64 protein-coding genes, 1 pseudogene and 2 riboswitches (2 of these 67 only partly in view) are annotated in these 56,934 nt (G+C 38.5%); of the genes and pseudogenes, 18 read left to right on the forward strand and 47 right to left on the reverse strand.

Features of this window, described 5'->3' with window-relative positions; all coding sequences use genetic code 11:
• Positions 1–18, forward strand: partial view of a YjiH family protein gene (locus IQI_RS07390; RefSeq protein ID WP_064092005.1) — the 3' portion only. It extends 1,341 nt beyond the left edge of the window; only the last 18 of its 1,359 coding nucleotides appear in the window; its start codon lies beyond the left edge, outside the window; the stop codon is at positions 16–18.
• 111 nt (positions 19–129) lie between these two features.
• Here IQI_RS07390 and IQI_RS07395 read toward each other — a convergent pair whose 3' ends face one another.
• A complete protein-coding gene (locus IQI_RS07395) occupies positions 130–1,674 on the reverse strand; it encodes a hypothetical protein (protein WP_064092006.1) in 1,545 nt (514 codons plus the stop codon).
• A 92-nt stretch (positions 1,675–1,766) separates the two neighbouring features.
• Complete coding sequence (locus tag IQI_RS07400) at positions 1,767–4,172, reverse strand: putative bifunctional diguanylate cyclase/phosphodiesterase (protein WP_064092007.1); 2,406 nt, start codon at positions 4,170–4,172, stop codon at positions 1,767–1,769.
• A 221-nt stretch (positions 4,173–4,393) separates the two neighbouring features.
• Between IQI_RS07400 and IQI_RS07405 the strand changes: the two genes are divergently transcribed.
• Positions 4,394–4,918, forward strand: coding sequence for an RDD family protein (locus IQI_RS07405; RefSeq protein WP_064092008.1), 525 nt, complete (start codon positions 4,394–4,396; stop codon positions 4,916–4,918).
• 128 nt (positions 4,919–5,046) lie between these two features.
• Here IQI_RS07405 and IQI_RS07410 read toward each other — a convergent pair whose 3' ends face one another.
• From IQI_RS07410 to IQI_RS07420, 3 genes and pseudogenes are all read right to left on the reverse strand, one after another.
• Complete coding sequence (locus IQI_RS07410) at positions 5,047–5,988, reverse strand: L-threonine 3-dehydrogenase (RefSeq protein ID WP_064092009.1); 942 nt, start codon at positions 5,986–5,988, stop codon at positions 5,047–5,049.
• 98 nt (positions 5,989–6,086) lie between these two features.
• The gene (locus IQI_RS07415) at positions 6,087–7,277 is read right to left on the reverse strand and encodes a glycine C-acetyltransferase (RefSeq protein WP_064092010.1); all 1,191 of its coding nucleotides are present in this window, start codon (positions 7,275–7,277) and stop codon (positions 6,087–6,089) included.
• Between the two features lie 241 nt (positions 7,278–7,518).
• Positions 7,519–7,956 (reverse strand): annotated as a pseudogene (locus IQI_RS07420) (peroxiredoxin-like family protein); the annotation flags it as partial.
• Between the two features lie 280 nt (positions 7,957–8,236).
• Here IQI_RS07420 and IQI_RS07425 point away from each other — a divergent pair.
• On the forward strand, positions 8,237–9,871 hold the full coding sequence (locus tag IQI_RS07425) for an L-lactate permease (protein ID WP_064092011.1): 1,635 nt from the start codon (positions 8,237–8,239) through the stop codon (positions 9,869–9,871).
• Between the two features lie 93 nt (positions 9,872–9,964).
• Here IQI_RS07425 and IQI_RS07430 read toward each other — a convergent pair whose 3' ends face one another.
• The 18 genes from IQI_RS07430 to IQI_RS07510 all read right to left on the reverse strand — a co-directional run bounded on the left by IQI_RS07430 (position 9,965) and on the right by IQI_RS07510 (position 23,818).
• The gene (locus IQI_RS07430; RefSeq protein ID WP_064092012.1) at positions 9,965–11,137 is read right to left on the reverse strand and encodes a MalY/PatB family protein; all 1,173 of its coding nucleotides are present in this window, start codon (positions 11,135–11,137) and stop codon (positions 9,965–9,967) included.
• A gap of 134 nt (positions 11,138–11,271) precedes the next feature.
• Complete coding sequence (locus tag IQI_RS07435; protein ID WP_064092013.1) at positions 11,272–11,970, reverse strand: DNA alkylation repair protein; 699 nt, start codon at positions 11,968–11,970, stop codon at positions 11,272–11,274.
• A gap of 145 nt (positions 11,971–12,115) precedes the next feature.
• Positions 12,116–12,598 (reverse strand): DinB family protein, encoded by a 483-nt coding sequence (locus tag IQI_RS07440; RefSeq protein ID WP_082892624.1) that lies wholly within the window; start codon positions 12,596–12,598, stop codon positions 12,116–12,118.
• A gap of 90 nt (positions 12,599–12,688) precedes the next feature.
• A complete protein-coding gene (locus IQI_RS07445; protein ID WP_064092014.1) occupies positions 12,689–13,333 on the reverse strand; it encodes a YczE/YyaS/YitT family protein in 645 nt (214 codons plus the stop codon).
• A 148-nt stretch (positions 13,334–13,481) separates the two neighbouring features.
• Positions 13,482–14,414: a type II secretion system F family protein gene (locus tag IQI_RS07450; RefSeq protein ID WP_064092015.1), complete on the reverse strand. Its 933-nt coding sequence runs from the start codon at positions 14,412–14,414 to the stop codon at positions 13,482–13,484.
• 3 nt (positions 14,415–14,417) lie between these two features.
• Complete coding sequence (locus IQI_RS07455; protein WP_064092016.1) at positions 14,418–15,380, reverse strand: type II secretion system F family protein; 963 nt, start codon at positions 15,378–15,380, stop codon at positions 14,418–14,420.
• A gap of 1 nt (position 15,381) precedes the next feature.
• Complete coding sequence (locus IQI_RS07460) at positions 15,382–16,698, reverse strand: CpaF family protein (protein ID WP_156509863.1); 1,317 nt, start codon at positions 16,696–16,698, stop codon at positions 15,382–15,384.
• 116 nt (positions 16,699–16,814) lie between these two features.
• Positions 16,815–17,666, reverse strand: a complete 852-nt coding sequence (locus IQI_RS07465) for an AAA family ATPase (RefSeq protein WP_064092018.1) — start codon at positions 17,664–17,666, stop codon at positions 16,815–16,817.
• Between the two features lie 11 nt (positions 17,667–17,677).
• The gene (cpaB, locus tag IQI_RS07470) at positions 17,678–18,373 is read right to left on the reverse strand and encodes a Flp pilus assembly protein CpaB (RefSeq protein ID WP_064092019.1); all 696 of its coding nucleotides are present in this window, start codon (positions 18,371–18,373) and stop codon (positions 17,678–17,680) included.
• 8 nt (positions 18,374–18,381) lie between these two features.
• Positions 18,382–19,299 carry a TadE/TadG family type IV pilus assembly protein gene (locus tag IQI_RS07475; RefSeq protein ID WP_064092020.1) on the reverse strand — a complete coding sequence of 306 codons (918 nt, stop codon included), beginning with the start codon at positions 19,297–19,299 and terminating at the stop codon, positions 18,382–18,384.
• 7 nt (positions 19,300–19,306) lie between these two features.
• A complete protein-coding gene (locus IQI_RS07480) occupies positions 19,307–19,690 on the reverse strand; it encodes a TadE/TadG family type IV pilus assembly protein (protein WP_064092021.1) in 384 nt (127 codons plus the stop codon).
• Entirely contained in the window at positions 19,684–20,208 is a 525-nt protein-coding gene (locus IQI_RS07485; protein ID WP_064092022.1) for an A24 family peptidase, read from the reverse strand. The genes IQI_RS07480 and IQI_RS07485 overlap by 7 nt, the downstream gene beginning before the upstream one ends.
• A gap of 96 nt (positions 20,209–20,304) precedes the next feature.
• A complete protein-coding gene (locus IQI_RS21310; protein ID WP_231893397.1) occupies positions 20,305–20,445 on the reverse strand; it encodes a Flp family type IVb pilin in 141 nt (46 codons plus the stop codon).
• Between the two features lie 70 nt (positions 20,446–20,515).
• Entirely contained in the window at positions 20,516–20,686 is a 171-nt protein-coding gene (locus IQI_RS07490) for a Flp family type IVb pilin (RefSeq protein WP_064092023.1), read from the reverse strand.
• Positions 20,687–20,795: 109 nt separating this feature from the next.
• Entirely contained in the window at positions 20,796–21,137 is a 342-nt protein-coding gene (locus IQI_RS07495) for a DUF192 domain-containing protein (RefSeq protein ID WP_064092024.1), read from the reverse strand.
• A 142-nt stretch (positions 21,138–21,279) separates the two neighbouring features.
• Positions 21,280–21,367: riboswitch (cyclic di-GMP riboswitch) on the reverse strand.
• 339 nt (positions 21,368–21,706) lie between these two features.
• Entirely contained in the window at positions 21,707–22,060 is a 354-nt protein-coding gene (locus tag IQI_RS07500) for a VOC family protein (protein WP_064092025.1), read from the reverse strand.
• Positions 22,061–22,071: 11 nt separating this feature from the next.
• Positions 22,072–23,091, reverse strand: coding sequence for an S-adenosylmethionine:tRNA ribosyltransferase-isomerase (locus tag IQI_RS07505; protein WP_064092026.1), 1,020 nt, complete (start codon positions 23,089–23,091; stop codon positions 22,072–22,074).
• Positions 23,084–23,818, reverse strand: a complete 735-nt coding sequence (locus IQI_RS07510; protein WP_064092027.1) for an SDR family NAD(P)-dependent oxidoreductase — start codon at positions 23,816–23,818, stop codon at positions 23,084–23,086. The genes IQI_RS07505 and IQI_RS07510 overlap by 8 nt, the downstream gene beginning before the upstream one ends.
• Positions 23,819–24,012: 194 nt before the next feature.
• Positions 24,013–24,108: riboswitch (ZMP/ZTP riboswitch) on the forward strand.
• A gap of 46 nt (positions 24,109–24,154) precedes the next feature.
• On the opposite strand from IQI_RS07510, the gene IQI_RS07515 reads away from it, so the two are divergent.
• The 4 genes from IQI_RS07515 to IQI_RS07525 all read left to right on the forward strand — a co-directional run bounded on the left by IQI_RS07515 (position 24,155) and on the right by IQI_RS07525 (position 27,632).
• A complete protein-coding gene (locus tag IQI_RS07515; protein ID WP_408007137.1) occupies positions 24,155–25,009 on the forward strand; it encodes a bifunctional 5,10-methylenetetrahydrofolate dehydrogenase/5,10-methenyltetrahydrofolate cyclohydrolase in 855 nt (284 codons plus the stop codon).
• 154 nt (positions 25,010–25,163) lie between these two features.
• Complete coding sequence (locus tag IQI_RS07520; RefSeq protein WP_064092029.1) at positions 25,164–26,693, forward strand: FAD-dependent oxidoreductase; 1,530 nt, start codon at positions 25,164–25,166, stop codon at positions 26,691–26,693.
• Between the two features lie 165 nt (positions 26,694–26,858).
• A complete protein-coding gene (locus tag IQI_RS21160) occupies positions 26,859–26,990 on the forward strand; it encodes a hypothetical protein (RefSeq protein WP_268874480.1) in 132 nt (43 codons plus the stop codon).
• A gap of 126 nt (positions 26,991–27,116) precedes the next feature.
• Positions 27,117–27,632 carry a DinB family protein gene (locus IQI_RS07525; RefSeq protein ID WP_064092030.1) on the forward strand — a complete coding sequence of 172 codons (516 nt, stop codon included), beginning with the start codon at positions 27,117–27,119 and terminating at the stop codon, positions 27,630–27,632.
• Positions 27,633–27,675: 43 nt separating this feature from the next.
• Here the strand turns inward: IQI_RS07525 and msrA are convergent, their stop codons facing one another.
• The 4 genes from msrA to IQI_RS07545 are packed head-to-tail and all read right to left on the reverse strand — an operon-like array spanning position 27,676 to position 30,460.
• The gene (msrA, locus tag IQI_RS07530; RefSeq protein ID WP_064092031.1) at positions 27,676–28,614 is read right to left on the reverse strand and encodes a peptide-methionine (S)-S-oxide reductase MsrA; all 939 of its coding nucleotides are present in this window, start codon (positions 28,612–28,614) and stop codon (positions 27,676–27,678) included.
• The gene (locus IQI_RS07535) at positions 28,615–29,508 is read right to left on the reverse strand and encodes an alpha/beta fold hydrolase (RefSeq protein WP_064092032.1); all 894 of its coding nucleotides are present in this window, start codon (positions 29,506–29,508) and stop codon (positions 28,615–28,617) included.
• 16 nt (positions 29,509–29,524) lie between these two features.
• On the reverse strand, positions 29,525–30,124 hold the full coding sequence (locus IQI_RS07540) for a DUF6624 domain-containing protein (protein WP_064092033.1): 600 nt from the start codon (positions 30,122–30,124) through the stop codon (positions 29,525–29,527).
• 9 nt (positions 30,125–30,133) lie between these two features.
• Positions 30,134–30,460, reverse strand: a complete 327-nt coding sequence (locus tag IQI_RS07545) for a CHY zinc finger protein (protein WP_064092034.1) — start codon at positions 30,458–30,460, stop codon at positions 30,134–30,136.
• Positions 30,461–30,623: 163 nt separating this feature from the next.
• Here IQI_RS07545 and IQI_RS07550 point away from each other — a divergent pair, with 163 nt between their 5' ends.
• Positions 30,624–31,238: an NAD(P)-dependent oxidoreductase gene (locus tag IQI_RS07550; protein ID WP_064092035.1), complete on the forward strand. Its 615-nt coding sequence runs from the start codon at positions 30,624–30,626 to the stop codon at positions 31,236–31,238.
• A 66-nt stretch (positions 31,239–31,304) separates the two neighbouring features.
• On the opposite strand, the gene IQI_RS07555 is transcribed toward IQI_RS07550, so the two are convergent.
• Positions 31,305–31,976 (reverse strand): haloacid dehalogenase type II, encoded by a 672-nt coding sequence (locus IQI_RS07555; RefSeq protein WP_064092036.1) that lies wholly within the window; start codon positions 31,974–31,976, stop codon positions 31,305–31,307.
• Positions 31,977–32,155: 179 nt separating this feature from the next.
• Here IQI_RS07555 and IQI_RS07560 point away from each other — a divergent pair, with 179 nt between their 5' ends.
• The 7 genes from IQI_RS07560 (at position 32,156) to IQI_RS07590 (ending at position 41,921) form a co-directional block, all read left to right on the forward strand.
• Positions 32,156–33,493, forward strand: a complete 1,338-nt coding sequence (locus IQI_RS07560; protein WP_064092037.1) for an MFS transporter — start codon at positions 32,156–32,158, stop codon at positions 33,491–33,493.
• 532 nt (positions 33,494–34,025) lie between these two features.
• Entirely contained in the window at positions 34,026–35,498 is a 1,473-nt protein-coding gene (locus tag IQI_RS07565) for a phospholipase D family protein (protein WP_064092038.1), read from the forward strand.
• Positions 35,499–35,573: 75 nt separating this feature from the next.
• Entirely contained in the window at positions 35,574–35,831 is a 258-nt protein-coding gene (locus IQI_RS07570; RefSeq protein WP_064092039.1) for a GlsB/YeaQ/YmgE family stress response membrane protein, read from the forward strand.
• A gap of 378 nt (positions 35,832–36,209) precedes the next feature.
• Positions 36,210–37,367 (forward strand): CdaR family transcriptional regulator, encoded by a 1,158-nt coding sequence (locus IQI_RS07575; protein ID WP_064092040.1) that lies wholly within the window; start codon positions 36,210–36,212, stop codon positions 37,365–37,367.
• A 130-nt stretch (positions 37,368–37,497) separates the two neighbouring features.
• Positions 37,498–38,631 (forward strand): glycerate kinase, encoded by a 1,134-nt coding sequence (locus IQI_RS07580; RefSeq protein WP_064092041.1) that lies wholly within the window; start codon positions 37,498–37,500, stop codon positions 38,629–38,631.
• Positions 38,632–38,651: 20 nt separating this feature from the next.
• Positions 38,652–40,007 carry a GntP family permease gene (locus IQI_RS07585; RefSeq protein ID WP_064092042.1) on the forward strand — a complete coding sequence of 452 codons (1,356 nt, stop codon included), beginning with the start codon at positions 38,652–38,654 and terminating at the stop codon, positions 40,005–40,007.
• Positions 40,008–40,145: 138 nt separating this feature from the next.
• Positions 40,146–41,921: a metallophosphoesterase family protein gene (locus IQI_RS07590; RefSeq protein WP_064092043.1), complete on the forward strand. Its 1,776-nt coding sequence runs from the start codon at positions 40,146–40,148 to the stop codon at positions 41,919–41,921.
• 71 nt (positions 41,922–41,992) lie between these two features.
• On the opposite strand, the gene gvpU is transcribed toward IQI_RS07590, so the two are convergent.
• The 17 genes from gvpU to IQI_RS07675 form a co-directional block, all read right to left on the reverse strand.
• The gene (gene gvpU / locus IQI_RS07595; protein ID WP_064092044.1) at positions 41,993–42,394 is read right to left on the reverse strand and encodes a gas vesicle accessory protein GvpU; all 402 of its coding nucleotides are present in this window, start codon (positions 42,392–42,394) and stop codon (positions 41,993–41,995) included.
• 25 nt (positions 42,395–42,419) lie between these two features.
• Entirely contained in the window at positions 42,420–43,229 is an 810-nt protein-coding gene (gene gvpT / locus IQI_RS20585; RefSeq protein WP_156509861.1) for a YtxH domain-containing protein, read from the reverse strand.
• Positions 43,230–43,244: 15 nt separating this feature from the next.
• Positions 43,245–43,580 carry a gas vesicle protein gene (gene gvpJ, locus IQI_RS07605; RefSeq protein WP_064092046.1) on the reverse strand — a complete coding sequence of 112 codons (336 nt, stop codon included), beginning with the start codon at positions 43,578–43,580 and terminating at the stop codon, positions 43,245–43,247.
• Positions 43,581–43,608: 28 nt separating this feature from the next.
• Complete coding sequence (locus IQI_RS07610; RefSeq protein ID WP_064092047.1) at positions 43,609–43,893, reverse strand: gas vesicle protein K; 285 nt, start codon at positions 43,891–43,893, stop codon at positions 43,609–43,611.
• Complete coding sequence (locus IQI_RS07615; protein WP_064092048.1) at positions 43,859–44,134, reverse strand: gas vesicle protein; 276 nt, start codon at positions 44,132–44,134, stop codon at positions 43,859–43,861. Before IQI_RS07615 ends, IQI_RS07610 begins: the two co-directional genes overlap by 35 nt.
• A gap of 23 nt (positions 44,135–44,157) precedes the next feature.
• Positions 44,158–44,964 (reverse strand): GvpL/GvpF family gas vesicle protein, encoded by an 807-nt coding sequence (locus tag IQI_RS07620; protein WP_064092049.1) that lies wholly within the window; start codon positions 44,962–44,964, stop codon positions 44,158–44,160.
• 10 nt (positions 44,965–44,974) lie between these two features.
• Positions 44,975–45,229 carry a gas vesicle protein GvpG gene (locus tag IQI_RS07625; protein ID WP_064092050.1) on the reverse strand — a complete coding sequence of 85 codons (255 nt, stop codon included), beginning with the start codon at positions 45,227–45,229 and terminating at the stop codon, positions 44,975–44,977.
• Complete coding sequence (locus IQI_RS07630) at positions 45,229–45,993, reverse strand: GvpL/GvpF family gas vesicle protein (RefSeq protein ID WP_064092051.1); 765 nt, start codon at positions 45,991–45,993, stop codon at positions 45,229–45,231. Before IQI_RS07630 ends, IQI_RS07625 begins: the two co-directional genes overlap by 1 nt.
• A 15-nt stretch (positions 45,994–46,008) precedes the next feature.
• Entirely contained in the window at positions 46,009–46,932 is a 924-nt protein-coding gene (gene gvpN / locus IQI_RS07635) for a gas vesicle protein GvpN (protein WP_064092052.1), read from the reverse strand.
• A gap of 24 nt (positions 46,933–46,956) precedes the next feature.
• Positions 46,957–47,223, reverse strand: coding sequence for a gas vesicle protein GvpO (gene gvpO, locus IQI_RS07640; RefSeq protein ID WP_064092053.1), 267 nt, complete (start codon positions 47,221–47,223; stop codon positions 46,957–46,959).
• Between the two features lie 83 nt (positions 47,224–47,306).
• Complete coding sequence (gene gvpJ, locus IQI_RS07645; protein WP_064092054.1) at positions 47,307–47,567, reverse strand: gas vesicle protein GvpJ; 261 nt, start codon at positions 47,565–47,567, stop codon at positions 47,307–47,309.
• 18 nt (positions 47,568–47,585) lie between these two features.
• Positions 47,586–48,062: a gas vesicle protein GvpQ gene (gvpQ, locus tag IQI_RS07650; RefSeq protein ID WP_064092055.1), complete on the reverse strand. Its 477-nt coding sequence runs from the start codon at positions 48,060–48,062 to the stop codon at positions 47,586–47,588.
• Positions 48,063–48,093: 31 nt separating this feature from the next.
• The gene (gene gvpT, locus IQI_RS07655) at positions 48,094–48,561 is read right to left on the reverse strand and encodes a GvpT/GvpP family gas vesicle accessory protein (protein WP_156509862.1); all 468 of its coding nucleotides are present in this window, start codon (positions 48,559–48,561) and stop codon (positions 48,094–48,096) included.
• Between the two features lie 43 nt (positions 48,562–48,604).
• On the reverse strand, positions 48,605–48,865 hold the full coding sequence (gene gvpA / locus IQI_RS07660) for a gas vesicle structural protein GvpA (protein ID WP_064092057.1): 261 nt from the start codon (positions 48,863–48,865) through the stop codon (positions 48,605–48,607).
• 632 nt (positions 48,866–49,497) lie between these two features.
• Positions 49,498–50,094, reverse strand: coding sequence for an uL1 family ribosomal protein (locus IQI_RS07665; RefSeq protein WP_064092058.1), 597 nt, complete (start codon positions 50,092–50,094; stop codon positions 49,498–49,500).
• Positions 50,095–50,103: 9 nt separating this feature from the next.
• Entirely contained in the window at positions 50,104–51,279 is a 1,176-nt protein-coding gene (locus tag IQI_RS07670) for a ParM/StbA family protein (RefSeq protein ID WP_064092059.1), read from the reverse strand.
• Positions 51,280–51,783: 504 nt separating this feature from the next.
• Positions 51,784–52,791, reverse strand: coding sequence for an NADP-dependent oxidoreductase (locus IQI_RS07675; protein WP_064092060.1), 1,008 nt, complete (start codon positions 52,789–52,791; stop codon positions 51,784–51,786).
• A gap of 176 nt (positions 52,792–52,967) precedes the next feature.
• Between IQI_RS07675 and IQI_RS07680 the strand changes: the two genes are divergently transcribed.
• On the forward strand, positions 52,968–53,909 hold the full coding sequence (locus IQI_RS07680) for an MBL fold metallo-hydrolase (protein WP_064092061.1): 942 nt from the start codon (positions 52,968–52,970) through the stop codon (positions 53,907–53,909).
• Positions 53,910–54,144: 235 nt separating this feature from the next.
• Here IQI_RS07680 and IQI_RS21165 read toward each other — a convergent pair whose 3' ends face one another.
• Complete coding sequence (locus IQI_RS21165) at positions 54,145–54,273, reverse strand: hypothetical protein (protein ID WP_268874481.1); 129 nt, start codon at positions 54,271–54,273, stop codon at positions 54,145–54,147.
• A gap of 154 nt (positions 54,274–54,427) precedes the next feature.
• On the opposite strand from IQI_RS21165, the gene IQI_RS07685 reads away from it, so the two are divergent.
• A complete protein-coding gene (locus IQI_RS07685; protein ID WP_064092062.1) occupies positions 54,428–55,336 on the forward strand; it encodes a Gfo/Idh/MocA family protein in 909 nt (302 codons plus the stop codon).
• Positions 55,337–55,400: 64 nt separating this feature from the next.
• Here the strand turns inward: IQI_RS07685 and IQI_RS20815 are convergent, their stop codons facing one another.
• The gene (locus IQI_RS20815) at positions 55,401–55,550 is read right to left on the reverse strand and encodes a hypothetical protein (RefSeq protein WP_197489719.1); all 150 of its coding nucleotides are present in this window, start codon (positions 55,548–55,550) and stop codon (positions 55,401–55,403) included.
• Between the two features lie 207 nt (positions 55,551–55,757).
• Here IQI_RS20815 and IQI_RS07690 point away from each other — a divergent pair, with 207 nt between their 5' ends.
• On the forward strand, positions 55,758–56,934 hold the 5' portion of the coding sequence (locus IQI_RS07690) for an MFS transporter (RefSeq protein WP_064092063.1). It continues 17 nt past the right edge of the window; only the first 1,177 of its 1,194 coding nucleotides appear in the window; its start codon is at positions 55,758–55,760; its stop codon lies off the right edge, out of view.

The following is a 56,934-nucleotide window of genomic DNA, read 5'->3' on the forward strand; positions in this document are numbered from 1 at the left end:
GCTCATATTATTTTCTAAATAAGCAAAAGGCTAGGTTCAGATCTGAACCTAGCCTTTATTCATTGTTTTATTGGTAAAATCCATTTCTAATCTAGTTTCGTTTATAAGTTGAACCTATCGTATACAACGTTAAAAGAGATTGAAAATATATGGACCGATTGAAGTAATGTAAAAGAGAATGTAAACTCCCATGAAGTAAAACGCTCCAGCGAATGCTCCCCAATCGGGGTCACGGCCTATTTTCCAAATAATCGTTGTCACTACACTAATTAGAAGCAGCAGGGCATAACCTCCACCTGGGAAGGTAATATAGTCTGGTGCCATTTGATAGAAGTACGCATTCATTGCATCGCTTGTATAGTTTATAGGCATGATTAAGAAGATCACAATGGATGCATATTCAACCCAGTTAATCCCCTCTGTTTCAAAAGTATTAGGCTTAAAAATATACATAATGATCAGTAGAAACAGAGACGGTAAAACCCAATAGAAAGATGTTAATACTGTTATTAAACTACTAAACATCATGACAACACCATTATTTATGGCTTCTTTTACACTTCTACTTGACCATTCTGCACTTGCAGCCATAACCTCTTTATCCTGTGAAGCTGCAAATAATTCATATGTATCACCATCATAGCTTAACCAAACCAATGACTGACCTACCTTTTCCGGTGAGTATGTCACATGCTTCGATGTACTTATAGGTAATCCTTCAAGGGTTGTACGATCCTCATAAGGAGCAAGATACAGTTTGATGGAACTATTGTCCCCAATTCGCTGACCTTCTGAGGTAAACATAACCGCTTCTTTCCCACTAACATTTACGAATTCCGCACCGCTTGGACTTGAAAGTTTCTCACCATTTTCATGGTTGACAAATTCTATCGCCGTTCCTTTTTCTATACTGCTTCCGATTTCATTAAGAGGTACTTGAACTTTATAAACTTTATAAGATAAATTACCTTGAGTTCTTGATTTTTCACTGTATAACAATATAAGCTCTTCATTCTTTACATGATATGTTAGATGATCTACCTTCTTATTCGGAGACGTATTTAACACCAGGAAAGGTTCTTTACTTACTTCCTGATTTTCATCCATATAATACACATAATCTCGTGTATCATCTAATTTCACTTGAACAATTCCGCTTCCATTGTCTCCGACGTGAACGGCTGATACTTCTGATGGAAATGAATGAACATTTGTAAGGGAACCTTCTTGAGGGTTATAATGCTTAAGCTCTTGGTTACTCCAGAAATAAACATCATTCACTCCTGTTCCTAATCCTGTAATTCCTGATGATAGAATGGTATCCTGTTGATCAACTGTTGACACCAGGTCTTCATCTTTATAATATACAAACTTCTTTCCATCTGCCCAAAACGGGTACCCTCTTGTTATTTTGGTATCCATTACTTTATCTTTTGTGTTTAATTTTTGATCCAAAGTAAACTGATGCACTTTCCCATCACCCGCAAAAAACACATCTTCCTTATTACTAAACACTTGTGGTCGTTCTTCAGAAGTATACTCCAATGGAATGGAACGACTCCAATTTGGTTGTGGTAATTCCTTTACCAGTACTAGCTGGTGGACAAATAAAGCCAAAACAAATAGAAGCATCACCATAATTGGTATACCAAACACTTTCAATTTCTCTCTCATTTACATCCCCCTCGTAATACATACATGCTGACTTTCTGAATTTTAGCACAAAAATCTTTTTGTTACACCATTTTTTTCCAAAATTTTAAAACTTAAGCAGGCACGGTTTTATTTCGACTCAAAAGATACTCTATTAATTCATCCGAGGGGACGGGTTTACTATAAAAATAGCCTTGAACATATTCACACTGAATACTTGTTAACCATTCCAATTGTGATTCGGTTTCAACACCTTCTGCCACGATGCTTAATCCTAAGTGCTTTGCCATTGCCAGTATCGCTGAAATAATCGCTTTATTCGACGTATTGTCATCGATCCCCATGATAAAACTACGGTCAATTTTCAACGTTTGAATCGAATATTTCTGAAGGTAACTTAAAGAACTGTACTCTATTCCAAAGTCATCAATAGCAATGGAAACACCTAGATTCCTCAAATCATTTAGTTTTTTTAGTGCCCGATGAACATTGTGCATAGTCGTGCTTTCAGTTATTTCAATCTCAAGAAAATGAGGAGGTATATTTGTATTTTCAATCGTTTGTTTAACGATTCCAACAAATTCGTCATTATGAAACTGTCGGGAGGAAACATTTACGGATACCCTTAATTCATGTCCCTGCCCTAACCACTTCTTCAGCTGTTCGCATGCTTTTCTAAGAACCTGCTCACCTAATGGAATAATTAATCCTGTTTCTTCAGCTAACGGAATAAAATCCCCTGGGGGAATTAATCCTTTTACTGGATGATTCCACCTTACTAAGGCCTCGACTCCCACAACCTCATTTGATTTAAGTGACACCTGAGGCTGATAATATAGCTCAAACTCTTTGTTATGAAGAGCTTTTCTTAAATCTTCTTCTAATTGTATGGGGTTAATGCCTTTTTCCTCTAACTGATCCGAGAACTGCAGTTGGTGAACACCTGCACTACTTTTAGCATTGTACATAGCGATATCAGCTTTTTTAAGTAAAGTAGACAAATCTTTTCCATCACTTGGATACATGGATATCCCAATCGATGTAGAGGTGATAATCTCGTGTCCCCCTATTTGGAAAGGTGTTTCTAACACCTCATGAATTCTTTTTGCTACGTCACCAATTTCACTTCTACAATAGAATCCAGGTAGCAAAACAATAAATTCGTCACCACTCATTCTTGCTATAAATCCTACTTCTTTTAAAGCGTCTGAGTACCTCTTCCCAACCTGTGATATCAGTTCATCACCGTATCCATGACCCAGCGTATCATTTACAATCTTAAATCGGTTAAGATCAAGAAGCAGGAGAGCCATTCCCTTATTTCTACTTTTTTCCTCTTCAAATACTTCTTTAAAATGCCGTCGGTTTGGAATGCCCGTTAGTTCATCGTGATAGGCAAGATAATGAATTTTTTTCTCTGCTTCAATGGAAGCCGTTATATCAGTAGCTAAAACATGAACTCCAGAAACTGTGCCGTTAAGGGTTAAAGGAACAACAATGATGTGCACCGAGATCAAATGTCCTTGTTGATGAACAATCCGAATATCCTTATTCAAAGCTTCTCCCAGTAATGCTTTTTCAAAAGCTCCTTGAACACTAGAAAGGTCTTCATGCCATACATAATCATGAAAAGATTTCCCCAAAATCACATCCACAGAGTGACCTGTAATTTCTGTCACTTTTTGGTTTGCCTCGACTATCTGCCCATCACGGTTGAAGGTGTAGATAGCTGATAAATTATTATCATAGAGAGATTTATATTGCTGTTCTTTTTCCAGAATCTTCTTTATTTGCTTTTGATGCTTCTCTTCAGCTAACCAATCAGGAATAAACCAAAGCACGAGAAGAATTGCCAATTCCATCATATAAGGGATGAGTTTTGATTCCTCCATAGAGTTTAAGAGACTACCGAACTGCTCAGTAGATAGGAGAGAATAGCCTGTTAAGTAGGTCACCCCTACAAAACCAAGCCCCATAATAAGACTCCACATAAGTTCGTGTTTCACACCATAACGCGGAATGTCTTGATTGTTTATCTGTAATAGCATTCGAAAATATGGAAATGTAGCTCCAAAGGTCATAAGAATCGTTAGGGCAGCATAAACCGGTTTAAAAACTAAATAGGGGTACATCAAACCCATATAGGTAAAGAAATTTCCAAACACCATAATAGAGGAAAAAATAAGGCCACCCTGTACAAATTTGACTTTCTCTGTATTTACTCCTTGAAATAGAGAAAGGGAAACATATACACATATAAAACAAACAACAAAGAAAACAGGGACAAACATCAAGAAACGCTCAAAAAACAATTGATATGACAAGATTAAGGTAATTGAGGCATGTAACAAACAATAGAAAATCGTATAAATAAAGGCAGAAAGGAATTGCTCTTTTTTATTATTAAATTGTTTATTCCCCTTCGTTTGATGGGCTTCCTTAAGTGCCAGGTAGCAGCAAATAGACGATAAAAGAATACTGGCTACTATAAAAAATAAATACATCCAAACGTCATTCATGAATATCCCCCTTTCTTCTACATTTTTTAAAGATTATACCATTTATTTCGACAAATTTTTCTAATAATCAAGCAATTAGTGATTTTTGTTAATGGAGGGTTCTTATTTTAAAGAATGTGGGTATTTAGAAGAATATAGAAGTTGTTTTCGGTGAGGATGACAGTTTCTTTCTTAAAAATTGAGGTAGTAATAGAATGATAGGATAAAAGAGGGGGACCAATATGGATTATATATGGAACTTAATCATTTTATTTATCATGATATATTTTCTCCGACTTCAGGTTCGAAATGAATATGAAATGGAATCAATCAGGACTTTTCAACTCAATGGTGAACTATATATTAGAGCTGGTCTGACAAGAAGGATGCTTTCAAATGGAATTGATTTTATCCCATTATTATTTTTTTATTCCATAATAGGTAATCTTGGATTTGCTCCACATTTTAAGTTACTATCCATTTTTGGCTTCGCAATTTCATACTATATCTTTTTCATCAGTATTTTTACACAAACCCCAGGAGATATGATATTGAAAATTAAAACGATATCACTAACTACAAACCAAAGACTTACGATTAAACAAATCGTAAAGAGGATATTCTTTCATATTGTTTTATTCCCTACTTTAATTTTAAAAATACCTTTTTTTAGAAGTCAAAAGAAACCCTTTTTGGCTGACAAATTATCGCAGTCGGAAGTAGTACAAGTAAAAAGTGGTCTCGGTGAAAAGTGGATCAATCGTTAAAATGATGGCATACGAACTTCTTTTTTGCTTTAATTGAATATGCGGATGATCAAGTAAGAGTACGATATAGTCAAAAGACTCGTCGATTTCGACGAGTCTTTTTTAGGACTTAAAACAGAACCATGTTCTTATTTGTTTTTCAGGGTATCCAGCATATCTTTCGTCATTTTAGCTAAATCGAATTCTGCTTTAAAACCCCATTCCTTCATGGCAGCACTGGAATCAATAGCATTAGGCCAGCTTTCAGCAATGCTTTGACGAACAGGATCTACTTCATAATTGAGGGTGAATTCCGGCTGATGTACTTGGATTGCTTTTGCAATATCTTCAGGAGCTACACTCATAGCAGAAACGTTAAAGGAATTTCGATGTTCAAGCTTTGAACCATCCGCTTCCATTAAATCAATGATTGCATTTAAAGCATCAGGCATATACATCATATCCATGTGGGTGCCTTCTCCAATGTAAGAAGTATAACGATTGTTTTTTATCGCTTCATAATATATTTCGACGGCATAATCCGTGGTTCCTCCGCCAGGAAGTGTCTCATAAGAAATAAGACCTGGGAAGCGAAGTCCTCTAGTATCCACTCCAAATTTATTGAAGTAATAATCAGAAAGAAGTTCCCCTGATACTTTATTTACTCCATACATAGTCGTTGGGCGCATAATCGTGTCTTGAGGGGTAGAGTCCTTTGGTGTACTAGGACCGAAAGCTCCGATTGAACTTGGTGTGAAAAATTGACAATCTAGTTCTCTCGCCGTTTCAAGTGCATTCACCAATCCACCCATATTTAAATTCCATGCTAAGAGAGGCTTTGCTTCAGCTGTCGCCGATAGTAAAGCAGCTAAGTGGATAATCGTATCCACGTTGTTTTTCTTAGCAATATCAAACATTTTTTCTGCATCTGTTACATCTAATTTTTCAAACGGTCCGTTTTTTACAACGGCACTGTCTGTTTCCCGAATATCCGTTGCAATGACATTGTCAGAACCGTACACGTGACGAAGCTTTGTTGTAAGCTCAGAACCGATTTGTCCCAATGCTCCTGTAAGTAAGATCTTTTTCATTGTCGTTCCTCCTGCTTTTACCTTCACTTTTTTTCTATTCAAACAGAGAGGGCTGACTTATATAGCCAGACCCTGTAAAAACATATTTTCAAATGGGATTAAATAATTCCCATCTCTTTCCCTACTTTTTCATAAGCAGCTACTGCCGCATCAAGCATTTCCTTTGTATGTGCCGCAGATGGCATATTTCTCACGCGACCTGTACCTCTTGGGACAGTTGGGAACACGATGGATTTCGCATAAACACCTTCTTCGTAAAGACGCTTACTGAAGTCTTGTGTCGCTTTCTCTTCACCGATGATAACGGGTGTAATAGGGGTCTCACTATTCCCGATATCAAAGCCTAGCTTTTTAAGCTCTTCTTTTAAGTAACGGCTGTTCTCCCACATGTTATCTTGTAACTCTGTACTGTTCATGATTAAATCTAATGCTTCTGTACAAGCCGTTACGTCCGCTGGAGTCAGAGATGTTGAGAATAAAAATGGACGAGAGCGGACTTTTAACCAATCGATTAGGTTTTGAGTTCCTGCTACATAGCCCCCAACGACTCCGATTGCTTTTGATAGAGTTCCCATTTGGAAATCTACTTTATCAGCTAGTCCAAAGTGTTTAACCGTTCCAGCGCCTTTTCCAAGTACTCCAGAACCGTGAGCGTCATCCACATAAGTCATAATATCGAATTCTTCTGCGATTTCAACGATTTCAGGAAGCTTACACACATCGCCATCCATTGAAAATACACCATCCGTAATAATCATTACTTTATTGTATTGTCCAGATTCCGTTGCTTCTTTCGCTTTCGCACGAAGATCTTCCATGTCTGAATGATTGAATCGAATGATTTTCGCTTTAGATAAACGACATCCATCAATAATTGAGGCATGATTTAATTCATCAGAAAGAATCGCATCATTTTTATCCATAACCGCTGAAATAGCTGCCATATTACAGTTGAATCCCGATTGATAAGCGATTGCCGCCTCTGTTCCTTTGAATTTAGCCAGCTTTTCTTCTAATTTCACATGAAGATCTAATGTTCCATTTATCGTACGAACAGCTCCAGAACCAACTCCGTATTCTTTAACGGCTTCAATGGCTACCTTCTTTAAACGTTCATCCGTTGCTAACCCAAGATAGTTATTAGAAGATAGGTTTACAAGTTTCTTACCTCCAATCGTAATCATAGGACCGTTTGCACCTTGTAAAGGATCAATCTCATTATATAAACCACGTGATTTTAAATCTTCCAGATTTTCCTGTAGAAAATGATCTAATGTTTTACTTGTCATTTCAGATTCCTCCTCATTTTATGTAAACGCTTTAAAAACAAATGTCCACTCCAAAAAAACATAATTATAAGGATCGTTCATTATAGTTACTAGTTATTACTCTAATTACTAGTTTAACATGTTTTTTTCTGATGGACAAAATTATTCAAAAATACCATCTCATTTAGTAGTGTTCCCGATAAGTAAAAAAAGCTACAGTTTTTCTTGCGTAAACTGTAGCAGAGAACCAAAAAAAGTAGGCTTATAAGAGTTTTTCATCAATCATTTTTAAGACCGTTTTTAATGAAGCATGATCCTCAGGAGACTGATCCACATGCTTCCATACCACATTTCCTTTATCGTTAAAGAGAAATGTAGCTCCTTGAATAAACACATCTTGTGTTTTCATGGATTTTTGAACAAATCTCTTTTGACTTTGATCATCAGGAAAGAAGTTTTTCACTTTTCCCGTAACAAAGCCAAACAAAGCTTTTGAAAGGAGCTTCCATTTTGCCATGGTAACAGTTCCTGCTTGTCTATATCCCTCTCGCTTTGGGTCGCCATATATAGGAAATGGAAACGGACCAAAGGCTTCTATAAATTGATCTACAAAACTCCCTTTAGATGGAGCGATGATGATCACCTGAACATCTCGTTGATTAAATTTTTCCACGGACTCACGCAACTGCATGAGGTAATTCCGACAAACGGGTCAGCCAAGGTGACGAACATAAATAACGGCGGACTTTTGATTTTGAAGCAGTGATTGAATATTAACCTGTTCACTTGCATTGGGTTGTTCTAAACTAAAGTTCATTTCATACCCTCCAAATCGCACTTTATTCTCTTATCTTACCTAATAGTGGGAAGAAGAATCAACGAGAAAGGATTCAACTGTCATAAACCGTTCAAATTAGTATGTGAAACAGTGAGCAATCTTAAGGTAAAATAAACGTATTCCATACAAGCAGGTGAAAGAAATGAATATTTTCGAGCTAATCACATCTATAACACCAATCATTGCGGTCTTTGTTTTTCTTGTCATTATTCGTTTACCCGCCTCCATCGCCATGCCAATAAGCTTCCTTGCTACCACTATACTTGGCCTCGCTTTTTGGAAAATACCCATTATTCAAATAGGGGCTGCTACGATTGAAGGAATGATCATTGCCATCTCTATTCTTTGGATAGTTTTTGGAGCGATTTTACTTCTTAATACCCTAAATCATAGTGGAGCCATGGATGCCATAAGAAATGGCTTTTCTGAAATTTCCCCAGACCGGCGTGTTCAATTAATTATTATCGCTTGGTTATTTGGATCATTTATTGAAGGTGCTGCTGGATTTGGTACTCCCGCTGCCCTTGGAGCTCCTTTATTAGTTGCATTAGGCTTTCCTCCGTTGGCAGCCGTATCCTTAGCCCTCATCGCTGATAGTAGTGCTGTTTCTTTCGGTGCCGTCGGTACTCCTGTTATGGTGGGGATCGATCAAGGACTAAGACAGGGAGGAACTTTAGCAGACCAAGTTGCTCATACAATTGAAGATCAATCTATGTTAGATTATCTTGCCGGGATTGCAGGTCAAGCTGTTAGTATTGATATGTTTATCGGGAGCTTTATTCCTTTATTTCTTGTGATGATACTCACTCGTTTTTTTGGTCAAAATCATTCTTGGAAGGAAGGACTCGCCCTTTGGAAATTCTCACTTTTTTCCGGGTTCTCCTTTACGGTGCCTGCATTACTGGTAGCCATCTTCCTAGGACCTGAATTCCCATCCATTATTGGTGGATTAGTGGGATTAGGTATTGTTGTACCCGCAGCGAAGAGAGGGTTTTTATTACCTGAGCACACTTGGGACTTTACGGATCAGCCTAAAGTGGCGAAAGCAGCCCCAGGTGAAATGAATATGCCCATTTGGTTAGCATGGACTCCTTATACTCTTGTGGCGTTACTTTTGGTCTTAACAAGACTTGATATTCTTCCCTTTAAAGGATGGCTTCGCAGCCTGAAAATAGGTTGGACTACTATTTTAGGTACAGAGATTTCTACTCAATTTGAGCCACTTTATTTACCAGGCACCATTTTTATTTTCGTTATGCTTATGACCGTTTTGATCCACCGAATGGCAAAAGGGGAAGTAATAGATACACTTGCCCAATCAATCAGTGGTATGAAAAGCAGTATGATTTCGTTGATGGCTGCAGTTCCTATGGTGAGAATTTTCATTAATTCCGGTGTAAATAACAGTGAGCTTCTAAGCATGCCAATGGAATTAGCTACTGCTGTGTCTGGATTAGTTGGAGAAGGATGGCCATTTGTTGCTCCACTCATCGGGGCGTTAGGATCCTTCATATCCGGGAGTGCTACCTTTAGTAATATGATGTTCTCTCTCTTCCAGTTTAGTGTAGCAGACAAAATTGGAGTAGATCATCAAGTCATTTTATCTCTCCAAGTGCTTGGAGCAAACGCTGGAAATATGGTCTGCGTCCTAAACGTCGTAGCCGCCGCTTCCGTCGTCCAACTAAGCGGCAAAGAAGGACAAATCATTCGTATAACCGTACTCCCTATGCTCATCTACGTTCTCCTCTCCGGTATCATCGGCGCCATCATCCTGTAAGAATAGAGGGACGGACCTCTTCTAAGAGCAAATGCTGTTATTATGCGCATTTACTCTTAAGAGGTCCGTCCCTCAAAATTTATTTGAACAGGTTTATGCATGTTGGTTGATTCGTTGTTCCAGGATGACTTGGTGCATTCTGCGTAGGGCAAGGTCGATTCGTTCTTTTGGGCAGGCGATGTTCATCCGGACAAATTTGTTTCCACTACTCCCGAATTTGAAGCCTTCATCAAATTTGACTTTCGCTTTTTCTAAGAAGAAGGTGCACAGTTCTTCGGATTCCATTCCTAATTTAGAACAGTCGATCCAAATAAGATGAGTTGCTTGTGGAACAATCCCTTTAAGTTCCGGCAGATGCTGTTCTAAATAATTTAAAACATACTGCTTGTTTTCTTCTAATACCATTTGCAATTCCCTTAACCAAGGCTCCCCTTCTTCATATGCCGCAATCGTTCCTTCAATACCAAACACATTCGGACGCATCAGCCCGAAGCCTGTAAGCTTTTCATTGTATTGATCCCTTAAGTCTTTATTTGGAATTAAAAGAATGGACGTTTGAAGTCCTGCGATATTAAAGGTTTTACTTGGTGCTGCACAAAGAATACTTTTTTCTAAAATACGGTCATTATTTTTAAACAAAGGAATATGTTCATACCCTTCATAAACTAGATCTCCGTGCATTTCATCTGAAATCACCCATAGATCATGCCTTAAGGCTATGTCCCCGATTCTCTCCAGCTCATCCCTTGTCCACACTCGACCAACGGGATTATGGGGACTGCAAAGAATAAGAAGCTTTGTTTTAGCATGACGAGCTTTCTCCTCTAAGTCTTGAAAATCGATGGAGTATTCTCCATCTTTATAGAGAAGGGTGTTGTTTATGATTGAACAGCCGTGATTTTCAATCGTACTATAAAAAGGGTAATACACTGGAGATTGAATAATTACACCATCACCAGGCTTTGTTAACACAGACAATAAGACGTTGATTCCTGGTATAATACCAGGACTGAAGCTAATCCAATCCTTATTGATTTCCATATTAAAACGCTTCTTCCACCAAGAAATAATGGAATTAAAGTAACGCTCACTAAAGGTTGAATAGCCGTATATCCCATGCTGTGCTTTTCTATTTAATGCTTCAACAATGGCAGGTGAAACTTGAAAGTCCATATCCGCAATACACATGGGTATAACGTCCTCTATAGGGAAAGACCATTTAACAGAGTGTGTATTCGACCTCTCGATGCAATCATTCCAATTCATTCACGAACCCCCCTATTGCTTATATGTCTTTACTTTATACTATCTTGGGTGAAGGGTGAACACCTAATGAATAAATGGGAGAATCTTCATCAGGTCTTCATTACTTCCGAATCATATTTAAAAGGAAAGGGTCACTACTGTCCGACTGATTTCCCTTCCTTTTCTGCCTTCTTAATATGCTTCAATCCTTCTCTAGTACTAAGAGGGGCTAATTCATTTGTCGTAATAAACTGGAAAACACCTTTTGGGTTTGTTTTTGAGTATTCTCTTAATGCCCACCCAATCGCTTTTTGAATAAAAAATTCCTTTGAATCCCGGTGTAGGAGTATGTATCGAAACAATCGAGATTGATCTGTGTTTTCTTTGTACTTCAACTGATGAAGTATGGAGATTCGATTCAGCCACATATTCTCTGACTTGATCCATTTTTCTAAGTAAGCGTCGTCGTCTTCAGTACGATAGATTTTTCCTACTAGGTTTGAAGCAATATGGTCAATCGTATCCCACCATGATTTTTCGATAGCCAGTTCTTCTAAAAGAGATAAATGCTCCTTTTTTAAATGCCTCGATTGTTTATCTAAAAGGGTTAGGGCTATATATTGGCATTCTCTTTGAGGCTCAGCCCATAGAGAACGAACAATGTCAGGTAACTCTTCAACAGACGGCTTACCGTTCTCCTTAAGAAAATCTCTAAGGAGGATTGTTCGTTCCGGTGTTTTAATGCCAAAAAAATCGAACTGATTCCTCATATATGCTTCCATCGCTTCACGGTTTTCATCGTTTTGATGTCCTTTTAATTGAGCAATGAGTTTATCGGCATAGTTATGATTCATGTGGATTCTCCTCTTCTTGTTTTTGTTCTTGGCATGCAAAACAGCTATTTTTTCCATTTTCTACATTTACTCCATTAAAGAAACCATCCAAACAATATATTGGCTTATGACAAAGGTAGCAGTAGTCCACAAGCTCTTTCATTTTTTAACGGATCCCTATTTCTCTCAAATAGTAAATATAATCCGTAGGAACACTCTTTTCTCCTAGCTGCCAAAGCATAGCCGTTATATTTCCACGATGATAGGTTCCGTGATTGATGATATGATATAGAATTTCTGTTGTCGTATGGGTAAAGGCATCTCCTAAGGAATTTACGTAGGCAATTTCCTGAGAAGAATCTCCGTTCAATTCATACCAACTCATCATGTCTTTTTGAAGCTCATTGAAACGAGACTCACATTCTACTATCTCTTGAAATCCTTCTACCTCGATAGGATAGGAAAGCTCCTGCAAGCGTGAAAACCACAAGGCATCAACTTCGTACATATGAAACAGTGTCCTTTCAATGGATGGGAACACACTTTGTAACTTCTGATGAAAAATAGTTTCTGGTAGTGTTTGTATATAACTTACTAGTTTATTAGTTGCCCATACGTGATAATGAATATCCGATTTCGTTATTGTCATATTTCTACACTCTCCTGTATTTCGTTCTCTATACTTACTTCTTTCTTTATCGAGAAATACCTTTTCAATATAAAAAAAGAGACAACCCTTTTAACTCGCTAAAGGATTATCTCTTTTCGTACTTTGCTTCATCATTAAGAAATGTAATAGCTTTTTACTTTGAGGGAGTGAAAAGCCAACAATGGAGCCAATCCCTAATGCAATGATAACGGTCCCTATACCAACAGGCCCGCCTAATAGCCAACCAAAGAAGAAGACAATCACTTCCATTCCATTTCGTACCCATTGAACCTTCCATCCGGTCTTTTCCACTACCAGAAGCATTAAACTATCTCTTGGTCCTGCTCCTAAATCTGCTGAAACATAAAGTCCGATTCCATAGCCTAATACAATAATCCCTATCCCAAATACAATGGATTGGGCCAAAAGAGATTGTGGATTCGGTATGACATAATTAAAGAAATCTATAAAAATACCAATGAGTAGCATATTTAAAAAGGCACCGATTTTCGGAAATGATTTTGTTCCAATGCCTGTTATAAGTAAAATTAAAAACCCTGCGATAATCGACCATGTTCCTATGGTGAGGCCAAGCTGTTTAAACAATCCGTAATGAAACACATCCCAAGGTCCAATACCTAGGTCTTTCCCTTTAATCGTTAACGTAATTCCAAAGGCAAGCACCATAAGACCAACAAAGAAAAACGTCCAGCGTAAAGCGGTCTCTTTATTCATGAAAATCCCTTCCTACACCATAATGTATTTCTTAACCCGGATAACTGTAACACAGAACAGGGAACAAAAAAATTCCATAAAACCTATGGGGTTGGTAGGGATAAAGAAAGGTTGAAGACATAAAAAAAGGGGCCATAGCCCCTTTTCATTACTGCTGAGAAAACGTCTGAATAAACTGAATGACAGCCGGCCCCAATAAAACAATAAACAAGCTGGGAAATATGAAGAGAACGAGTGGGAAAAGCATTTTAATTGGTGCCTTCATCGCCGTTTCCTCTGCTCTCTGCTTTCGTTGATCACGAACTTCTATTGATTGGACACGCAATACCTGGACAAGTCCGACACCCAGCTTTTCTGCTTGAACAATACTACTAATAAATGCTTTCACTTCATCGGTTATTAGGCGATCCCGAATTCCGCTTAATGATTCTCGCCTTGTTTTCCCCAGTCTCATTTCCTCCAGACAGCGTCTGAATTCCTGGGCAAGGACTCCGTGCTTCTTTGAAACCACCTTACTAATGGCCCCATCAAACCCTAATCCTGCTTCTAAACTAACCGTTAAGAGATCTAAGAAATCTGGTAGTTCTTTCAGAGCGACCTTGCTTCGAATCTGGGCCTTCTTTTTCAAATAATAGTGAGGTAAATAACGAGCAAATGCCATGCCGACCAAAGCTAGGAGGACGATAATCGCTGTGCTTAATTGTAACAAAACCCCATACATTACCGTTCCAATTGGAATTAAGAGAAAGAGTCCTAATTGAATAATCCTGAAGTCTACAGGAGACATTCCAAAAGGACTTCCTGCTCTTAGTAGCTTCATGTCTAACTTTTCAACTTTCTCGTTCGGGAGCTTGCGATCAAAGTTACGTTTTAGCTGTTTGAAAATGGCCGATAGAAAACCTTTTAGATGAGAAGGAGATTTCGATGCTTCCGCCGTCATTTCAAGACTAGGGGCTGCTTCACGTTCTCCATCAAACACAGAAGAAAGACGCTTATGGATTTTCTGCTTCTTTTCCCTTTGAAAAACTACTAAACCGTATACAAATAAACTGATAAAAAAGAAGAATGATAAATATAGCATACGTTACACCTCGATTGTCGTTAGCTTACGAATGAGAAAGAATCCGATTCCACCTGAAATCCCACCTGCAATCAACAAGGCAATTCCGATAGGGTGAATAAACAAGGTTCCAATATATTCTGGTTCTATGGCATAAAGGACAAGAGCGAGAATGATCGGAAGCAGTCCAATCACAATTCCGGATAGACGTCCTTGTGCGGTGAGAGTCTTGATTTGACGTTGTATCTTAGTACGTTCACGAATAGTATCCACAATCTTCTCCAGGACCGTAGCCAGGTTTCCTCCAACCTGTCGTTGAATCAGGATGGCCTGAATCATTAAATCCAAATCTTCACTTGGCATTCGCTCATGCAGACCAAGCAGAGCTTCTTCCATACTGCTTCCATATTGCATTTCACGTAGTACGGTTTCCATTTCTTCCTTAATCGGAGATTGTGATTCATCGACAACCGTTTTTAAGGATTGAGGAAAACTAAAGCCTGCCCTTAGTGCACCAACTACGGTTGAAAGCATATCTGGTAAACCGTCATTGAACTTTTGTACCCGATCCTTTTGTTTCTTTTTGATATACCACCGTGGGAGGAAGAAACCAAGGAAAGCCCCAACAAAAATAAAAAGAAGTTTACCTGTTATGATGAAGAGCAATCCTGCCCCCATGACAATGGCCATCCATTGTAATAAAACAAATTCCTCGGGCTTCAATGGAATTCCCGCTCGACTTAAGGATATCTCAAGCTTAGAATTCTTCTCTTTCGTTAATACATTGTCTTTTATATTTTTTGTCGTCAGCTGGATTTGAAGAGCAAGATTAAACTTCTTTCGATCAAAGCCTTTTTTATCCTGTTGATCTAAATATCGTTTCATTCGTTTTTGAATTCTCTTATCTGAAAGAAAAATCATTTGAAAAATGGCTGAAAATAAGAGAAAGGTAGAAAATAGAATCATAGATAGTAGATACCATTTCATATTACCAATCCTCACCTTCTACAAACACACTGGCGGGAATATGAATACCCGATGTTTCTAGCTGTTCATAAAATTTTGGTCGAACTCCAGTCGGAACAAGCTTACCTAAGATTTTTCCGTTTTCGCCCATTCCTGTTTGAATGTACGTAAAGATATCCTGTAAGACGATAACATCTCCTTCTAGCCCTTGTACCTCTGTAATACTGACAATTCTTCTGGTTCCATCCTTTAGCCTTGATTGCTGAATAATAATATCAATGGCACCGGCAATTTGCTCACGAATCGCTTTGACAGGAAGATCAATTCCTGCAAGTAACACCATGGTTTCTAAACGGGATAGCATATCCCGAGGGCTATTGGAATGCCCTGTGGCCAGCGATCCGTCATGTCCGGTATTCATGGCTTGAAGCATGTCTAACGCTTCTGCTCCACGAACCTCCCCGATGACAATTCGATCTGGACGCATACGCAAGGAGTTCCGTACTAAATCTCGAATGCTGATGGAACCTTTCCCCTCAATATTTGGTGGACGGGATTCCAAGGATATAACGTGGTCCTGTCCTAATTGAAGCTCGGCTGCATCCTCAATCGTTACTATTCTCTCATCTAACGGGATAAAGTTAGAAAGTACATTCAGGGTAGTCGTTTTACCCGACCCGGTTCCACCGCTTACAAAAATATTCAGACGAGCTTTTACACAAGCTTCTATAAAGATGGCCATTTCATGACTCAACGTTCCAAACTCAACAAGGTTTTCAATGGTAAAAGGATCCTTTGAGAATTTTCGAATCGTAATGGTTGGTCCGTTAAGGGCAAGCGGGGGGATAATCGCATTTACACGCGAACCATCAGGCAAACGAGCATCTACCATTGGGCTGCTTTCGTCAATTCTTCGTCCAATGGGGGAAACAATTTTTTCAATTACACTCATGACATGCTCATCATCACGGAAGGTGATACTCGTTAATTCCAGCTTCCCTTTGCGCTCGCAATAGACCCTATCCGGGCCGTTCACCATGACCTCTGAAACATCTTCATCTAGTAATAACGGGTTAATGGGACCAAAGCCCGTTAAATCATTGATCAGCTCTTCAACGACTTTTTTCCGGTCAATTCTTCCTCGAAAGGTTTCATCCTCTTTAATAATCTCAATCGCCATGCTATCAATCTTCGGAATAATCTCATCAACATCTTGATTTTCTTTCATTTCACTCAAGATTTTCTTATGGAGGATGGATTTTAACTCTTGATGCTTATCAATTTTGGGCTGATTATTTTTGGGTGAATCAGAGGTCCGTCCCTCACGAAAAGCTGACATTAGGTCTTTTTTGGGTGCTTTGGTTTCTGGTGAACTGTGTTGATCGATTTGGATTTCTTTGGTTTCGTTTGTTGCTTCTTGTTCAGGAGTTGCTTCTTGGATTCGCTTTAGTAAGCTCATTCTCCTGTCCCCTCCTTTGTGCGTTTAAAGCTAAGCAATTTGGACAGCACCGATGGATTTTTTGACTTAATATAAGAAATATCTCTTCTTGATGTAAGCTGTTCAGCCATCTTAAAAATCGATTTTGCAATCTCTGTTTTTCCTTGGTTGATGACAAATGGAATTCCTACATTTAGTGATTGAGATGCAACTCCAAAATCATTTGGAATAAAGATGGGGTCCTCAATCCCTAAGATATCCGGCACATCACTGGCTCCAATCACACTTTCCATGGTTGAACGGTTAATGACTATTTGAACTTTGTCTCTTATTCCAAGAAGCTCAAGAGTTTCAAGCATAAGCTTCGTGTTTTTCAGAGTCGCCATCTCTAAATTTGTGACAACGAGAATTTGGTCAGCCTTTTCAAGTAGTTCAATCGTTTGTTCACCGAGTCCTACACCTGTATCGACCACGAGATAAGAAAATTCTTGTAGAAGGAGGTCAATGACTTTTTGGATTGCTTCCTTCGTTACAAGCTCAGCAAACTCAGGGCGATCCGGGGCTGGCAGCACCCTAACTCCTGAGTCATGCTTACAGAGATAGCTGATGAGTGTGTGCTCATCTAGCTGAGCAATTTCTTCCATAACGTCTTTTATCGTAAAGGTAGATTGAAGATCCATTGCTAAACCTATATCTCCAAACTGCAAATCACCGTCTAAAATACTGACGCCAATATTCTTTTTAAAAAGAGAGATGGCTAGATTAACCGTTAAAACGGTTCTTCCAACTCCACCCTTTGCACTGCAGACGGCAATCATTTCACCTCTTTTCTTTTTTGGAGATGGTTGTTTAACATTTTCGCTTGTCATCTTTATCCCCCTTACTCCTTGCTATCTTGGTTCTCATTCTTTTGATTAATTTTTGAGTGAACAGTAAAATGAATATTCCCTTTTTCAGCAGCGTTGACTAGCTTAACGGCATCTTCAGGTTTAACCTCTAAGGTAACAGTCGTATATTCCACGTACTCCTCTTCTTCACTTGTTGCAGCAATCATTTTTCGACCAACGGCCAAGACTGCCACCTCTGACAGTATTTGCTCCGTCTTGATCGTGTTTTTGTTTTCGACTTTAATTTCTTCTGACGCAATAACGTCTACTACATCTTCTGGTTCAATTAAGTTAGATACAGACTGTACGATATTTACTCCAATGGAAATTGCACGAAATCCTTCTTTCACTTTTCTTGAAACAAATAGTGTTTCTTCTTTGGAGCTTTTGATTCGATGTGTAAGAAGTGTTTCATCTGCTTCAATGGCAGCTGTCGCGTACTTTCCTACTACATCATTCTTTTTCTTTACTGCTTGTGGATGAAGTCCTTTTGACGGTAAGTTTGTGACTTTTAGTTTATCTTCCGTAATTCGTTCGTTTTCATTAATTTTCTCACTTGCTACAACAACCTCAACCGTATTTTGATTGACTACCTTGGCTGTATCAAATTGCTTCATATAGTTAAAAAACAAAAATGTTGTGATTCCGCCCATCACTAAGGCAAGGAACAATATTAATTTTGAACGCATCATTTCACCTACTCTGTTAGTCTTATGCTGAACGCACCTTTATTTAATGCCTGGTCATCTTCAAAGCCCGTTCCTGTCCGCTTAATAAACATACCGGTTATCGATGTATCCTTTGGATCCATCGGGTCTGTTATGTAGAAATAGGCAAAGCCTTTGATTTCCACTTCCTTTAATTGGTTAACGTCATGACTATGTTCACTATAAACGGGTATTAGAATGACTCGGGAGCAATCTCGTTCATTAACATCTCGAGGATTTTCCGTACATCCATTTACAAGCTCACTGACGACACTTCTCGTTTTACCAGCAATGTTTCCTGTTTGAGTTTCTAGGATATCCCCGACTTTAATTTCATCCTGATATCCATTTCGCAAATTATCTTCATATGTTTCTGCACCTGTACCACCTAAAGCTAATACTCCAAAGTTTCCATATTCCACATCATTTGAATCAACTTTAAGCTTGTAGGTTTTGTAGTATTCAAGGACTACCTTCTCATCAATTCCTAGAGGAGCTGCTCCAACCGCTTTTCCCATTACCCCCAGCTTAGCTGCTGCGTGAGCTTCAACATTCACAGATTCTTTTCCCAATAGGGAAGAAAAAGCGAGCTTTACTGACTTCTCTATATCCACACCTACGCCCTTTTCTGGAGTAATTTCAATGTTTTGCAGTGCAATCTGAGAATCATGTGAGGATAAGATGTCGTTTACAATGAGCTTCACCTCTTCTGTATCATGAGGTAGCTCCTGTGCACCTGATAAAACTGCTGCATTTGCCGCTTTTTGTAGATGACTCTTTGTCATGAACAGCATTCCACCGTCAATGGCCAATCCTGCCATGGTGAGCAAACTCATAAGAGCAAGGGTGACAAGAACAAGAGCATTTCCTTTCTCTTCTTTCATTAATAATCTAAAAACCTTCACCATTTTCACCTCACTCTACTCGAATCGTAGAATCCGTTTGAATTTGTACTGGCCCTGTAAATAGCTGATCCACAAATGGTGTAAAGGGTTCAAAAGGATACGAAAGCTGAACCGTCATGTAGTCTCCGGACTCACGACCTCCTTCAGCGGGAGAAATATTTACATCTAATAAAGTAGAATCCGGAAAAGAAATATAATTTCGGGCAAACTGGATCATCTCTCCGTCTCCTTGACCAAGTCCACCTAATCGAACCGTCTCTTGGGTTGCGAGATGTAAATGAGAATAAGAGTATAGTAGTCTTCCTAAATCTATGATTCCTACTAATAGAAGGAGAAGAACAGGTAGAACTAACGCCATCTCTACAATGGATTGCCCTGACTCATTCTTTACCAAGGGAAGATTCCCCCTTTCATGAATAACGTCACAAACGCTCCTCCTGCAATGGCTACTCCGTATGGATAAGTGGCTTGAAAGTCATTTTTATCAATTCCTAATGGAACCTTCATTCCCTGCTTTAAACTGGAAAGGTAGTACACGATAGATTTCAATCGATGCCACACACCTTTTCTAAACAATAAAATGAATAAAGCCATCACTCCTCCTAATAGGGCCATATAAACTGCCGTCATTAAGACGAAGGAAACACCTTTTACAGCACCAACCAAAGCGAGAAGCTTTACATCTCCTGCCCCTAATCCACCCATTAAATAAGGAATAAGGAGGAGGGCTAAACCTACTAAAAAACCTAATAATCCTTGTGTGAAACCGGAAAAACCATGGAGGTATATGTGTAGTCCAAAGGTTAGGAGGAGAGAAGGAAATATAACCTTGTTATAAATCTTTCTACTTTTGAGGTCCGTCCCAACACACACGAGTAAAACAATAATCAATAAAGCATCTAGTATATTCATTTATAATCCCTCACATGCTGGTGGATTTCTTTTGAAAAAAGCCTTACGCACTAGTACGCAAGGCTTCTGGCATTGTTCTTTATAATAAGGGGGGAATTACGAATTTATAAGTTCATTTCCTTTTGTTAAATCTGCAACAACTTTTGTAAACATAGAGAGGATTTCTTCTCGAAGTGTAACAACAGATAAGATGATGGATACAGAGATGACGCTTAGAACAAGACCATATTCTGTCATACCTTGTCCACTTTCATTAAGAATGAAACTCTCAATAATTTCCGACAAATTGTTGTACGTAATGTTCATTTTAGCGGTTAACAACTGCATTAGTTACAGTACTGAACATAGCAAGAATCTCTTCGCGTAGTAAACCTAGTGTAGTAACTACCGCCACAGCAATAATTCCTAATACTAAACCATATTCCGTCATACCTTGTCCTTGCTCTTCTACTACTAAACCTTTTAATTTGTTCATCATCATTATTTCCTCCTAGAATTGTTTTTGGTTGTTTTGTTTAAGAGACGTCACTGATCAGAGGGAAGTTCCTTTTCAATTCCGCTCTATTTCATTTAACTTACGACACTGGTTACTGAAAATTCAGGGTATGTCCAATATGTGTACCTGTTTCTTTTACCGTTCCTGCAGGTAATTCAACGACGGAAGATGCATCAGCATATAGCTTCCCTGTTTTACCAGGTTCTAAGGCTTCTTCAATCGCTACAATAATGTTTTGCTCATTTACATAAAGGACATCAATTGGGTAGTTCATAAAAAACGTATGAATGGATCGGCAGGGCTTTATGTGTAAACCAGTGCCTGAGTCGAGCTTATCCGTAAACATCAACCCACGAAGTCTGTTAAAAAAATGATAAGCTTCCTTTAGTGAATCTGCGATGACTCTCTCATTACTCAGGTTAACAAGCTTCAACGTTTCACCTCCATCCCTATAAAAAATAACCCCGCCTTTACCGAAAGGTGGGGTTACAACAGAACATACTTGCTAGGGCATGAAAGGGGATTATTCCTCCTCTTCCATTAACACAAGTGATTCGTCCTATCTCCCTGGATCCTTCGGTAACTGGCTGGCATAGTGAATTTATCACCTTAGCCCCTTTAGCTTTGCGTCACTAGTTTTCACCAGCTTTGCCTTTATCGAGATTCAGTAGTTTCATATTGTTTGTCCGTCTGATCTCTTGACACCATCATATTGTGAATCTATGAAAAAAGGAATCGTTCAATATACTCAAAAATTAACCTAATAACGTAATAGTCGGAATATTCATATATAATACAAATTACCCACATATAACACAATAGGTTCTTTGTATTATTTTTAAATAGTCTTTTATACCTGTTTTATTTTATCGTAATCCCTCTGAAATAATGTGTTTTTATAGGTAATAAAGTCTATTTTTGTAAATTTTAATTCGTGAAATTTGACAAATTATTTAGGGGGAAATAATCACATAGTGTAGTTTAAACACGTTATAATGCTTTTTATGTCTCTACCAATTCGATTAATTCTCCATCTGGCCCTAAAAAAAACACAACCTTCCATCTATTATCAATATCAATCGGTCCCTCAATTGGCATTATTTTTTGTTTCTTTAAAAAATCTATCCATTCTCCCAGATCCTCTACCTCCATTGCGAAATGGGCTTTTAGACTGCGCGATTCTCCAATTACGGAATCATGAATTAATTCTAGTCTTAAAGTATCTTTCACTAAAAACAAAATCGTTTCATCTTTCATTTCTAGGTATAATTCCTCGCGAAAGCCAAAATAGGTTTGATAGAATTGCTTAGATTCCTCTAAGTTACGAACGTTTATGCCGATATGATGTAAGTTCATCTTTTCTACTCCTAAACAATCAAATTCATATCACCAAACTCATGCCACTTATAGTTTTTCAGTAGCGCTCCCTGATAGGCATGAAACAATTTCTCCTCCGCGATGAAGGCGGATAACAGATCCAAATGACTGGCTTCTGGCTCATGCAATCCTGTCACCAGTCCATCGACTATTTTCAACGGGGTCTCTTTTGAGATATACAAATTTGTTACCCCCCTGGTTGGTCGTAATTCCCCATACTGGGCTGATACCGTTTCAAGAGCACGGACAACCGTCGTTCCAATCGCAATGACACGTTTTCCATTTTTCTTAGCCTGTATAATTTCCTGAACGGCTTCTTTTGGGACATGGTATTCCTCCGGATGATTTTTAGGTGTCGGCCATCGATCATCTCCATAATAACTAAGTCCAGTATGAAGCTGAAGGAAAACCATTTTTATCCCTTTCTCTTTAAGAGTGTGCATCAGCTTCCAAGTGAATGCTCTCCCTGCTGAAGCCATCTCAACAGAGCCTGGAACAGAGCCATACACTGTTTGATAACAATTTAATGGCCAAGGAGTTTTAATATATTCATAACGAATGGGCTCACCTTCACGATATAGAAAGTCATAAAACCCTGTACCATTCACGTTAAATTCCAATCGTACTAAAGGCTGTTCACTACCCTTGCCGATTATCTTAGCTTTTACACCACCCGAGAATTCAATTGGCTCTAAAGCCTTATAAATGTCACCTATCAGTAATGCATCCCAACTGTTTTCCGTTACTTTCCGTGAGAGTCTGATGGTCACCTTTCTATTTCCCTGTGTTCCAGTAAGAGAAGCCGGAATGGTTCGACTATTATTCAGTACCAAAACATCACCTTTATTTAGAAAATCAGACAGCTGTTTAAATTCTGTATGCTCAGACTCTCCTGTGCTCCTTTTCAATACCATAAGCTTCACGTCATCCCTTGATTTCCCTTGTGTTTCAACAGGAGCAGAGGCATTTAAGGAGGAGGGAACATCGAATTTCATGACAAGTTCATTCATTCTGTTCACCTCTTTCCCACTGAAATGTTTGAGCTTCAAAACGATTCCCATTCTCTTTAACAGATTCCTTGGAAGCCAAATACAGAAAAACATCCAAATGATCCTCTGGATTTGCCAGTGGATAGTCACAGAGAGGTACGGCTTTGTCGTGCATATCTGTATCCATTTCACCAGGGTCCACCATGTTTACCCTTACTCCCGTTTCTGCAAGTTCATCTGCCCATATTTGTGTTAATCCTTCCACAGCGAATTTTGAAACACCGTACGCTCCCCACTCTGCGAACCCTGTTTTTCCAGCTTCTGAGGTAAGGTTAATGATCGACCCACTTTGACGATTTAACATACCAGGCAATATCCTCTTCGTCATAAAAAAGGGATTGAGCGTATTAATGCGTAGTACATTTATGAATTCTTCATCTGGATAATCCCCTAGGAGTGTCGGTCCCGGACCAAAAACAGAAGCATTATTAAATAAAACATCAATTCTTCCGAATACTTCTTCCGCAACAGATACAAATCGATCAACATCTCTGGGATTCGACACATCGGCTGATAGAATCATCACTTCTGCTCCTAAAGCCTTCACCTCTTTTTCCACTTCTTTCAATGGTTCTACATTCCGTGCACAAAGGGCAAGCTTTGCTCCTTCCTTTGCAAACTGTAACGCCAAAGCCTTCCCTAATCCCTTTGAAGCTCCTGTAATCATAATCACCTTATTTTTCAACATGTTCATTTCTCCTCTCGTTTCTGTTGTTACTCTTATCTTATGAAAATGCAAAAGGAATCAAATCGTCTAAAGGGGAAGGAACAGGGTAGAAAATTCGAATGAGAGCTCTATCATACTTTTGACTGATTTCAACAAAAACACGAACATTAAAACTAGAATTTAATTTTACATTCGTGTTATAATGAATTTGAAAATAAATTAGCAGTGACTGGCGAAAATGTGGAATGAACCACAAGGGAGCTGCGAACCTTACAAACTTTAGCCATTAGCCGATCGCCTGGGCAGAAGGCAAGGGGATACCCTTGTCTTTTTTTACTATAATCAGGAGGGATTGCAGTGGAACCACTATTATTAGATGGAAATCGTGTTGCAACTGAAGTGAAGGACAGCTTAAGGGAAAAGGTTATTTCTTTAAAAGAAACAGGCATAACACCTTGTCTTGCCACGGTACTGGTTGGGGACGACTCTTCTTCAGCTACCTACGTGAAAATGAAGGGAAACGCATGTGCCAAAATTGGCATGGAATCAAGAAAGATTCACCTTCCAAAGGAAACAACTACAAGCGAGCTTTTAGAAATAATCAACGAGTTAAACGAAGACTCGACGGTTCACGGTATTCTTCTCCAGCACCCCGTTCCTCACCAAATTGATGAACGTGCGGCCTTTGAAGCCATCTCCATTGAAAAAGATGTGGATGGAGTCACAAGCTTAGGGTTTGGACAAAATTCATTAGGGTTTGGAGAGTATCCTTCCTGTACACCCGCTGCCATTATGAGCATCATCGATTATTACAATGTATCCCTTGAAGGAAAGCACGCAGTTGTTGTTGGGAGAAGTCCGATTTTAGGTAAGCCTGTTTCCATGATGTTATTAAATCGTAACGCAACGGTAACGACCTGCCACTCATATACAGAAAACTTAAAGGACATCCTTTCTCAAGCTGACATCGTCGTTGCAGCCGTTGGAAAGCCTCGTTTTATCCAAGGAGATTGGCTGAAAGAGGGCGCAGTTGTACTGGATGCAGGCTATAACAAAGGAAATGTTGGAGATATTGATTACGAAGCTTGCTATGAAAAAGCCAGCGCTATCACACCCGTACCTGGTGGAGTTGGCCCCGTTACCATCTCCATGCTTTTAAAACAGACCGTTGATTCGGCTGAAAAATACGGTGTATCCATTCAAAATTCATAACCTTTTGGTCTTTTAGAGATTGACTTACTTTTGTGAGTCAGTTTCTTTTTTTGGCTATTTTCAAATTGTTCATTCCTTTTTCCAATAAGCACTTATGATATTCGCCATTTAGGAGAAAATGGTAAGGAAACGAAAAGGAAAAAGGAGCGTTTTCATGGATTATCAAAATAAGGATGCGTTTGCTCTACCACCAGAACCATATTGGAGAGAAAACGTCCAATTGCCGTTATTTAAGAAGCTAGAAAAAAATCTCAAAGTCGATGTCACCGTCGTAGGTGGTGGAATTGCCGGCATTACGACTGCCTACTTATTGGCAAAAGGCGGAAAGAAAGTCGCGTTAATCGAAGCAAACCGCCTCTTAAATGGGACAACCGGGCATACAACAGCAAAAATCACTGCACAGCATAGCTTGATTTACGACGAATTGATCCAGCACTTTGGAGAAGAATATGCTAAAAAGTATTATCAATCGAATCAAAAAGCACTTCAATTTATTCAAGACACCATACATTCTGAACAAATAGAGTGTCAATACTCAGAAGAAGATTCGTTTGTTTATGCCACTACGGATCATTATGCTTCAAAGGTTAAAATGGAGTATGAGGCATATAAGACCCTCGGTATTACTGGAGAACTTGTCGAGGACCTTCCTATCGATATCACCATTAAGAATGCCATTACAATGAAAAGCCAGGCTCAATTTCATCCCTTGAAGTATTTTAAAAAGCTTGTTGATTCCTACTTGAATCTCGGTGGCCAAATCTATGAAGGGACGGCTGCCAAGACCATTAATGAAGGGGAAAATACTCAAGTGGTAACAATGGATGGCTACCATCTTGATAGCCAACATGTAGCGATTTGTTCCCACTTTCCTTTTTTTGATGGAATGGGTCTATTTTTCACAAAGATGTATGCCGAACGCTCTTATATAATTGGGGTTAAATCAAAAAAAGAATTTCCAGGAGGGATGTATCTAAGTGCCGAAAACCCAACACGGTCACTACGCTTCCAGGAAGACGAAAACGGAGAAAAGATCGTATTCATCGGTGGGGATAATCATAAAACGGGACAAGGTAAAGATACTATGGAGCATTACGAAGCATTGAAGCAGTATGGAGAAGAGGTACTAGGTGTGGAAGAGGTTTGTTATCGTTGGTCCGCCCAAGACCTAATTACCCTGGATAAGGTTCCTTATATCGGTAAACTGACTAAAAAACATCCAACAATCTTTGTAGCTACTGGCTTTAAAAAATGGGGTATGACCCTAGGGACTCTTGCTGGTCAAATTATTTCGGATCAAATTATGGGAAATCATAATATATATGCAGATTTATATACTCCATCCCGTTTTGTTGCTGACCCAAGTATTAAGCATTTCTTTAAGCAAAACGTGAATGTAGCTGGTCAATTAGTAAAAGGGAAATTACAAATTCCAATAAAAAAACCTGAAGACTTGTACAACGGAGAAGGTGACGTTGTTAATCTGAACGGACGAAGATGCGGGGCATTCCGAGATGACAAAGGGCAATTGCACCTTGTCGATACCACTTGCACCCACCTCGGCTGTGAATGCGAATGGAACCACGGAGATCACACCTGGGACTGCCCTTGTCACGGCTCCCGCTTCTCCATCGACGGCAACGTCCTCGAAGGACCAGCCGACAAACCATTAACCCAACTTTGAGGGACGGACCTCCAAAACCTTTGTCGAAATATAGCCCGGGAAATGTCGTATGGATTTAGAAACACTTCATCATTTGACATATTTTGTCGTTCTATACGTCAGAATATTTCCTGAAAAATATCAAATAATAGAAGTGCTAGAGTTACTTAATGAGGAGGGATTCGAATGGGTCGTACGAAAAAAGGGAACCGTAATGCTCAAAGTAATACGAATGCCAAAAGTAATCGAACGAGTTCTGAATTAGTAGAATTCACAACTGGCCAAGTGAAATCGAAGAAGAACCGCCCTCAGGATTAAGAACGAATAGCAGCCTCTACCAAACAAGGATGGTCTAACATTGTTAGATCATCCTTCTCTATTTAGAGGATTCTCCTCCATTACCACGAATAGATAGATAGAGAATATTATGAGGGAGAATCAGATATGAAGGAAGATATGTTATTTCAACAAATGGATTTTATTCGTTTTCGAACTATTGCTGCCCTTGATGCTACCACTGAACAGCAGGCAGATGATATGCCACCTGGGTTTAAAAATTCAATTCGGTGGAACCTGGGTCATATTGTTTTATCTCAGGAAAACCTTCTCTACTCGTTTGTAGGTGAGAATGAACATAAACAACTCCCTCCACATTACGGGGATTTATTTGGGTTTAACACTAGCCCTCATACGTGGAATGAATTGACTCCACCTACACTTCAAGAGCTTCGTGAGCATCTGGAATCACAGTCGGAAAGAATTAAAGTGGCTTTCTCAGATCGGTTAGAGGAACAAGGAGTAAAACCTTTTGTTCTAGGAAAAAAATTCTCATTCACTACTTTAGGTGAAGTTCTTTCCTTCGCCAACTGGCATGAAGGCTTACACCAAGGCGTCATTACTGCAATTAAGAGAGTACAAGGTGTTGAAAACCTTTGGGAGAAGGTTGAAGAAAAAGTATAAGCCCCATAAAACAAACGAGTATCCTGGATCAGTCGTACTCGTTTTATTTCCCTCTAAATAAAATCAAACAATCTCCATATCCTTCAGCTTCTAACTGCTTTTTTGGGATAAAACGAAGAGAAGCAGAGTTAATACAATATCGAAGACCTTTAGGACCTGGCCCATCCGAAAAAACATGACCAAGATGTGAATCAGCTTCTCTACTCCTTACTTCTAATCGTGTAGAGCGATGCGTCAAATCATAAGATTCTTTTACACTTGCATCCATTACAGGCTTTGTGAAACTTGGCCATCCACACCCACTATCAAACTGGTCTCTAGAGCTAAATAACGGCTCTCCAGAAACAATATCCACGTATAAGCCTTCTTCTGTGTTATTCCAATACTCATTCTCATAAGGGGGCTCCGTTCCATTCTCCTGAGTAACCAAGTACTGGATTTCAGATAACCGCTCCTTTAAATACGTTCGGTCTTCTGGCCAATGCTTCTTCAAAAACTCTTCTCGACCGGATCCACGTTTATATAAGGCATATCGAAAGGCATTCTTCTTATAAAAATCCTGATGGTAATCTTCTGCAGGGTAAAAAGCCTTTGCAGGTAGAATCTCCGTTACAATCGGATTTATGAACTTCCCCTTCATCTCTTCTTTTGTTTTTTCAGCGACTCTTTTCTGATCTTGGTTGTGATAGAAAATGGCTGTACGATAAGACTTTCCTCGGTCTTTGAACTGACCTCCAGTATCAGTTGGATCAATTTGCTTCCAAAAAAGATCTATCAGTTTTTCATATGGATACAAGTCTGGATCAAACGTAATTTGAACAGCTTCGTAATGACCCGTGCTTCCTGAAATCACTTCTTTATAGGTTGGGTTTACCGATTCTCCACCCGTATAGCCTGAAACAACGGTTTCAATTCCTTCTTGTTCATGAAATGGCTCTACCATGCACCAAAAACAACCCCCGGCAAACGTTGCTATTTCCATTTATTCAGCTCCTTTTGTTTCACATGTAACATGAAAGAAGTTGTTCCTATCTTCTATTTTCTGCACAAATTTCATTATGCATTCTCCAATCCCCTGTGGATCGTCCCAATGGAGATTATGACCGCCCTGCCACTCTATCACTTTGACCTCTTTTACGTCATGCTGTAAGGCTCTAATCCCCTTCTTTCTTGCTTCATGTAGCTCAGCTGGCTCTGATGCATGAATTAATAATAACGGACACTTAACATCCGTATACGCTTCATAAAATGGCTCTTGAAAAAAAGCTCTTATAATGGAAATACAAGTTTCTTTGGTGGAGATTAGTTGATAAGGGCTCGTTTTTTGAAAGGTGGCTAACGTCACTTTCTCCAATTTGGAGTTCCAACGTCTCGTGTACAATTTATACTGATTAAACATTTCCTCATATGAGTTGAATGTAAAGTGTTCAATAAAATCTTCCCACGCTTCAGATGTCTTTTTAAAGGACATGTCTTCTTGGTAATGCGGGAATGTGAAGCCGCCGTCTAACATGATTAACCCCTTCACACTTTTAGGAAAACATGAAGCATAATGAAGTCCAGTATCTCCTCCCCAAGAGTGACCTACTAAATAAAAAGGCTTATTTAATAAGATTTCCTTGAAGAGTTCTTTATAATAGTGAGCCATTGAGGAAAATAAGTAATCATTCTCTTCATGAAAAGGATCGGTTTGACCATGACCAGGTTGATCGAAGAGATATATGTGAAAGTCATTTTTTAGATACTCAGCCAATTCCAAGAAACTCTCACTACTGCCTGTTAAGCCATGAAAACAGATAAGGGTTGGTTTCCCTGGCTCTCCCCCTACGTAATAATGAACGTTCCGATCTCCAATCTGTTTAAAATGAGATTCCACTCACTTTTCCTCCTTTTTAAATCCACCCTACTCGTCTACGCCATTCATCCACTTCTCTAGCTCGTTCGTCCATATCCTTTGGAGGTGATACATGGTTTTCAACGATTTCTTTTTGGACTCTTTCTACCTCCTCTTGTAATGGCGAAAGGCACATTTCTTCCCGTCTCTTATCTACATTCTTTTCATCTTCTATTTGACATGTACTCATATTCCCATTCTGATCCCAATCCAATTGAGTTCCATATCTCTGAGGCTTCCTCTCAAAAAAACAAACGCGATCCACGAGATAGGCATACTGATAAGGTTCAATCTCTCCGTTCTTCATTTCGTTCTCAAGCATAGGTAAGGTTTCTCTTTGGAGGTCTGGAATGCTAATGGCATTTTGTATAACCAACCACGCTGCTTCCGCTCCTTTTGTACCAACCTTTGTTTTGTTCGGCCAGCCTATTTTTTTAATTATATCTTTCAATTTTTGACCGTTCTCTATGTGTATTTTTTCCATTTCAGGATGATACCCTTCAAACAAGATTCCATCTTTTATTAATTGTTCTCTTTTTTGCTGATCCAACATTTTTAATGCAATTAATTGTTCAGTAATGCTTTGATACTGGCTCATAGAGTACTCTCACCTTTCAAAATAGAGATGATAATGGTTTTGACATCCTGGATTAAAGGAGGATTCGCAGTGTGGGCATACTGATTGGCAATTCATATATTCTGAAATGGTTAACTCATTCTTGCATTCTCCACACAGAATGGCTGTGGTATTCCACTCATCCTTTGACCATAGGGTTGGCTTATGCCCCCCTGTCTCCTCATGACATAAATGGCAAGGATAATATGTTTGACAGCATTTAAATTTAATGGCAATAATATCTTTCTCTGTATGATAATGAAGGCATCTAGTCTTTGAATCCACTTCTACACCTTTTACAGGAATTGTTTTTTCCATGTTGCCATTCACTCCTATTTTTATCTCATACTATTATTTTTCTATACTACTACATAGAAATCCTATAAAGATTTTAAACTAGTAAAAAATGAACATCGGAAACTAGTCATTGATCTAATTTGTACTATACAATTAATAAAAAGATGAAAAGGAGAGGTTCTACGTGAAAATCATTGTTTTCGGGGCTACTGGAGGAACGGGACAAGAAGTAGTAAAACAAGCTTTAGCAGAAGGACATGAAGTGACAGCATTTGTTCGAACGCCTTCAAAATTAACCATTTCAAATCCTTTATTAGTAACTATACAAGGGAATGCCACTAATATGAGTGATGTTGAGGCTGCCTTAAAAGGACAAGAGGCCGTTATTTCATGCCTAGGGTCAGATGGTTTAGGTAAAACATCCAAACTAACCGAAATGACGAAAAACATTCTAATAGGTATAAAAACTCATGAAATAAATAGAATAGCCTATGTTGCTTCAGCTGGTATACATAAAGAAATTCCTGGACTACAAGGTAAACTGGCTCAGTTCATTTTGCGGAATGTATTAAACGATCACCGACATGCAGTTGATGCTATTATGAGAAGCGGAGTTCACTATACCATTGCCAGACCAATGCAATTAACGAAAGACCCCCTCACCTCTCATTATAGAACAGATATCACTTCTATTCCTGAGAAAGGAAGAAAAATTGGACGTGCTGATGTGGCTCACTTTCTACTCGAATCCATCAAAAAGAACACACATGTTAATCAATCAGTCGGATTAGCTTACTAGCATAATAAAAGGACTTACTTGAGGCCTCCTGAAATAAACAGGAGACTTCAACCAAGTCCCATATAATTATTCGATATGCTCTAAAATTCCATTTAAATCACGGTATTCATAATGGGGTTTAACCCCTAACTCATCCATCACCTTGTCCTGACGGTTAATCCAAGCTGTATAAAATCCAAAGCTTGTGGCTCCAGCGATGTCCCACGGATTTGAAGACATAAACAATACTTCTTCTCTTCTTACCCCAAGCTTTTCAAGAACAAGCTGATAAGACATCGGTGTCGGCTTAAATTGTTTTACCTCATCTACTGTTAACACTTCATCTAATAAATGGCCGAAAGAGGATTGATCCACCAGTGGAGTAAGCATATCCAGTGATCCATTTGAGAAAATGGCTTTTTGGAAAGAGCTTAGTTCTTTTAACACACTTTCTACTTCTTCATAATGCTCAAGCTTTAAATACGATTTAATTAATTCTTTTTTATTACCCTCTGAAAGTTCTACCCCTGCTTCCTTACAAGCATAGTAAAGAGCATCCTTAGTAATTTCAAGAAACGTCGTGTATTTCCCCATTAATTGACGCAAGAAGCTGTATTCCAACTGCTTTTGGCGCCATACCTTACTAATTTCCTCCCCTTTATCCGGAAAAAGTTCATTACATTTTTCAATAACAGAATGAACATCAAAAAGGGTTCCATATGCATCAAAAACAAAGGCTTTAATTTGCGGTTTACTCATTATCCAATCCTCCCTTTGACTCGTCTCCTTTTATAATAGACCATTGATGAACTTTTAAACTCTTTTTCGATTCAGTATTCAAAAGGACAATCGGTACTCAAAATCAAATTGATTTTATATCACCAAGATTTATGATATATTTCTTCGAGTATCTAAATAAAAAATGGAGGTGGTATGTGATGAATATGGAACAGAGGGAGCAATCTACTTCTTATACGAAAACGATTTTGTTCTTAAGCTTAACGGTTTGGCTCGTTGTTATGAATACAACGATGTTTAACGTTGCCCTCCCAAACGTGTTAAAGGAGTTTTCCCTAGCTCCATCTGAAGGAGCCTGGATCGTATCCGGTTATTCCATCGTACTTGCCATCTGTACCATTACCTATACAAGACTGGCCGATTACTTGCCAATCAGACGTTTACTGATCCTTGGCATATCCATTTTTGGAGTTGCCTCATTTGCTGGTTTTTTTGCTCAATCCTTCCTATGGCTATTAGTCTCTCGATTGTTTCAAGCCGTAGGGGCAGCCGCTATTCCAGGACTCTCCATGGTCTTTGCCGGTCGATTTGTCCCTCTAGAAAGACGTGGTCGCGCCTTAGCGATGGTCGCATCTGCTTCTTCACTTGGATTTGGATTAGGTCCTGTTGTAGGGGGAGTCATAACAGATTATTTAAGCTGGAATTACTTATTTCTCATTACCTTATGTGTACTTATCATGATTCCGATTCTTTATCGTCATCTGCCTACCGAAGGAACAAGAAAAGGGTATTTTGATATAGCTGGTGGGCTATTAACTGGTGTTGGTATTACTTTCTTCCTCCTCTTTATCTCTACCTTTCACTGGTATTATTTTGTTGGAGGTATTGTCTTTTTAGGAGCACTTTGGATACGGATGAATAAAATCACGTTACCTTTTATCCAGCCTGCTTTAATTCGAGACAAAGGGTATCGTCAACTCCTGTATATGAGCTTTCTAGGCTTCGCCACTCATTTTGCCATTTTAATTGTGATGCCGTTAATGCTTCAGCACGTATTCGAAAAAAATCCTACTACGGTTGGTTTTATTATCTTTCCCGGCGCTATGCTATCCGCAGTAGCTGCCATTTATGTAGGGAAACTCATTGATCGATACGGAAATATGAAGGTGATGCTTTTCGCCCATATCCTTCTAATACTTTCTACGATCATCTTTTATTTTCTTTCGCCTATAAATGAGTACATGATTATGTTAGGGTACATGTTTACCAGCTTTGGATTTTCAAGCCTGTCTTCCAGCTCAACCAATGAAGTATCACGTGTCATGAGTAAGGATTTAATTGCTTCTGGTATTGGGGTAAAACAGCTTACCCATTTTGTTGGCAGTGCATCAGGTTCTGTACTCGGAGGAATCATTGTTGAAATGGGAGGAGCTACTTTTGAAGTAAACGCTTTTCAAAACACCTTCCTTGTTTTAATTGGACTTATGACGGTGTCTCTTCTGTTATTAGGTCTCTATCGTAAACATATTACTCTGTGAGTAAAAGTCGGAGCAGCATTGCTCCGACTTTTTTTGTTGATCATTTTTTAAAAAGTTTTTTTAGTATTACTCTTTTCGCAAATTTTGTTGTTAATTTAAAACAGATCTGCCAAGGCTTTGTCAACCAGAGTATTTAATCGATCTTCATGTGAACTTTTTCAGGTCCAAACCTGTCTACCCGTCATATGCAGTCAGAATATAGAACCCCAGAGTGGATTGGAGCGGAAGGCACTTGACTCTTGCGGGTGATAGACGCTCCACTTCCTCCCCGCGGAAAGCAAGTGCCTGGAGCGAAAAGGAACGGTCAAGTTTTGTTTCAATTCCCCTTCTAAAACTCATATTACTTTTATTGAAAGTTAGGAAAATCTAGTAGGAGTCGAGAATCCTGAAGCGGAAATCAACTACTATTTACTTCTCTAAAACAGCCAAAACTTTCAAGATAAGAAACCATTTGAAAACACCCCTTAAAAAAGGATTTCTCTACCAATATTAAGGGTATAGTAAGAAAAAACAGTAGAACAGGGGAATTCAATTGGCAGAAAAGAAGAAGTGGTACAAAAGAAAGAGCTGGAAAATAGGAAGTATTATTATCTTAATCCTTACAGGTATTATGCTATACCATCGGGTCAAGCCCCTTCCACCAGGCATTTCTATTAAAAGTGATGCCTATACGATTCCTGAGAAGGATATCGATTTTCTTTACGACCTCACTTATCAAAAAGACGGGAAAGAGGTTTACGATCAATCTATTTTCAATGAAGTATATCAAACCATTGAAGAAGCAGATGACTTTCTTGTCCTTGACCTATTTTTAGTGAATGGATACACAGACGGGAAACGAGACTACCCTAAAATAAGCGAGAAGCTGTCACAAACGATTCAAAAGCAAATGAAAAAGAAACCTCATTTAAAAGTCGTCTTCATTAGTGACGAAATCAATACAACCTATAATTCTCATACAGCAAAACAACTGAAGCCTTTAGAAGAACTTGGAGCTGAAGTCGTTTATACTGATTTAAATCGTCTTCGAGATCCAAATATTTTATACTCAGGAATTTGGAGAACAACTTTGGGATGGTTTGGTCAAGAGGGAGCTGGATGGCTTCCAAACCCTATGGCAAAATCTGCTCCAAAGGTGACTATGAGGTCCTACTTAAAGTTACTTAACGTAAAAGCGAACCACAGAAAAATTGTGGTTACAGAGGATGCTGGAATGATTTTATCGGCTAACCCTCATGATGCCAGTGGGTACCATTCTAATATCGCCTTTAAAGTGAAGGGTGAAATCTTAAAAGACATGGTAAAAGCTGAAAAAGCAGTTGCTACGTTCTCAAACGGTGAGGTGAATGCCTTCCCTACTGATGAAGAATTAGATCAGCTGATTAAGCCTACTAGTGGAGCTGATGACTCCTCTGTAAAAGCTCAAATAGTGACTGAACGAGAGATTCAAAGAAGTGTTGAACGTGCATTAGAAGAAGCAAAAAAAGGAGATGAAGTTTGGATCGGCATGTTCTACCTGGCTGACCGGGATATTATAGATGCCATTGAGGATGCTGCTAAACGGGAAGTAGAAGTACGAATCGTTTTAGATCCAAATCAAAATGCCTTCGGTCAAGAAAAGATCGGCTTACCGAACTTACCTATTGCAGCTGAACTTCACCAATTAGACAATGAACACATTACAATCCGTTGGTACAACACAAACAAGGAGCAATATCATACAAAATTTATTTTTGTAAAAGGGAAAGAAGAAAGCACAGTCATAGGAGGGTCAGGAAACTACACCTCCCGTAACATGGATGATTATAACTTAGAGGAAGATATTAAGATTGTTGGACCTACAAACGGTGAAACCATGAAGGAAATTGATAATTATTTTAATCGTATCTGGAACAACGAAGATGGCACCTATACTCTTGATTATAAGAAATATCAGGATAAGCTGCCGGTCTTTAAATATATCATGTATATTTTACAGAAAATTTTCCAGGTCACGACATATTAGGTTTCAACTTTTGAAATACAGGGAACTTATATTGTATCAACAACACATCTTATAAATTAATTGGAGGTAATAAAAATGGGTATAATTCTTTACTTAATTGTTGGTGGAATCATCGGTTGGTTAGCAGGACTTATTTTAGGTAAAAACGTTCCTGGTGGTATTATCGGAAACATTATCGCTGGTATCATCGGTGCTTGGATTGGCGGAGAACTTCTAGGAAGCTTCGGACCATCATTAGCAGGAATCGCTATTATCCCGGCTTTATTAGGCGCTATTATCTTTGTTTTCATTTTAAGCTTAATTTTAAGAGGAATGAGAAGAACAACTCACTAATTTCAGTATTTAAAAAACTCCTTACGATACATCGTAAGGAGTTTTTTATTGTTTTAAAAGGACTTATTTTTTATAATCGTTCATTTCATGTAGCTTTTGAAATTTACATTTGTTTTATCGAATTTGACAATTAATTCTAATTACTACTCATAAAAAAACAGCCCTATTAGGCTGCTCTTAATACGTCATCGTCTTTTTATGTCTTCTTTTATTTCGATACTTTTTATAAAATGGGTAAATAATCGGTCCCCATTTGATCAGCTTACCAATTAAACGTTTCATGCAGGCAACCTCCTTTGTTTAATAGTCTTTACCCTGAATATTCAAGAAAAAAACATATGCTAAAATATAATCAAGACGAATGACGAGGTGTATCACATGCATATTACAGAAGAGCTAGCTTATCCAATTATTTCGAAATTGAAAACCATCGTTAGTTACAATATAAATATTATGAACGAATCAGGCGTTATTGTAGCAAGTACAGACTCTTCCCGAGTGGATCAAGTTCACGAAGGAGCTTTGCACGTCCTTAGAAAAAAAGAGCCCTTGATCATTTTTCAGGATGACTTGAGAAAGTATCATGGTTCAAAAGAAGGCATCAACCTCCCTATTGAATTTTTAGGAGAGATGATTGGAGTCGTTGGGGTAACAGGGGCTCCAGATGAACTGGACCAGTTTGTGAAAATAGTGAAAGTAACAGTGGAAGTCATGCTGCAGCAGGTTCATTTTCATAATCAATTACAGTATCAAAAAACTTTGATGGATAACTGGTTATTAGATTTGGTTCACCCTCATTATTTTGATGAAAAAAAAACCGAATCCTTTGCTCGTCATTACTTGCATCTTCAAACAGATCAAAAAGTCCAAATTCTACTGTTGCGTTTTGAAGACTTATACTCTCATTCTACTAATACGCTCCAACTCTCTGTTGTGAAAGAAGAACTTGTAAGGAGAATCAAGCTTCAATTACCTGAAGTGCCATTTCAATCCTTTATTCATGACTCCCACTGTATTATTGGAATTCCTTCAAGCATTAGCACGACAAAAGCGGAAGTGGTCCTGCTTGCAAAACGTATCCAACGAAACTTACAAGAAAAGCAATATAGAGTAAAAGTAGCGGTCGGCAGTAATTATTCCGGTGTCACAGGGTATAGGAAATCCTATTTAGAAGCACTGAGTTCATTAGAGTTACAAGAAAGCTTCCCTCAGTTTACCGATTATATTCATATACAGGATTGGGGGATTATGGACTTTATCAAGCAAATCCCCGTAGAGACCCGTAAGGAATTTATGAGTCGTTACTATGATCAAGATGTTCAACTAAGTTCAACCCTACGACATACACTTCAGGTGTTGTTTGAATGCCAACTGAATATGAAAGAAACAGCTAAAACCCTACATATTCACCGAAACACCCTTTTGTATCGACTCGAAAGCGTGGAAACAGAGACAGGATTAAACCCTCGACGATTTGATGATGCGATTTTACTACGATTTATCTTAATAATTTTAGAAATCAATAAAGATTTATAAAACATGATTGTGCAAATGCACAATCTTTTTTAATTTCACAAGGGAAAGTTTAGGAGAATCCACATTGTAACCGCTTACTTAAATTGATTAAATAGAGAAATAGATTATATTTTCTGAAAAAGGAGCTACTATGAATATTCTTATTGCCCCAGATTCATTCAAAGGAAGTTTAAGTTCACTCGAAGTTGGAGCCATTATGGAAAAAGCATTTTCAGATGAATCTAAAGGCTTTCATACGAACGTAGTACCTATGGCTGATGGAGGTGAAGGAACTCTCGAAACCTTAATTTACGCTACTAAAGGAAAGAAAGTCAGAATAACTGCAACCGGTCCTTTAGGTGAAAAGGTCTCTACTGAATATGGTGTTTTAGGCGACCAAAAGACTGCTGTCATTGAAATCGCTTCAATCGCAGGGTTAACGATGGTCCCACTTGAACAACGGAACCCCTTCAACACTACTTCGTATGGTATTGGAGAAGTTATTTTAGCGGCCCTTAAAGATGGCTATCGGAGCTTTATTATTGCCCTTGGAGGTAGCTCTACGAATGATGGAGGGTTCGGAATGCTACAATCACTGGGTGTTACCTTTTTAGACAAAGAAGGCAAACCGGTTGAAGCATTCGGAAAAGATCTCAGACTCATTTCAAAAGTGGACTGGAGTACCCTTCATCCCCTTATAAAAGACTGTACCTTTCACATAGCCTCCGACGTGGAAAATCCGTTATGCGGGGAAACAGGAGCCTCTTCAGTGTTTGGTCCTCAAAAAGGAGCCACAAAGGAACATGTGATGGAGCTTGATCAACAACTACTGAATTATAGTCAATTACTTCATAAGGAAAATGGTATCGATTTTCAAGATGCAAAGGGGGCCGGGGCTGCTGGAGGACTTGGTTTTGCCTTTCTACATTTAAACGGGAAAATTGAATCCGGGGCTAAGCTGGTTGCAGAAGCGACCAACCTTCCAGCTGCTATTCGGAAAGCCGATTGGATTCTAACGGGGGAAGGACAGAGTGATTTTCAAACGCTGTATGGTAAGCTTCCTTCTTTTATCGCAGCATTGGCAAATCAACATGGCACTCCTGTCTCTCTAATAGCAGGCAGTTTAGGCAAAGGCTATCAAGACTTATACAAAGACTTCACTAGCTGTCACTCGATTTCGACTGGTCCAATGACTTTAGAGGAGAGCTTCAATCGGGCTGAAGAGCTTCTGTATCAAGAAACAAGAAATATCGCACGAATTCTGCACATAACAAAGGGATCATAACAAAAAAGGGGGAAAACCAAATGTCAGGTCTTTGGTTATTTACGGTTATTGTATTAGGGGTAGGATTTATTGTCTTTACAACGGCAAAATTAAAGCTGCAGCCGTTTTTATCTTTACTGTTTGCAGCATTCTTAGTTGGTTTATTTGCAGGACTTCCACTGAATACTGTAGTTGAAGCAGTTAATGGTGGATTTGGGGGATTAATGGGGTATATCGGTATCGTCATTGTAGCCGGTACCATTATCGGAACCATTTTAGAAAAATCAGGTGCAGCCCTGAGGATGGCTGAAGTCGTTCTTCGCTTAGTAGGCGAAAAGAGACCCCAATTAGCCATGTCACTTATTGGGTCCATCGTTAGTATCCCTGTTTTCTGTGACTCCGGGTATATCATTCTATCAAGCTTGAAAAAAGCATTGGCAAAACGAGCAAAAGTCTCGTTAGCTTCCATGTCTGTTGCATTAGCAACAGGGTTATATGCCACTCATACGCTAGTGCCACCTACTCCAGGTCCTATTGCCGCAGCTGGAAATATTGGTGCTAGTGACTACTTAGGTACCATCATTTTAATTGGAATGATAGTGGCCATTCCTACGATCCTAGCCGGCTATCTTTGGGCAGTTAAGGTAGCAAATAAAATTGAAATCGAAGGAGAAGAAGAGCTAGATTTAGATTATGATGAGATTGTGAAATCATTTGGAGAGCTCCCTTCAACGTTCAAGTCCTTTGCTCCAATCGTTCTTCCTATTCTATTAATCGGAGCTGGATCAGTTGTCAGCTTCTTTAAATGGACGGGCGGATTGGCAAATGTAATTTTATTCATTGGTTCACCCGTAGTTGCCTTGTTGATTGGTGTCTTAGCTGCCTTTGCATTAATGCCTAAATGGAATGAAGAAACACTGAATGGCTGGGTAAGTCAAGGTATGAAGGATGCAACAAATATCTTATTAATTACAGGAGCTGGAGGAGCTTTCGGATCCGTTATTAAGGCCACTCCTGTTGCAGAATTGATTCAAGGTATTGCTGATGGAGGATTACTATCGGGAGCACTTGTTCTCCTTATTCCATTTATAGTCGCAGCCCTGTTGAAATCGGCTCAAGGTTCTTCTACGGCTGCATTGGTTATTACTTCTTCTCTTATCGCGCCGCTACTACCTCAAATGGGAATTGAAGGCGCCATACCACTTGCTTTAGTCGTGATGGCCATTGGGGCAGGTGCCATGACGGTTAGTCATGTGAATGATAGCTATTTCTGGGTGGTTACCCAATTTAGTGGAATGAAAGTAACAGATGCTTACAAAGCACAAACGGCCGCAACCCTCGTTCAAGGATTAACAGCACTTGTCTTCACTTTATTATTGTGGGTCATCCTTGTTTAATATTAAGCTGATCAGTATTTCATACTGATCAGCTTTTTTAATTCCGGTAATTTTTAGCAAATTTAATTTGTAAAAAAAAATCAACAATTCCTTTACATAAGCTTGTTACTCTAAAGTCAGAAAAAGGAGGTAGTCATCTTGAAAAAATGGTTTAAAAGAAGTTTTATCTTACTTTTAGTTCTATCGCTGATTCCTATTTCAGCCCAAGCTATTGATAATCCCATCAGTTCTGCTGGTGATAGAGATGGTGGAATTGGCAACAGTACTCACTATTTAGATGCCGTTCCAAATATCTCAGTTGATTCTAAGGTAAACCAGATAATATATCCTTTATTTGCAACCCCGGCCATTAAGAAGAAAGGCGAAACTCTCACTCTAAAGATCGATACACAAGGTAAGCAGGCTGGAGAATGGAGCATCAAACTAAAGCAGACAAATCACTCTTCTTTTACGAAGGAATATGATCTACCTGTTCAATCTGTCGAAAGTGGACAATCCCATTGGAAGGACAGCTCGAGCATTTCTGATGTGACGGTTACCATCCCAGAAGGAACACCTGAAAAACTATACGATTTAGAAGTGTCATACACAGGAAATGGACAAAGAATAACGGATAAACAGCCTCATTCTGTCAATGTGGTTGATCAATACAAAAAGGATTTTACGTTCTTACATTTAACGGATACACATATTGGGTCCCCTCGAAATTTAATGGATCCAGATGACCCTACTAAAACAGACCCTGACCGAGTTGAGGAAACAGGCATGTGGAATCCAGACCCTGAAAAACGTTGGCTTTATCTTCAAAAAGCAATAAAAGAAGTGAACTTAAAAAAACCAGACTTTGTTGTAGTAACAGGAGATTTAATGTATGGGCAAATGAACCCACAAGAATATATTTATGAATATGAAGAAACGTATAAAATGCTTCAAAAGCTGAATGTTCCAGTCTATATCGTTCCAGGGAACCATGATTATTATGCACAGGATGCCACTCTCGCAGATGGTGCAAAGTATTGGGAAAAATATTTTGGTCCACAATATTTTTCATTTGATTATGGTCCATATGCACACTTCATTGGTTACAATTCGTTTGACTGGCATAAATTTGATCGCAGTGGAAACGGAACGGTCTCTGTACCGACTTGGGGCGGTCAAATTCGAGAGGAACAATTAAATTGGGTGAAAAAAGATTTACAGAAGAATGCTGAAACTGCCGGGAACGGACAAATCAGAGGACTTTTCTCTCACCATAATCCACTTTGGCGTGACCGAGATATATGGCCACAGGATGATCCAGAGGTGCAAAAATACTGGAAGCAGTATGATGAACAACACAACCCTCAGCGTTTAGAAACATTAGTGCTTGGTGAAAAGCTAGGAACTAAATACGACCAGCAATGGCACGGGGAAAACGCTGAAGAATTAATCAATGTGATGAAAGAAAATAATGTAACAGTTAGCCTTCATGGTCACACTCATATTGATAATGTCACTAAAAAAGATGGAATTCTCTATACTACGACGACTGCTATTGAATTAACTGGCAAGCCTTGGGTAGGATTTAGAGATTTCAAGGTGAATAATGGACAAATCACCTCTCACAATTATGATGATTCAGGACACTCGATACCCGTCTACCAAAACGGAGACACAAAAAGTGGCACGATGTCTTATGAAGCAAACTATCAAAACGCCAATAATGGTGGAGCTTCTTCACAAGAAGTAACAGTAACTAATCGTTTGAATAAACCATTAACTGTTACGGTTCCATTTTATTTGGTAGAGGGCAATTACCAGGCTTCATCAGGGGAAGTCATTCAGAACTATGCTTCTGACGGCAAGCAGTATCTTGAAGTTAAACTAACAGTACCTGCGAATGGTACAGAAAAATTGAGCATTCAAAAGAAGTAAGATTCTATATGTAACCCTCAATGCAAAAAAGCAAGTGACGAGTCTGTCACTTGCTTTTTATATTAAATTCTTTATTTCGTACTCTTTGATTCTGATATTTTACCAAGGAAAAATCCATCGATTTCACTGAGTTTCCCTCTCCATAAAATCTTTCCCCTAGAAGGCGTTGCTTTACTATCTCCGCAGTATACCTTTGTGTTTTTTAAGTGAATGTAATGGGCATCTGCCATACTACTCTCGTCAACTGCTTCTCCAGCCTTTGCAAGTTCGTCACTTAGCTTCTGAGCTACATCACTACCATCCTCAAAGGTTTCACTTAATTCCTCAAAATATTCCTTGGCAGACACCATGGTACCTGTGATGACAGCTCCCTTCACATTTAAAGTGATGTCTAATGAAAAAGCGTGTTTATTGGAAGCTTGTACAAAAAACTCTAAGATGCTATCCTTCCCTGCACTCGTTTCTACGCTCATTTTCACTTCTCCTTTCGTTGTTTACTTAAGCTGATGTGTCATCGTCACTAGAAAGCGTTGTAGCTTCCTCTTTCTTTTCATCTTCTTTTTTGTTCGATTTTTTAGTATTAGAAGACTTACGAGTTGAACGTTTTCTCTTATTCGTTGAACCAGACTTTGCAGATGTTTTCTTCTTGCTGGATGCCGTTTCTTCCGAATCATCATTTTCGTCTTCTTCATCTTCGTTGTCTTCGTCTTCGTCTTCATCTACTTCCTCTTCATCGTCTTCTTCCTCATCCTTTGATGCTGATTTAGACTTATTTGTTTTACTTTTCTTATTAGACTCTTCTTCTTCATCTTCGTCTTCCTCGTCACTATTATCCTGTTGAGTGAGTTGGTTCATTTTCTCTTCTAATTGCTCTAATCGGTTTTGTAGCGTTTCATTTTCTTGTTTAAGAGCTTCATAGTCTTGGTTTGTTTCTTTTTCTGAGTTTTCATCCTCTTTTTCACTTAATACTGTTTCGTTTTCGTCTTCTACTTCTTCAGGTTGTTCTTGATCTCGTTTAAATAGATTCGCTGTGGATGATTTCAGAGAAACCGCTGCTTTTCTAGATTTTTCTTTCGCCGCTTTTCCAAAGTCTAGACTCTTGCTCTTCAGTTTCTCTTGATCAATGCGACCTAGAAGCTTTTTGCCGTTCTCGGGTGTTGCTAAGTAGCCGACTGTTGCTCCAAGTAGACTTCCTGCAACGGTTCTCGTAATCGGGCCGCTTTTTCTTGTCTTGTTTTCGGCTGAATTCTTTTCTTGTGTTTGATTTTCAACTGCTGTTTCTTCTACTTTAGTGTTTTTTTCCGTCATGGGTAAAACCTCCATTTAATTTGTTTGTGTAGTATTTAATTGGTTCGTCGTTTTCTCTAATTTCTTTTCAAGAGATTCAAGTCTTTCCTGAAGCTTCTTATTCTCTTCTTCTAGAGCTTTTGTGTTATTATCTGCTGCCTTAGAGCTAAGATAGGGATCGTTTTCCCACCAGTCCATGCCAATTTCCTTTGCTTTATCAACGGAAGCAACAATTAAGCGAATTTTAATCGTCAGCAGCTCGACATCGGCTATTCCTACCGTAATATCACCTGCAACGACTACTCCTTTATCTAAAACCTTCTCTAATACATCAACGATTGTGTTAGATGCTACTGGATGTTCCATTCCCATTGTGTAACCTCCCTTGGCTCACCTGGCATTATAGTAAACTTCCTAACGGGCCAAGATCTATATTCAAGTCTTCTGCATCAAGACCAAATACCTCTTTTAACTCTTCCATTTTCTCTTCTAAATTCATTAAAGCAATTCCGAGATTTTCAACTTGCTCATCTGTTAACGTGCCGCCTTCAACACGCCTCATAGCGTGCCGTTCCACAATTTGTCTAAGTAGCTCTACGACCGTTAAAACGAGCTGTGCTAACCCTTGCTCTGCCTTGTCTGGGTCGAAATTAATTCTCCCACTTGTTTGGTTGGCCTGTTGCATGAATCAATCCCTCCCTTTCTTTATCAAATTGGTCTGAGGTAACCGTTTTTCGAGTGCCTTGCTTATGTTGAACCAGCGTTTCCACTGATGAAATTAATACACGTAAATCTAAATAAACGAGATCAACACCTGCAATCGATATAATTAAATCGCCTTTTATGGCCACACCTTTATCGAGAATGACATCTAATATATCTATAAGTGCAATATCCTTGTTTTCTATCGATTCTCTTACAGTCATATCTCTCATTCCTTATATATCATTTATGAAAAACTAGAAAAATGGTAAGGTGGCCAAGGTCCTGTTGCTTCAAATTTCCATCCTGTCTCTTCTAGTTCTTCTTCATACTTCTTAACCTCTTCTAAAAACTCATCTACTTTATCGGCCTGGAGTAAAAACACACTGTTCCAGGTCATGTTTTCTTGTCGACCTGTTACGTCTTTACTCCAATTCTTTTTGATGCTGCCTTGCAGAGATTTTCCTTTCAGTTTTTCATGAACCTCTTCACAAAGTTGATTTTTTTCATTTTCAAGCTCTTGATCGATTAGCTGGTCTATTTTCTTTTTTTCAAAGAACTGCCTTCCCTTTGGAAGTTCACTAATTTCTATTCGCTTTTCCTCAATGGCAGGGTTACTTTCACTTACTTTTTTCCTTAACTGTTTATCATCACAATAAATTTTTACGTTCCATTCTTCGTTACCTTCTAATTGAGAAAAGGCGTTTTCGAGTTTGTTTATGTTGCTTTTAATCGTATTTTGTAAGCTATCCTCATTTTTGTACAAGGTACAAAACTTCAATGGGATAATGGTATACATTTTCGATACCATCAATACGGTTTCATGGTGATGAAATGCCTTTTCTTGCAGCCATTCCATATCATTATCTATTTTGTCTTTAATGGTACCCTCGGAATATTCGGAGGATACTAGTTTACAAACAATGGCTGTCACGTCACCAATTTCAATGGTGTAGATGTCGCTTTCTCCATCAAAGCCTTTCATAGAGGGAAGCGATTGATTAGTTGCTTCTTCAGTTGGTATCAAGCCATATAAATAAAGTAGATCGCCCATCTGTTCACCCTCATTTCTTTTTCGTTAGCTCTTCCCATTGTTCCATTTCAAGGCGCTTCGCTATTTCATATCGCGTAAGCAGTTCTTCTTCTTTTTCTTGAAATGCTTCTTCCGGAATTTCACCTAACTCATACATCATTTGGAGCTGAATTAGCTTTTGTTGAATGGTCGGAAGGTCATAAAGTTCTTTATCTGCTTCTTCTTTTATTTTTTCGCCGACTTTAATGACTAAATTAATTGGTGCACTCACCAATTTATGAATCATTAGCTTTCTTCTACCTTTAAGCGGATATTAACGAAATTGTATGCCGGCCATGGACCACTATAATTAAAATCGACTTTATCCTTCCATTTCTCATGAGCTTCATTGACTTTTTCATCGAACAGCTCTTCTTTATCCCGGTCAATGAGGAAAGAAGCGTTTAACAGCATTTTTTCACCTAATGGATCATTTGCTTTTGCCGCTTCTGCTGTTTCTTCAAGTGGTGTAAATACCTCTTGTTTAATCTCATTTTGAAGGGAAGCAAAAAGCTTTTGAGCCATGCCACCAAGTTTAATCCGGTCATAATACCCGGCAGATTCTGATTTGCCCTTTACGGCAGTCGACATTTTTTCTACCTCGGGGTTATCCTTGACCATTTCTTCTAACCATTCTTTTTTCCCGATTACCTTTAGACCTAATTCAACTTTCCCTTTTATGGCTGGAAACAGTTTTTCAAATTGAGGATATAGGTTTTCAAGTAGAGCTTTTACATCTTCTTTGGATTGAAAAACATTCCCAAAGCTTATAGGGATAACCGTGTCTTTCTTATCCATGACAAGGGATACAGCTCCCTGGTGCATGAGTAGATTATCTTTTTTCGGATGATAAATTTTCATCGGTACTTCCGCTGCTACCATGGCTGAATCCTTGTATCGGATGGTAAAGGTTTCTCGTTTTTCCCCTTCCATTTCAATCGATCCAAACTGGTCGTCCTCGTTTGTTTGAATGGCACAAAAAATATATATTCCTGTTTCTTCCTGACTCATATGGGATACTCTCCTTTATTCTTCAGTTACCTTCATTTTTTTACATGCATCTATAATCAATTTGTTTGCTTTTTCTTTCGGATTGTCAGCTTCAATACCTCGACTAACACTATGAGCTAATATATCAATACATAGACGTTGAAAAGCTGAATCCTTTCCATCTATGGGAGTGTCTGATTCAATGGCGAGCCTTGCTATCATTAAGGAAGCACGCAAGCTCGGACCATTCATTTCTTTTGTGCATTGATCCCGTAACTGTGAAACAAGATTCGTGATTGCCTTCGCTTCACCTATAACTAGATTCGCTTTTTCAGAGACAATCATCGCCTCTTGCTCTGCATTCTTAAAATCTATGTTTATTGTGATTAATCGATCTAATAATGCGTCCTGTGTTTCATATACTCCTGCATACTCTGCTGGATTACTAGTAAATATAATGGCAAAATCAGGGTGTACTTTTATAAATGGTTCCGTTAATTTCGAACCATAAAGAGGAATAACCCCTTCTTCTAAAATAGATAAAAAGATATTGTTAGTCGTCGGCTTTGAACGGGTGAATTCGTCGTATACAAGGGTATATCCGTTTTTCACGGCCTCTAGTAGACGTCCGTCCCGCCAAGTTTCTGTTACACTCTCGTCTTTTTTATAGACTGAACGAATATACTGGTCCACGACCTTTTTACTTGTATATCCTGTAAAGTCACCTATTAAATCTTTATTATTTAGTTCATGATTTCCATGCATCAGCATGACGGGTCTTTTTCTTTTTTTCGCTAGAGCGAGAGCAAGGGATGTTTTCCCGGCTCCAGAAGGGCCTGTAAAATGCACAGGATAACCAGCCTTAAGATATTGCAACGACCTCGAAAGCAATTCTTTCGTTTCATCGTCTTGTATTAATGCTCTACTATCCTTGTTAATCCTTTTCGTTAAGACCGTCACTTCCCATTCCCTCCTACTTGCTCACTACATCTCCTGGCCAATTGCACTTCTATAACGAACATCTTGACGTTTAAACGACGTTACTTCCTTATCTTTATCAAGAAGTACTTCGTACGTTCCAAGCATTTCGTCTTTGGCATATTTCTTCATATATTCTTTTTCTTCAATAACCTCTACGGTTAACTTCCAGCCTTCGTCTTCAGTCGTTTCTACTGAAGTGATTTTATGAACAGGAGCTACATGTTCGTTGAAGAATTCTGCAACATTATTCATGATTTCCTTAATCTTCATAGTCGCCTCCTACTGATTAAATGGAGGGTGAGAGGGTGACCCTTTTCGGGACACCTTCACAATCCATCTAACAAGTTTTTTAGTTAAATACTAAACTGCGAACTTCTTTCATTTTGCTGAGATGCAAGTCCATTTTCTTCTACATCATCTCGTAGTAATCCGACTGCCTCAGCATAACGTAACCACGTATCCACACTGGCAATAACTACTCTCGCTTCAATAGTTAATATTTCAATACCAACCACGGACACTCTTGCAAAGGCGTCAATGACAATTCCTTTATCGAGAATCCGATCAATTACCTCTGCTAAACTGGAGCTATCGTTCGTTTTTTGAATGGCCATTTGTTATTCTCCTTCCGGTCATCTTGAACTCATTGTTTTAATGTCTTTGGATGACTTGATCTTTTCCGAGCTTTTGATTTCTGTTGAGCTTTTTATATTCATAGAGCTCTTAATCTCACTGACGCTTTTAATGTTTCCAGCGCCTTTTAGTTTTGTTTTTCCATCATCAGATGAAGACATTTTTTTCTGGAATTCTTCACCAGCTTCTTTTGCATTCCCTAGCTTTTCACGTAGAGAAAGTAAGACATCCTGGACTTTTTCCTTCGCTTCTTCTGCTTTTGTATGAACCTTGTCAGCGTTCTCTTCTTTTTTATCATCTAAGTTCTCAGAAGCCTCTTCTGCTTTTGACTGAACTCCTTCTTGTACATTGTCTTGTACGTTTTCAACGAACATATCTTTCGCATTGTCTTTCATTGCATCTTTTACTGGCTCTGGAGTATGCTCGACTACTTTTTTGGCCGCTTTACCGACAGCTTTTTTTACTGGCTTACTCATCTAATCCCACCTTCAGAGAAGCGAAGAACCGTTATTTTTTGGATTCCACAAGACTATTTAACATTTCCTCTATTCGTTCAAGTCGCTCATTTAAGTTCTTGTTTTCTTCTTTTATTTCTTCCAATTCTTCTGATTGATTTTGTGTGCTTTCCTCTGATGATACGTTTGCTTCTTCACTTTTCTTCCTTGGTGATAGCAATCCGCCTTCATATTTACTCATATAACCGGTTGCTGTTTGTCTTAATGTAATTAGAGCTTGTTCTGTTATAAATTCCTGTGCCGATCTTCGCAATTCTTTTCCTGCAGCTCTTACCACCTCTGACTTCCCTAACCCATCTACGACTTTCTTACTTGTACCAGGGTTCGATAATAATCCAATCCCGGCACCGACAACTCCACCAAGGATGGCGTAGTTCATGGATACTCTGTTTTCCCCAGTATCTTCAGTTGTTTGTGTATCCTTCTCTTCCACTTGTTGATTGTTCTCCTTGTCTGCCATATTCATCCTCTTTTCTTTTAAAATGTTCTATTTTTTAAAATGGTTAAATACTAAACTGAGAGTTTCTTTCATTCTTTTGATTCGCAAGTCCTTCTTCTTGAACCTCATCTCTTAGAAGTCCGACTGCTTCTGCATACCGTAACCATGTATCAACGCTGGCAATAACAACTCTGGCTTCCACTGTAAGAATTTCAATCCCTACCAAGGAAACTCTAGCAAATGCATCAATAACGATTCCTTTATCCAGGATTCTGTCGATTACCTCAGCGAGACTTGAGCTATCATTACTTTTTTGAATACTCATTTTATCTCTCCTCTTTATTGGTGTAGCCAATGAACAAATGAACAGTTGATACTTTTCAAAATGGATTGTTCTTCATCCGTATATCGGTGTATACCTCGTTTTCTTACCCTCTTAAACCAGGCTTTGGTAATGTTTTGAAGTGAACAACCATTTTTTATACATCTTTAAATCTTTAACACTATATTTGTAATAATTTTTTCAATAGATAACTGGATTTTTGCCAATTTCGTTCAAAATACAATACAAAAATTTCAATTAGGTTACAGGTTTATTTATATTATTTCGCTTGATTTTAGAGTAGATGTGTGAGTGGTTTGAAAGTGGCTTTAACCGCTAATCAACTAGGTAATCTGGTCTGTATAAGCATTCAAACGGTCTGGTTTTTGTGACATTTGATCTAATTCGCTGAGTATCTTCTCTTTTTAGGGGTTAAGGGAGAATGATTAATGTTCGATTTCTAATTCATTGTATAATCTTGCTGAAGCAAGCCGAAATCTTGCCAATTTTGGTGAGAATCTAGCCAATTCCTTTCATAATCTTGCCGGAAATATTAAGAATCTTGCCGCTTCCCAATAAAATCCAAACAAAAAACCAGCATAACCATCCAATTGGTCATACTGGTTCTTTATCACTTACTTATTCATTTGGGAAAGAAAGTCACCTAATAAATCTTCCATACTTTCTTCTTTAGGTTCTTCTTCTATTACTTCCTGTGTTTTCATTGCGCTTTCCCAATCAAAATTATCTAATTCAGCATCAGTAGAGTAAGAACGCTCATCTTCTATTTCCTCTTCAGGAGAATCATTGATTACTTGATCAATAGACCACTCACGAGAAGAATCATTACTTGCTGCTGTTTCTTCTTGAAGATAAAGTGCTTCATCAATATCTAACGCACTACTGCTTAAGGAAGCGAGAAGAGAGGCTGTCCGAACAGGATTCGATAAAAGTTGATAAACAATGCTTCCTAATAGAGCTTCAGAGTGTTCGTGCTTCAACCAATCTCGTTGGGACTTGTCCAATCCTTTAGGAAGCGGGATGGTAATGGCTTCTCGCTGTTTTGAAATGTTATCATTAACACCACTCACCACAAGCTCTGCAATTTTACTAGAGAAATTTCTCTTTTCCGTTTCCTTCAGCCTTTGTAAATGCTTTAGAACATGATCAGGTGTATCAGAAGGAATCCGAAATGTAATCGGCTGCCCCCTCGACATTCCCTTTTCTTTCATATCATCACCCTATTTGGTTTTCGCTAATTTTTGTTCTTCTTTTTGTGTTTCTTTTTGATTTTTGCGAGCATAGTCAGCGATTAGCTTATAGTAAGCATTCGCCATCATCCAGATACTCTCTTTTTCATCTTCAAAGAAGTCAATGTTGTAGCCATCAAGATTGTTATTAAGCGTTTTGATATATTCCTTCAGAACACTGGAACCTCCACCTATGAAATAGCAGATTTCCGTTTGAGAGTTCTTTTGCCACATATTACGAAGGTGGCGATACTGCTTTTTCGCAAGTTCAAGCATAATACGATCCACGATGTCGTGTACGCTTGTGCGACTTCCTTTAACCATTATATGATTACGGTCATTTTTCTTCGTAATGATTTCAACTACATCACGACGACTATCTAACTCGATGCCGTGTCTTGAACGAATTTCTTCCCGAATCATTTCAAGGGATTCAGAAACTCCCAGGTTAAAACCTTGTGCTTTATCATCATCTACTTTTCTATCTTTAATAACAGCGATATCCGTTGATAACCCACCGACATCTTGAATTAAAATTCGTTTATCGATGAGATCTTTATTAATGATGTTTAAATTGTTGTCCATTACCAGATTGATAAATGCGGCGAATCCTTCTGGATATACTTTTACTTCATCAAACTTAATGTTCACCTTGATTCCCTGATAGCGAGGAGTGACTAAAAACTCCACTTGGTGAACAGATCCTAATAGTTTAGAACGGTATCCAACGTCTTTTCCTTCCTTCACTTCACGAAGTGGAAGACCAGTACCTAATGTATAATTTGCTTCTATTACATTATTATTCTTTTTAAAATGGGAATCCTGACGCGCTGCATCTAGAGCAATGGAAGCAAACAGCATGATGAGTGTTTGGTCTTCTTCTGATTTACTGCTACCTGGATCCAATTCAGTAGAGTTATTGCTCTTAGTAGCTAAATTTCCAACACGATAAATAGCATTATTGTCTGATAGAGTAGGGGAGTGGACACGGATATGTATGCCGTCTAGTGGATCTTGTGTGTCCAGCTCTTCTATACCAATGATAGGGCGATCTTCAATGTCTCTTGCAATAACGTTCGGGATATTCACCTCAGAGTCCATTTTTCCAAAAATACCTTTAAGAGAATCATTACCAACGTCAATTGCTGCAATACGAGGGTTTGTCACAAAAATCATCCTTTCTTTCATGAGTAAGAATTTGTCAAAAAATTTCAACTCTTAATTAAAGAGTAAACATTTTTTTGTTATTGGTCAATCCTACTTTCCTATCTATTACACAAATGTAATGTAAGGGGGAGGTTGTATACAATTTGTTTATTTGTATACGAAACTCGTACACATGCTTATAAATCAACATGTGTACACTTATGTATACTTGTACACTTTGTTGTACACAATTGTATACATTTTTGTTTACTTGTACACTTATTTGTAAACTTACATATTTTTCAACTTTTCTCGTACTTTTTCTCTCCCCTACTTTCACCTAACGAATCATTTTTTAAGAAATAGAAATAGTATTTCATTAGGAAGTAGTATGAAATTTTCAACTAAACGTGTCTCCCCTCCCCTGAAAAAGTAGAAGAATTAAATTCCTCAGGAAATAATAGAGGGCATTTTTGCTTGAAATAAAAAAACCTACACTAGCCTAAGCAGTGTAGTTAATACCCATTAACTATTCTTCATCTTAATAATGACTTTTCCTTTTGCTCTACCTGTTTCAACATAATCAATCGCCTTTTGAGCATCCTCTAAAGGATACACCTTATCGATTATTGGACGAATACTTCCCTTTTCAACAAGCTCCTTGATTTGTTCCAACTGAGCACCACTAGGCTTCATAAATAAGAAGTGATAGCTTACGTTAAACTTTTTCTCTAACGCCGTTATCTTTCTGCTAATGAGGGAGAAGAGGATGCTTTTAATAAGACCTAATCGATTCTCTACGGCAAATTTTCTGTTAGGGAGACCTGAAACAGAAACAATTTGCCCCTTGGGTTTAAGAATACGAAACGATTTATGTAAGTTTTCACCACCTAAAGTATCAAATACAGCATCATATTCTTCCAACACTTCCTCAAATGATTCTTCCTTGTAATTAATAACTCTATCTGCACCAAGTGACGTCACTAATTCAAAGCCTTTATCACTTGCAGTGGTCGCTACATAGACACCCATTTCTTTTGCCAGTTGTATAGCAAAGGTCCCTACTCCACCTGAGCCTGCATGAATGAGGAGTTTTTGATTCTTCTTAAGCTGAAGTACTTCATGAAATGCCTGCCAAGTAGTTAAACCTACAAGAGGAAGGGAAGCTGCTTCTTCAAAACTCACATTTTTTGGTTTTAGGGCAATATCGTCCTCGTGAACAGAAATGAATTCGGCAAAGGTACCGATACGGTTCTTTCTAGGTCTTCCATATACCTCGTCTCCAATGGTGAAATTCGTAACCTTTGAACCGATTTGAATCACTTTTCCTGAAAAATCATTTCCTAATATCAATGGCATCTCGTAGGTTAAAAGGACTTTCACTTTTCCATCTCTTATTTTAAAATCGATAGGGTTTATACTTGCTGCATGTATTTCTACTAATAAGTCCTTTTCTCCAATCGTTGGATTTGGAAGACTAGCAAGCTGCAGAGGTACATTATTACCATATTTAGATATAACCATAGCTTTCATTTTTATCATCCTCACAAAGCAAATGTTAAGTCCTATGAGCGTATTTTGCTTTCTTTCATTCTAAAAGTCAAATATATGAAGCAACGTTTGCACTTTTGGCAACAGTATAGAAGGGAAAATCACTAAAATATCTAATTAATAAAAAAGAGTTTATTTTAAAAGACTGGAGAATAAGAATGAATGCAGAACTGGACTATAAATCTTTCACACTTAAAGAAGTAAGAAAAGGAGTTTATGCGGCTTTAATAAAGAAAGGACAAGGAGCATGGGGAAATGCCGGTATTATTGACCTTGGAGACGAATTGCTAGTTTTTGATACCTTTGCTTCACCTCAAGCTGCTCAAGAACTAAGAATAGCTGCTGAGACCCTTACTGGTAAGCAAGTCCGTTATGCCATCAATAGCCATGTGCATTTTGATCATACTTTTGGCAACCAAATATTTAGAGATGCTCACATTATATCTTCCACAACAACACGTAACGAACTTTCTAAAATAAATCTAATGGAGTTAATAAATCAATTTGGACCATACATTGCTCAGTTAGAAGAACAGGCTGAGAAAATGTCAGATCCCATAAAAAAGCAGGAATTCTTCGAAGAAGATATTTCTGAAAAAATACGTTTAAAAGACAATCTACACCATATAGACCTGACTCTTCCATCTATAACTTTTAACCGGAAGCTCTCATTACATGGAACAAAACGAACAGCTGAACTCATCAGTTTCGGACCAGGCCACTCACCTGACGACACCATACTCTATTTACCTGAAGATTACGTTCTCTTTGCAGGGGATTTAATTTCTGTGAACTTTCACCCATTGCTTGCCCCTAATGGAGATTATCATAACTGGCAAAAGGCTTTAATGACCATAGCTGACCTTGATATAGAGACCATTGTGCCTGGTCATGGCAATGTTAGCGACCGAGAGGCTATACACTCCATGATTTCATACATTTCTGAAATAGTCGATTTAGTTATTACTTCAGGTGAAGGTGGAAGTTCCCTCGAAGAATTACTTAAAAAGCCCATTCTTGAAGCCTTTAACGATTGGCATGGATCTTATGTATATGAATGGAATCTAAAGACACTTTTTAATCTAAATAAAAAAAACTAAGAGAAATTGCGAGAGGAAGTCTTCACCTTCCTCCCTACTTCATTTGTGTTATTTTGACACTATTCATTGAAGCTTCTTTTATTGTAAGGAATTGGGGGCGGGTATCTTCGTGAGTTTTGGGATAGCGCCTCACAATCTAGCATCCATTCAGATTGAAAAGTTTAAAAGCACTCACATTGAATCAATTGACGAAAACATCCAAAAAAGAGACTGACAGCCTATTTAGCCCTACACTCTATTTTTTCTTTTGTTGACTCTTCAATTTATTCATTTCCAGCTCAGCTGCATACTCCTCTTGAGTCTTGCCTTGCTTCTGACTCTCAGATTGAATTTTCTTGAATTTGTTATCATTTTGATTTGGCATTTTCTCACCTCCTTGCAACATCGTTATTATAAACAGTTACTAGTATTTTATACCCGCTATACCTGACTATGTATAAATTATTTGATAATAAAAATCCCTCATTATATACTTTCTCTAACGAGACGAACGTTTTAAAAAAGATAGGAGGAGACATATGAGAATAGGTATTATTGGACTTGGAGATATTGCGCAAAAAGCTTACTTACCGGTTCTTTCTGAAAAAGAAGGGATTGAATTGGTGCTTTGTACTAGAAACGAAGAGACACTAACTAAACTATCCAAAAAATATAGAATTGAGGAAACCGTTCATAACGTTGAGGGACTACTCTCAAAGAATATCGATGCGGCATTTGTAAGTACAGCAACAGAAGCGCACTTTGATATAGCGGAGACATTGCTTAAAAATGGGATCCATACCTATATCGACAAGCCTCTATCGTTAGACTTCAATGAAACTGAAAGAATAGTAAAGCTCTCAAAAGAAACTGGTAAAATCGCTATGATTGGTTTTAACAGAAGATTTATTCCAAGAGTAAAAGAGCTCAAGGATTACGGAAAAGCTAGTTTGATTATTATGCAAAAGAATCGTTTTGCCTCTCCAGATTACGTAAGAAGATTTGTTGTAGAGGATTTTATTCACGTTGTCGATACGCTGAGATTTTTGATGGATACGGACGTACAAGATGTAAAGGTGGAATACCTTAAAAACGGTGAAATGCTTGATCATTTAGTCATACAGCTTATAGGAGATGGCTGTACAGCCATGGGAATCATGAATAGAAATGGTGGCGTAACAGAGGAAATCATTGAATATATGACGGGACACCACAAATATGTAGTAAATAGTCTTGTTGAAACCACACACTATCATGGTAAAGAAACGAGTATTACAAAGTTCGGTGACTGGGAGCCAACACTTTATAAACGAGGCTTTTATCAAATCGTTGATACTTTTTTAGATTGTGTTAAACAGAACAAAATGCCTGATCCATCGATTGATGATTCCCTTACGACCCATGAAATTTGTGAAAGAATAGTAAATTATATCGAACGTGAACTGTAAGTAGAGAGGAGTGCCGGCATATCGGCACTCTTTTTATTAAAACCCCTTAAACTATACCTACTTCTTACTCATCATCGATTTCTCCATCACCAAGCTCATCTTCTTCTTCAACGTCTTCTACCTGCTCTCCTTCTTCAGGTTTTTCATCATTTCCGCATCCCCCAAATAAGAACAAAGAAAAGGTAAATAAAAACAGCATAAAGAACTTTTTCATTTTGAAAAAACCTCCTTAGTTTTATTTTTTTCTAATTTTGTTGGAAATATGTAAAGTTCATTCCTATTTAAGCCTAGATTAGAGATAGCAAAATTTTTAGTAGGAATGGATTATACATACATAAGGGTTTTCCACATAAAGATGGTTTGTGGTATGATTACTTAATTGTTTATCTATCATAAATAGAATCTAAGAAAAGAGGTACTTATGAACAGCACAGAATTAACCAAGAAACATTGGTTACTCATCTTAACCCTTAGCTTATTAACATTTGTTCTTGGAACAAGCGAATTTGTGATTGTGGGGATTTTAACGGAGATTTCCTCGAATCTACATATATCAAACGCGAAAGCAGGCACACTCGTTTCTGCCTTTGCGCTGACGTTTGCCATTGCCACACCAATCGTGATGTCTGTAACGAGCCATTTTCCTAAACGAAAGTGGATGTTGTATTTAATAGGATCCTTTATCATCCTGAATGCTTTATGTGTTATTTCGACGAACTACACTTTGCTTCTTGTCCTTAGGATGATAACTGCCATAATAACAGGCGTACTCATCTCACTTGCCATGATTGTTGCAAGCGAAACGATGCCCGTCACAAAACGTGGCATTGCTATATCATTTGTATTCGGTGGATTTACCCTTGCTAACGTAGTTGGGGTACCCATTGGTACTGTGGTCGCACAATGGTACGGATGGAATGCCACCTTTATGCTGACGACTTTCTTGGGGGTATTGGCTTTCTTGTCCTGCTACTTTATCCTTCCTAGTAAGCTTAGCCAAGTACGTAGTTCAATACGAGATCAGTTTTCATTATTAACCCATCCTAGAATTCTAATTGCTTTCTTCATTCCTGCACTTGGATTTGGTGCAACGTATGCGGTATTCACCTTTCTGGTTCCAATGTTGGAAGGGATGGGAGCACCTAATAATTCCATTAGCTTAATCCTGTTTGGGTATGGATTTATTTCCATCTTCAGCAACATCCTTGCAGGTAAAATCGCTAACGAAAACGCCATGGGTCGACTACGATTTGTTTTTCTTGTACAAGCCCTTGTACTGGTCAGTTTATTTTGGACGACAAATGACTTTATATTAGGACTGGTAAATATAAGTTTAATGTCATTAATGGCTATACTCCTGACTACATCTACCCAGTTGTATTTAATCGACCTTGCTGGAATTTATCAGCCTAAAGCAACAGGACTCGCCGCTTCACTAATGCCGGTGGCCAGCAATGTAGGGATCGCATTTGGTTCTGCAATAGGGGGATTTGTATACGGTCAAGCAGGTTTAATGAATGTTACATGGGCCGGAGGGGTTTTGGCAGTCTGCGCCAGTCTGCTCACTTTCATTAGTCATTTTCTTGATCAAAAGCAAA

Source organism: Rossellomorea aquimaris TF-12, assembly GCF_001648555.1.
Taxonomy (GTDB): Bacteria; Bacillota; Bacilli; order Bacillales; family Bacillaceae_B; genus Rossellomorea; species Rossellomorea aquimaris.

Coding starts and splice junctions, on each gene's coding strand:
- IQI_RS07395 (WP_064092006.1), bottom strand. CDS start 1,674: ATGAGAGAGAAATTGAAAGTGTTTGGTATACCAATTATGGTGATGCTT.
- IQI_RS07400 (WP_064092007.1), bottom strand. CDS start 4,172: ATGAATGACGTTTGGATGTATTTATTTTTTATAGTAGCCAGTATTCTT.
- IQI_RS07405 (WP_064092008.1), top strand. CDS start 4,394: ATGGATTATATATGGAACTTAATCATTTTATTTATCATGATATATTTT.
- IQI_RS07410 (WP_064092009.1), bottom strand. CDS start 5,988: ATGAAAAAGATCTTACTTACAGGAGCATTGGGACAAATCGGTTCTGAG.
- IQI_RS07415 (WP_064092010.1), bottom strand. CDS start 7,277: ATGACAAGTAAAACATTAGATCATTTTCTACAGGAAAATCTGGAAGAT.
- IQI_RS07425 (WP_064092011.1), top strand. CDS start 8,237: ATGAATATTTTCGAGCTAATCACATCTATAACACCAATCATTGCGGTC.
- IQI_RS07430 (WP_064092012.1), bottom strand. CDS start 11,137: ATGAATTGGAATGATTGCATCGAGAGGTCGAATACACACTCTGTTAAA.
- IQI_RS07435 (WP_064092013.1), bottom strand. CDS start 11,970: ATGAATCATAACTATGCCGATAAACTCATTGCTCAATTAAAAGGACAT.
- IQI_RS07440 (WP_082892624.1), bottom strand. CDS start 12,598: ATGACAATAACGAAATCGGATATTCATTATCACGTATGGGCAACTAAT.
- IQI_RS07445 (WP_064092014.1), bottom strand. CDS start 13,333: ATGAATAAAGAGACCGCTTTACGCTGGACGTTTTTCTTTGTTGGTCTT.
- IQI_RS07450 (WP_064092015.1), bottom strand. CDS start 14,414: ATGCTATATTTATCATTCTTCTTTTTTATCAGTTTATTTGTATACGGT.
- IQI_RS07455 (WP_064092016.1), bottom strand. CDS start 15,380: ATGAAATGGTATCTACTATCTATGATTCTATTTTCTACCTTTCTCTTA.
- IQI_RS07460 (WP_156509863.1), bottom strand. CDS start 16,698: ATGTCAGCTTTTCGTGAGGGACGGACCTCTGATTCACCCAAAAATAAT.
- IQI_RS07465 (WP_064092018.1), bottom strand. CDS start 17,666: ATGACAAGCGAAAATGTTAAACAACCATCTCCAAAAAAGAAAAGAGGT.
- cpaB (WP_064092019.1), bottom strand. CDS start 18,373: ATGCGTTCAAAATTAATATTGTTCCTTGCCTTAGTGATGGGCGGAATC.
- IQI_RS07475 (WP_064092020.1), bottom strand. CDS start 19,299: ATGGTGAAGGTTTTTAGATTATTAATGAAAGAAGAGAAAGGAAATGCT.
- IQI_RS07485 (WP_064092022.1), bottom strand. CDS start 20,208: ATGAATATACTAGATGCTTTATTGATTATTGTTTTACTCGTGTGTGTT.
- IQI_RS21310 (WP_231893397.1), bottom strand. CDS start 20,445: ATGACAGAATATGGTCTTGTTCTAAGCGTCATCTCTGTATCCATCATC.
- IQI_RS07490 (WP_064092023.1), bottom strand. CDS start 20,686: ATGATGAACAAATTAAAAGGTTTAGTAGTAGAAGAGCAAGGACAAGGT.
- IQI_RS07500 (WP_064092025.1), bottom strand. CDS start 22,060: ATGAACTTACATCATATCGGCATAAACGTTCGTAACTTAGAGGAATCT.
- IQI_RS07505 (WP_064092026.1), bottom strand. CDS start 23,091: ATGAATGAACTTGTCATGAAATTCGATGTTCCCTCCTCCTTAAATGCC.
- IQI_RS07510 (WP_064092027.1), bottom strand. CDS start 23,818: ATGTTGAAAAATAAGGTGATTATGATTACAGGAGCTTCAAAGGGATTA.
- IQI_RS07520 (WP_064092029.1), top strand. CDS start 25,164: ATGGATTATCAAAATAAGGATGCGTTTGCTCTACCACCAGAACCATAT.
- IQI_RS21160 (WP_268874480.1), top strand. CDS start 26,859: ATGGGTCGTACGAAAAAAGGGAACCGTAATGCTCAAAGTAATACGAAT.
- IQI_RS07525 (WP_064092030.1), top strand. CDS start 27,117: ATGAAGGAAGATATGTTATTTCAACAAATGGATTTTATTCGTTTTCGA.
- msrA (WP_064092031.1), bottom strand. CDS start 28,614: ATGGAAATAGCAACGTTTGCCGGGGGTTGTTTTTGGTGCATGGTAGAG.
- IQI_RS07540 (WP_064092033.1), bottom strand. CDS start 30,124: ATGAGCCAGTATCAAAGCATTACTGAACAATTAATTGCATTAAAAATG.
- IQI_RS07545 (WP_064092034.1), bottom strand. CDS start 30,460: ATGGAAAAAACAATTCCTGTAAAAGGTGTAGAAGTGGATTCAAAGACT.
- IQI_RS07555 (WP_064092036.1), bottom strand. CDS start 31,976: ATGAGTAAACCGCAAATTAAAGCCTTTGTTTTTGATGCATATGGAACC.
- IQI_RS07560 (WP_064092037.1), top strand. CDS start 32,156: ATGAATATGGAACAGAGGGAGCAATCTACTTCTTATACGAAAACGATT.
- IQI_RS07570 (WP_064092039.1), top strand. CDS start 35,574: ATGGGTATAATTCTTTACTTAATTGTTGGTGGAATCATCGGTTGGTTA.
- IQI_RS07575 (WP_064092040.1), top strand. CDS start 36,210: ATGCATATTACAGAAGAGCTAGCTTATCCAATTATTTCGAAATTGAAA.
- IQI_RS07580 (WP_064092041.1), top strand. CDS start 37,498: ATGAATATTCTTATTGCCCCAGATTCATTCAAAGGAAGTTTAAGTTCA.
- IQI_RS07585 (WP_064092042.1), top strand. CDS start 38,652: ATGTCAGGTCTTTGGTTATTTACGGTTATTGTATTAGGGGTAGGATTT.
- gvpU (WP_064092044.1), bottom strand. CDS start 42,394: ATGAGCGTAGAAACGAGTGCAGGGAAGGATAGCATCTTAGAGTTTTTT.
- gvpT (WP_156509861.1), bottom strand. CDS start 43,229: ATGACGGAAAAAAACACTAAAGTAGAAGAAACAGCAGTTGAAAATCAA.
- gvpJ (WP_064092046.1), bottom strand. CDS start 43,580: ATGGGAATGGAACATCCAGTAGCATCTAACACAATCGTTGATGTATTA.
- IQI_RS07610 (WP_064092047.1), bottom strand. CDS start 43,893: ATGCAACAGGCCAACCAAACAAGTGGGAGAATTAATTTCGACCCAGAC.
- IQI_RS07615 (WP_064092048.1), bottom strand. CDS start 44,134: ATGACTGTAAGAGAATCGATAGAAAACAAGGATATTGCACTTATAGAT.
- IQI_RS07620 (WP_064092049.1), bottom strand. CDS start 44,964: ATGGGCGATCTACTTTATTTATATGGCTTGATACCAACTGAAGAAGCA.
- IQI_RS07625 (WP_064092050.1), bottom strand. CDS start 45,229: ATGATTCATAAATTGGTGAGTGCACCAATTAATTTAGTCATTAAAGTC.
- IQI_RS07630 (WP_064092051.1), bottom strand. CDS start 45,993: ATGAGTCAGGAAGAAACAGGAATATATATTTTTTGTGCCATTCAAACA.
- gvpO (WP_064092053.1), bottom strand. CDS start 47,223: ATGAAGATTAAGGAAATCATGAATAATGTTGCAGAATTCTTCAACGAA.
- gvpJ (WP_064092054.1), bottom strand. CDS start 47,567: ATGGCCATTCAAAAAACGAACGATAGCTCCAGTTTAGCAGAGGTAATT.
- gvpQ (WP_064092055.1), bottom strand. CDS start 48,062: ATGAGTAAGCCAGTAAAAAAAGCTGTCGGTAAAGCGGCCAAAAAAGTA.
- gvpT (WP_156509862.1), bottom strand. CDS start 48,561: ATGGCAGACAAGGAGAACAATCAACAAGTGGAAGAGAAGGATACACAA.
- gvpA (WP_064092057.1), bottom strand. CDS start 48,865: ATGAGTATTCAAAAAAGTAATGATAGCTCAAGTCTCGCTGAGGTAATC.
- IQI_RS07665 (WP_064092058.1), bottom strand. CDS start 50,094: ATGAAAGAAAAGGGAATGTCGAGGGGGCAGCCGATTACATTTCGGATT.
- IQI_RS07675 (WP_064092060.1), bottom strand. CDS start 52,791: ATGAAAGCTATGGTTATATCTAAATATGGTAATAATGTACCTCTGCAG.
- IQI_RS07680 (WP_064092061.1), top strand. CDS start 52,968: ATGAATGCAGAACTGGACTATAAATCTTTCACACTTAAAGAAGTAAGA.
- IQI_RS21165 (WP_268874481.1), bottom strand. CDS start 54,273: ATGCCAAATCAAAATGATAACAAATTCAAGAAAATTCAATCTGAGAGT.
- IQI_RS07685 (WP_064092062.1), top strand. CDS start 54,428: ATGAGAATAGGTATTATTGGACTTGGAGATATTGCGCAAAAAGCTTAC.
- IQI_RS20815 (WP_197489719.1), bottom strand. CDS start 55,550: ATGAAAAAGTTCTTTATGCTGTTTTTATTTACCTTTTCTTTGTTCTTA.